51 protein-coding genes are annotated in these 57,671 nt (G+C 44.3%); 24 read left to right on the forward strand and 27 right to left on the reverse strand.

The annotated features are described in order from the left end of the window. Positions 1–163 precede the first annotated feature (163 nt). From R3D86_06605 to R3D86_06615, 3 genes are all read right to left on the reverse strand, one after another. Positions 164–1,255 (reverse strand): membrane dipeptidase, encoded by a 1,092-nt coding sequence (locus R3D86_06605; protein MEZ5757873.1) that lies wholly within the window; start codon positions 1,253–1,255, stop codon positions 164–166. A gap of 90 nt (positions 1,256–1,345) precedes the next feature. Beyond that, complete coding sequence (locus R3D86_06610; GenBank protein ID MEZ5757874.1) at positions 1,346–2,251, reverse strand: mechanosensitive ion channel; 906 nt, start codon at positions 2,249–2,251, stop codon at positions 1,346–1,348. A gap of 372 nt (positions 2,252–2,623) precedes the next feature. Further along, a complete protein-coding gene (locus R3D86_06615; protein MEZ5757875.1) occupies positions 2,624–4,060 on the reverse strand; it encodes a glycosyltransferase in 1,437 nt (478 codons plus the stop codon). A gap of 681 nt (positions 4,061–4,741) precedes the next feature. Between R3D86_06615 and R3D86_06620 the strand changes: the two genes are divergently transcribed. Further along, entirely contained in the window at positions 4,742–5,641 is a 900-nt protein-coding gene (locus R3D86_06620; GenBank protein ID MEZ5757876.1) for a dienelactone hydrolase family protein, read from the forward strand. Between the two features lie 89 nt (positions 5,642–5,730). Here the strand turns inward: R3D86_06620 and R3D86_06625 are convergent, their stop codons facing one another. Further along, positions 5,731–6,183, reverse strand: a complete 453-nt coding sequence (locus R3D86_06625) for a hypothetical protein (protein ID MEZ5757877.1) — start codon at positions 6,181–6,183, stop codon at positions 5,731–5,733. A gap of 257 nt (positions 6,184–6,440) precedes the next feature. On the opposite strand from R3D86_06625, the gene R3D86_06630 reads away from it, so the two are divergent. Beyond that, the gene (locus R3D86_06630) at positions 6,441–7,007 is read left to right on the forward strand and encodes a hypothetical protein (protein MEZ5757878.1); all 567 of its coding nucleotides are present in this window, start codon (positions 6,441–6,443) and stop codon (positions 7,005–7,007) included. Between the two features lie 68 nt (positions 7,008–7,075). On the opposite strand, the gene R3D86_06635 is transcribed toward R3D86_06630, so the two are convergent. Further along, on the reverse strand, positions 7,076–8,200 hold the full coding sequence (locus tag R3D86_06635; protein MEZ5757879.1) for a M14-type cytosolic carboxypeptidase: 1,125 nt from the start codon (positions 8,198–8,200) through the stop codon (positions 7,076–7,078). 123 nt (positions 8,201–8,323) lie between these two features. Here R3D86_06635 and R3D86_06640 point away from each other — a divergent pair, with 123 nt between their 5' ends. Continuing rightward, the gene (locus R3D86_06640; protein MEZ5757880.1) at positions 8,324–9,871 is read left to right on the forward strand and encodes an oligopeptide:H+ symporter; all 1,548 of its coding nucleotides are present in this window, start codon (positions 8,324–8,326) and stop codon (positions 9,869–9,871) included. A 14-nt stretch (positions 9,872–9,885) separates the two neighbouring features. Then, positions 9,886–11,433, forward strand: coding sequence for a peptide MFS transporter (locus R3D86_06645; protein ID MEZ5757881.1), 1,548 nt, complete (start codon positions 9,886–9,888; stop codon positions 11,431–11,433). A gap of 3 nt (positions 11,434–11,436) precedes the next feature. On the opposite strand, the gene R3D86_06650 is transcribed toward R3D86_06645, so the two are convergent. Both R3D86_06650 and R3D86_06655 read right to left on the reverse strand, forming a co-directional pair. Continuing rightward, on the reverse strand, positions 11,437–12,153 hold the full coding sequence (locus R3D86_06650; protein MEZ5757882.1) for a nitroreductase family protein: 717 nt from the start codon (positions 12,151–12,153) through the stop codon (positions 11,437–11,439). Positions 12,154–12,212: 59 nt separating this feature from the next. Further along, positions 12,213–14,018, reverse strand: a complete 1,806-nt coding sequence (locus tag R3D86_06655; protein ID MEZ5757883.1) for an ATP-binding cassette domain-containing protein — start codon at positions 14,016–14,018, stop codon at positions 12,213–12,215. A gap of 132 nt (positions 14,019–14,150) precedes the next feature. Between R3D86_06655 and msrP the strand changes: the two genes are divergently transcribed. The 4 genes from msrP to R3D86_06675 all read left to right on the forward strand — a co-directional run bounded on the left by msrP (position 14,151) and on the right by R3D86_06675 (position 17,479). Continuing rightward, positions 14,151–15,107: a protein-methionine-sulfoxide reductase catalytic subunit MsrP gene (msrP, locus tag R3D86_06660; GenBank protein ID MEZ5757884.1), complete on the forward strand. Its 957-nt coding sequence runs from the start codon at positions 14,151–14,153 to the stop codon at positions 15,105–15,107. Continuing rightward, the gene (locus tag R3D86_06665; protein MEZ5757885.1) at positions 15,107–15,727 is read left to right on the forward strand and encodes a protein-methionine-sulfoxide reductase heme-binding subunit MsrQ; all 621 of its coding nucleotides are present in this window, start codon (positions 15,107–15,109) and stop codon (positions 15,725–15,727) included. The genes msrP and R3D86_06665 overlap by 1 nt, the downstream gene beginning before the upstream one ends. After that, complete coding sequence (locus R3D86_06670; GenBank protein ID MEZ5757886.1) at positions 15,724–16,143, forward strand: secondary thiamine-phosphate synthase enzyme YjbQ; 420 nt, start codon at positions 15,724–15,726, stop codon at positions 16,141–16,143. The genes R3D86_06665 and R3D86_06670 overlap by 4 nt, the downstream gene beginning before the upstream one ends. Positions 16,144–16,207: 64 nt before the next feature. After that, positions 16,208–17,479 carry an aminotransferase class V-fold PLP-dependent enzyme gene (locus tag R3D86_06675; GenBank protein MEZ5757887.1) on the forward strand — a complete coding sequence of 424 codons (1,272 nt, stop codon included), beginning with the start codon at positions 16,208–16,210 and terminating at the stop codon, positions 17,477–17,479. Positions 17,480–17,514: 35 nt separating this feature from the next. On the opposite strand, the gene R3D86_06680 is transcribed toward R3D86_06675, so the two are convergent. The 5 genes from R3D86_06680 to R3D86_06700 form a co-directional block, all read right to left on the reverse strand. Further along, complete coding sequence (locus R3D86_06680; protein ID MEZ5757888.1) at positions 17,515–18,483, reverse strand: DUF481 domain-containing protein; 969 nt, start codon at positions 18,481–18,483, stop codon at positions 17,515–17,517. Between the two features lie 16 nt (positions 18,484–18,499). After that, the gene (locus tag R3D86_06685) at positions 18,500–19,093 is read right to left on the reverse strand and encodes a YceI family protein (protein ID MEZ5757889.1); all 594 of its coding nucleotides are present in this window, start codon (positions 19,091–19,093) and stop codon (positions 18,500–18,502) included. A gap of 72 nt (positions 19,094–19,165) precedes the next feature. Continuing rightward, a complete protein-coding gene (locus tag R3D86_06690; GenBank protein ID MEZ5757890.1) occupies positions 19,166–21,319 on the reverse strand; it encodes a 3-hydroxyacyl-CoA dehydrogenase NAD-binding domain-containing protein in 2,154 nt (717 codons plus the stop codon). A 12-nt stretch (positions 21,320–21,331) separates the two neighbouring features. Beyond that, positions 21,332–22,537: an acetyl-CoA C-acetyltransferase gene (locus tag R3D86_06695; GenBank protein MEZ5757891.1), complete on the reverse strand. Its 1,206-nt coding sequence runs from the start codon at positions 22,535–22,537 to the stop codon at positions 21,332–21,334. 23 nt (positions 22,538–22,560) lie between these two features. Further along, positions 22,561–24,351, reverse strand: coding sequence for an acyl-CoA dehydrogenase C-terminal domain-containing protein (locus tag R3D86_06700; protein MEZ5757892.1), 1,791 nt, complete (start codon positions 24,349–24,351; stop codon positions 22,561–22,563). 345 nt (positions 24,352–24,696) lie between these two features. On the opposite strand from R3D86_06700, the gene R3D86_06705 reads away from it, so the two are divergent. Both R3D86_06705 and R3D86_06710 read left to right on the forward strand, forming a co-directional pair. Further along, positions 24,697–25,623 (forward strand): sulfite exporter TauE/SafE family protein, encoded by a 927-nt coding sequence (locus R3D86_06705; protein MEZ5757893.1) that lies wholly within the window; start codon positions 24,697–24,699, stop codon positions 25,621–25,623. Continuing rightward, positions 25,620–26,414, forward strand: coding sequence for a TIGR02186 family protein (locus R3D86_06710; protein ID MEZ5757894.1), 795 nt, complete (start codon positions 25,620–25,622; stop codon positions 26,412–26,414). The genes R3D86_06705 and R3D86_06710 overlap by 4 nt, the downstream gene beginning before the upstream one ends. A 10-nt stretch (positions 26,415–26,424) precedes the next feature. Here the strand turns inward: R3D86_06710 and R3D86_06715 are convergent, their stop codons facing one another. Next, entirely contained in the window at positions 26,425–26,706 is a 282-nt protein-coding gene (locus R3D86_06715) for a hypothetical protein (protein ID MEZ5757895.1), read from the reverse strand. A 202-nt stretch (positions 26,707–26,908) separates the two neighbouring features. Between R3D86_06715 and R3D86_06720 the strand changes: the two genes are divergently transcribed. Beyond that, positions 26,909–28,693, forward strand: a complete 1,785-nt coding sequence (locus R3D86_06720; GenBank protein ID MEZ5757896.1) for an aminopeptidase P family protein — start codon at positions 26,909–26,911, stop codon at positions 28,691–28,693. A gap of 24 nt (positions 28,694–28,717) precedes the next feature. After that, positions 28,718–29,767, forward strand: coding sequence for an enoyl-CoA hydratase/isomerase family protein (locus tag R3D86_06725; GenBank protein MEZ5757897.1), 1,050 nt, complete (start codon positions 28,718–28,720; stop codon positions 29,765–29,767). On the opposite strand, the gene R3D86_06730 is transcribed toward R3D86_06725, so the two are convergent. Further along, on the reverse strand, positions 29,764–30,420 hold the full coding sequence (locus R3D86_06730; GenBank protein MEZ5757898.1) for a pseudouridine synthase: 657 nt from the start codon (positions 30,418–30,420) through the stop codon (positions 29,764–29,766). The two genes, R3D86_06725 and R3D86_06730, sit on opposite strands and share 4 nt — an antisense overlap. A 48-nt stretch (positions 30,421–30,468) precedes the next feature. Here R3D86_06730 and R3D86_06735 point away from each other — a divergent pair, with 48 nt between their 5' ends. From R3D86_06735 to R3D86_06755, 5 genes are all read left to right on the forward strand, one after another. Then, positions 30,469–31,701: an amino acid permease gene (locus R3D86_06735; protein ID MEZ5757899.1), complete on the forward strand. Its 1,233-nt coding sequence runs from the start codon at positions 30,469–30,471 to the stop codon at positions 31,699–31,701. Between the two features lie 37 nt (positions 31,702–31,738). Continuing rightward, positions 31,739–32,500, forward strand: coding sequence for an arginine deiminase family protein (locus R3D86_06740; GenBank protein MEZ5757900.1), 762 nt, complete (start codon positions 31,739–31,741; stop codon positions 32,498–32,500). Between the two features lie 103 nt (positions 32,501–32,603). Then, the gene (locus R3D86_06745) at positions 32,604–34,058 is read left to right on the forward strand and encodes a TolC family protein (GenBank protein MEZ5757901.1); all 1,455 of its coding nucleotides are present in this window, start codon (positions 32,604–32,606) and stop codon (positions 34,056–34,058) included. After that, positions 34,058–35,494: an efflux RND transporter periplasmic adaptor subunit gene (locus tag R3D86_06750; protein ID MEZ5757902.1), complete on the forward strand. Its 1,437-nt coding sequence runs from the start codon at positions 34,058–34,060 to the stop codon at positions 35,492–35,494. The genes R3D86_06745 and R3D86_06750 overlap by 1 nt, the downstream gene beginning before the upstream one ends. Continuing rightward, entirely contained in the window at positions 35,491–38,634 is a 3,144-nt protein-coding gene (locus R3D86_06755; protein ID MEZ5757903.1) for an efflux RND transporter permease subunit, read from the forward strand. Before R3D86_06750 ends, R3D86_06755 begins: the two co-directional genes overlap by 4 nt. A gap of 6 nt (positions 38,635–38,640) precedes the next feature. On the opposite strand, the gene R3D86_06760 is transcribed toward R3D86_06755, so the two are convergent. Further along, on the reverse strand, positions 38,641–38,958 hold the full coding sequence (locus tag R3D86_06760; GenBank protein ID MEZ5757904.1) for a 2Fe-2S iron-sulfur cluster-binding protein: 318 nt from the start codon (positions 38,956–38,958) through the stop codon (positions 38,641–38,643). Between the two features lie 2 nt (positions 38,959–38,960). After that, positions 38,961–39,467 (reverse strand): Lrp/AsnC ligand binding domain-containing protein, encoded by a 507-nt coding sequence (locus R3D86_06765; protein MEZ5757905.1) that lies wholly within the window; start codon positions 39,465–39,467, stop codon positions 38,961–38,963. Between the two features lie 270 nt (positions 39,468–39,737). Here R3D86_06765 and R3D86_06770 point away from each other — a divergent pair, with 270 nt between their 5' ends. The 4 genes from R3D86_06770 to R3D86_06785 all read left to right on the forward strand — a co-directional run bounded on the left by R3D86_06770 (position 39,738) and on the right by R3D86_06785 (position 46,229). After that, positions 39,738–39,884, forward strand: a complete 147-nt coding sequence (locus R3D86_06770; GenBank protein MEZ5757906.1) for a hypothetical protein — start codon at positions 39,738–39,740, stop codon at positions 39,882–39,884. A gap of 57 nt (positions 39,885–39,941) precedes the next feature. Continuing rightward, complete coding sequence (locus R3D86_06775; protein MEZ5757907.1) at positions 39,942–41,315, forward strand: L-serine ammonia-lyase; 1,374 nt, start codon at positions 39,942–39,944, stop codon at positions 41,313–41,315. Between the two features lie 128 nt (positions 41,316–41,443). Next, positions 41,444–44,626: a bifunctional proline dehydrogenase/L-glutamate gamma-semialdehyde dehydrogenase PutA gene (gene putA / locus R3D86_06780; protein ID MEZ5757908.1), complete on the forward strand. Its 3,183-nt coding sequence runs from the start codon at positions 41,444–41,446 to the stop codon at positions 44,624–44,626. Positions 44,627–44,699: 73 nt separating this feature from the next. Continuing rightward, positions 44,700–46,229 (forward strand): hypothetical protein, encoded by a 1,530-nt coding sequence (locus R3D86_06785; protein MEZ5757909.1) that lies wholly within the window; start codon positions 44,700–44,702, stop codon positions 46,227–46,229. On the opposite strand, the gene R3D86_06790 is transcribed toward R3D86_06785, so the two are convergent. The 3 genes from R3D86_06790 to R3D86_06800 are packed head-to-tail and all read right to left on the reverse strand — an operon-like array spanning position 46,226 to position 49,195. Next, entirely contained in the window at positions 46,226–47,038 is an 813-nt protein-coding gene (locus R3D86_06790; GenBank protein ID MEZ5757910.1) for a carbohydrate ABC transporter permease, read from the reverse strand. The genes R3D86_06785 and R3D86_06790 overlap by 4 nt on opposite strands. A 7-nt stretch (positions 47,039–47,045) precedes the next feature. After that, entirely contained in the window at positions 47,046–47,921 is an 876-nt protein-coding gene (locus R3D86_06795; protein MEZ5757911.1) for a sugar ABC transporter permease, read from the reverse strand. Beyond that, positions 47,918–49,195, reverse strand: a complete 1,278-nt coding sequence (locus tag R3D86_06800; protein ID MEZ5757912.1) for a sugar ABC transporter substrate-binding protein — start codon at positions 49,193–49,195, stop codon at positions 47,918–47,920. The genes R3D86_06795 and R3D86_06800 overlap by 4 nt, the downstream gene beginning before the upstream one ends. Here R3D86_06800 and R3D86_06805 point away from each other — a divergent pair. Continuing rightward, entirely contained in the window at positions 49,143–49,919 is a 777-nt protein-coding gene (locus tag R3D86_06805; protein MEZ5757913.1) for a phosphoribosyltransferase family protein, read from the forward strand. The genes R3D86_06800 and R3D86_06805 overlap by 53 nt on opposite strands. A 10-nt stretch (positions 49,920–49,929) precedes the next feature. On the opposite strand, the gene R3D86_06810 is transcribed toward R3D86_06805, so the two are convergent. The 3 genes from R3D86_06810 to R3D86_06820 form a co-directional block, all read right to left on the reverse strand. Next, positions 49,930–50,454 carry a hypothetical protein gene (locus tag R3D86_06810; GenBank protein MEZ5757914.1) on the reverse strand — a complete coding sequence of 175 codons (525 nt, stop codon included), beginning with the start codon at positions 50,452–50,454 and terminating at the stop codon, positions 49,930–49,932. A gap of 134 nt (positions 50,455–50,588) precedes the next feature. Further along, complete coding sequence (locus tag R3D86_06815; GenBank protein MEZ5757915.1) at positions 50,589–50,834, reverse strand: hypothetical protein; 246 nt, start codon at positions 50,832–50,834, stop codon at positions 50,589–50,591. A gap of 9 nt (positions 50,835–50,843) precedes the next feature. After that, positions 50,844–51,335 carry a histidine phosphatase family protein gene (locus R3D86_06820; protein MEZ5757916.1) on the reverse strand — a complete coding sequence of 164 codons (492 nt, stop codon included), beginning with the start codon at positions 51,333–51,335 and terminating at the stop codon, positions 50,844–50,846. 128 nt (positions 51,336–51,463) lie between these two features. Between R3D86_06820 and R3D86_06825 the strand changes: the two genes are divergently transcribed. Then, on the forward strand, positions 51,464–51,886 hold the full coding sequence (locus R3D86_06825) for a hypothetical protein (GenBank protein MEZ5757917.1): 423 nt from the start codon (positions 51,464–51,466) through the stop codon (positions 51,884–51,886). An 18-nt stretch (positions 51,887–51,904) separates the two neighbouring features. Here the strand turns inward: R3D86_06825 and R3D86_06830 are convergent, their stop codons facing one another. Next, a complete protein-coding gene (locus tag R3D86_06830) occupies positions 51,905–52,297 on the reverse strand; it encodes a VOC family protein (protein MEZ5757918.1) in 393 nt (130 codons plus the stop codon). 97 nt (positions 52,298–52,394) lie between these two features. On the opposite strand from R3D86_06830, the gene R3D86_06835 reads away from it, so the two are divergent. Next, positions 52,395–53,408 carry a toll/interleukin-1 receptor domain-containing protein gene (locus R3D86_06835; GenBank protein MEZ5757919.1) on the forward strand — a complete coding sequence of 338 codons (1,014 nt, stop codon included), beginning with the start codon at positions 52,395–52,397 and terminating at the stop codon, positions 53,406–53,408. 143 nt (positions 53,409–53,551) lie between these two features. Here R3D86_06835 and R3D86_06840 read toward each other — a convergent pair whose 3' ends face one another. From R3D86_06840 to R3D86_06855, 4 genes are all read right to left on the reverse strand, one after another. Then, positions 53,552–54,013, reverse strand: a complete 462-nt coding sequence (locus R3D86_06840; protein ID MEZ5757920.1) for a hypothetical protein — start codon at positions 54,011–54,013, stop codon at positions 53,552–53,554. A gap of 26 nt (positions 54,014–54,039) precedes the next feature. Continuing rightward, positions 54,040–55,269: an aminotransferase class I/II-fold pyridoxal phosphate-dependent enzyme gene (locus tag R3D86_06845; protein MEZ5757921.1), complete on the reverse strand. Its 1,230-nt coding sequence runs from the start codon at positions 55,267–55,269 to the stop codon at positions 54,040–54,042. Between the two features lie 100 nt (positions 55,270–55,369). Continuing rightward, the gene (locus R3D86_06850) at positions 55,370–56,122 is read right to left on the reverse strand and encodes an MTAP family purine nucleoside phosphorylase (GenBank protein ID MEZ5757922.1); all 753 of its coding nucleotides are present in this window, start codon (positions 56,120–56,122) and stop codon (positions 55,370–55,372) included. Between the two features lie 15 nt (positions 56,123–56,137). Continuing rightward, on the reverse strand, positions 56,138–57,553 hold the full coding sequence (locus R3D86_06855) for a rhodanese-like domain-containing protein (protein ID MEZ5757923.1): 1,416 nt from the start codon (positions 57,551–57,553) through the stop codon (positions 56,138–56,140). Positions 57,554–57,671 lie beyond the last annotated feature (118 nt).

Consider the following 57,671-nt stretch of genomic DNA (forward strand, 5'->3'; position numbering starts at 1 on the left):
GATAAGCCCATAGAGAAGGGATACTGTTCTCGGACCCGGAACAGCACCCAACAAAGGCTCTAATGATGGTTTCTGTTGCCTTGAAACAATTGCGAAAAGTGAGCGTTTTAAGATCTCAATTGTTCAAAATTCTGAATCATCCTATTAAATTCTTATAATGATTCTAAAAATTAAGCCCGGTCACTTTCTCCGCATCATCTTCTGATAAGCCGCGCTCAAGAAGTTTATCCCAAACCACTTCCATTCGGCGCGGTGAATTAAGCTCTTCAAAATAAAGAGGGACGCGGCGAATATCAAACCGTTCGCCCTGTTCGCGCTGCATTTCGGCAAGATAGTCGTCTGTAACAACAAGGCGGCGATGATCACGGTCTGACCCGATACCCACATGATCAATACCCGCCACATTAATCGCATGCATGATATGATCGAAATACAGCTCAACCATGCCATAACGTTCCAAAGTCATAAAAGTGCGCATTTGCGTTATCCCTGCAACACCTCCCTTATCGGCGAGATTTTTAAAAACCACATCCGGCATCGCCCGTGGGTTTGAATAAAGTGAATCACAGGTGGTATGGGAAATCTGGATCGGCTTTTCAGAAATTTCAATAGCATCAAGCGCCGTTTGAACATTTGAATGGGAAAGATCAATCATCATGCCGATATCATTCAGTTTCTCAATTAATAATCCGCCAAAATCAGTAATTCCGGAACCATGTTTTTCCATGCAACCGGAACCGACCATATTCTGATAATTATAGGTAAGCTGGCAGGTACGTTGCCCGATCCCGTAAAAGACATTCACATTATCAAGATCATGCATAAAATGTTCTGAATTTTGCGTCAGATAAAAAATTGCCAATTTTCCTTCGGCACGGGCGCGGTCAATATCGGCCGATGAAGTCGCTTTAAGGTAATATTGTGATTTTTCCTTGATATAGTTATCGAACCATAACATTTCTTCCAGGGCAGATTGGAAATTTTGTTCAACTGACTGGTTTTGTTGACGCGGATTACCGCATGTTACTGAAATAGCCCGAAGACCAGAGGCGATAATTTCTTCAATAAGTTCATCTGTAAAAGTATCGCGTATTTCCCCCATCGCATCAAACATTAGCGCATTTCTTTTTGGGTCCCACGGTTTACCGACCAGCGCACTTCGACCGTCATTTGTCAGGATGGTCTGTGCGAAAGTCGGCACAGTTGCCATTACAGGCAGAGCGGCCGCCCCGAATATAAAATCACGTCTTTTCATTTAGATTATCTCCAATATGTTATTTTAAGGACCTTCAATCAAATAATTAATACAAAAATGTTGAAGGTATTTATTAATTTGAAGGATGATTTACTTCCCTTGTTTTTGTGTATTTAATTTTGATGCTTTAACTCTTTGTTGATGGACAAAAGTGAGAAAATCCTGTGTTATCAATGTCCCAGTTTTAAGAGCCTCAAGAGTTGGAACAAAAATTCTAACCGTAAATAAATTATGGCCAACATCCGTTGTTTTAAGAAAAAATTGGGGCTCAATATCAGCAAATTCAACGCCGGCTTTTATTTCAATGCGGTCTTTAAACTTGGCTGCTTCAACAGAATAGGGAGCATAATATTTATCCGTAATAATTTTTAATTGTTTCATTAAAACAGATGGGTCAACATCCATAAACTGCACCATAATTGGCACATCATGATAGACATAACGTTTATTGAAATTAGCATTTTCTACATTCACCGTTAAAAAGCGGCTGTTTGGAATTTGCATTGTTTTGCCTGTGAACTGATAGCTCTGACCTTTAGCATCAATTTGTTCAATTAAAGTCGTCATCGTTGTTATCTTCATTACTTCTCCCGTCACCCCATCCACGGTGATCCAATCCCCTATACCAAAAGGATGCGAAGAGGCCCTTAAAAAACCTCCGGTTAAACACATTAGTAGTTCTTTGGTTATCAAAACGACAGCAACAGCAACGGCCGTTAAAGACAAAGCAAAAGTATGAAGCTGAGGGGCCCAAATTAAGATTAGTGCCACTATGATACTGATACTGATCCCATTGTTAATCCGATTGATCCATTGGCGCTGGTCTTTGTTTAATATTTTGGCTTTCTTTCTGATGAAATGAACAAGCGCAAATCTTAAAATCAAAAGCGAAATGATTAATATTACGGTTGTTATACTCCCTTGAATAAAAAGCGGTTGGTTCATAGCCTGATAAACTGCTTCTTCGACAGCATTATTTATTGTTTCGTTTTCCAATGGAAATCTCCGGGGGGCTTGCGCGCTTTTTACAAAATATTGTGGGTTTATATAATTTACATATCTTAGAGGGAAATAAAAATATACTCAATAACTCCAAATAAAATGTTCTTCTAATCTGCAGACTGTCAAGTCTATCTGGATATATAAGGGACAGAAACACGTTTCCAAATTTTATAATAACCAATATTAAAAAGGTCATAATTAATTTGTAGATTTGTCCGCTCAACGCCCATAACAGGGCATATTGAGTATCTTAGAGATATTATACCAATGGAGAATTCGCCTTACATTAAAGGTTTAATTGGGCATTAAAGTTTTAATTGGGCCAGTTCAAAGATTAACTTCTTTACTGACCCAATCATATAACTTTTACCCTTTCGAGAATGCGGTCGGTAAATTCGGAAAGAACGGTGTCCTTGGTGTTTTGTCATTGGGCATGGTGCGTGTCAGCCAGTTTGAGTTGCTGGCGGTCAGCATACCCCAAAGCGGTATCCATGAAAGGCAGAACATCCAGTATAAAGTATAAGGCAGAGCCCAGCGGAAACCAAATGTCGTGCGATGACGGAGGTAATAAACAATGCTTGGCATGATGGACGCAAAGACGCAGGCCAATATAATCGCAAAGAATGTATTAATGCTATACATGACCAGTGCTGTCAGTAACGCTATTTTCAGGGCTTCAAACACCGTCATACGGATCATTTGTGTTACTGTGAACAGACGGATCCAGTTGGCACCTTCGCCCCGTTTTCTGAAATCCTTAAAGACATAATTAAACATGACCAGGCTTTCACGGACGTTGCTTCTGGCCCAGCGGGTCAGCATACGTCTTAATGACCCGAAATTGGTTGGTGCTTTGGTAAGCACAACCGCGTCCCGCTGATAAACAACCCTGTGACCATTTGCCAGGACAAGATTTGTCAGCGCACGGTCTTCACCGATCGTGGCAGGTTTGCCCATAAAGGTCTGTTTTGACCATTCATCAAGCAACGGCATCAAAACCGATGTCCGGTAAGCGGAAAGTGCCCCTGGAGTACAGAAGACACCGCCATACACACTTTGGCCGGCGCGTATAAAATCAAATGCACAGGTGAAGGATACCTCAAGAATTTTTGGAATTATCCCGGATTTAAGATTAAGGACACGAACATGGCCGGCAACAGACCCCACGCGTTGGTCCGCCACAAACGGGCTGGCCATATTTGCCAGAGTGTCAGGCAGTACTTCTGAATCTGAATCTATCGTAATGATAACGTCACCAGTTGCTTTATCAAACCCTGCCATCAGGGCGGCCCGTTTACCTTGGTTATAAGGTTGTTTTATAATGGTGATACCACCTTCAAATTCATTATAGGCGGCATTAATCCATAGCCACGTGTCATCTTTGGACCCGTCATCAACGCAGATGACTTGCAGAAGGTCTTTTGGGTAATTGCTGGCCATTATGCTTCTGACAGTGTCAAGGACCTGGGATCCTTCATTATAGGCGGGAATGACAACTGTAAGTGTGGGCAATTTTTCTGAAGGCAGGAGGGCAAATGCCTTATATCTTAGGGCGAAGCTGACCTGCCATATAAGCAATAACATACCAAATGCAAAAAGCATTATTCCAAAAATATCATACCAGAGCGATAGCTGGAAAAATGAATTGTCAAAAGGAACGATTGGGGCCGTGATCTGCCGATACATTAAAACAATGGTGATTATCGCCAGAGCAGATAATAAGGGGAGATAAAAACGGTCGGCATTCCGGCGCGTAGATTTATCTATTTCGTTATTTTGAAATTTTAGCAATTCTTTCAGCACGTGTATTTTTCTTCCCGTAAACATTGATTAAATTAACCATATTCTTTGTATTGCTTACTTGTATAAAAACATTAAGTCGCATTTAAGGAGACATTAAGTCACAAATTAGGCGAACGTTATAATATGGCACTCCACAGCTCACTGACGCAGAGCCAAAAGCGACAAAGAATTTTTGTGAAATTTAAATGTAAAACAATAGGTTAACTTGTACCATTAAGTATCTGATGAGAGAATCGCTGGTGCAGGCGGCGATACAATAGCACCGATATTTTTTAAATCAAGCGCCATTTATTAACTAAAAAACTTGATATTCTCAGGGCTGGTTTAGCAAGTTAATATAGTCAAATTAAAGGGTCAGGAATTAATTTTTAAATTTCAAAAATTAACTATATATTCTTATGCCAATTACTTGTTCGGGTTGCCATTTTGGCGACTATTATACTATATTTTTTGTTAGGTCGTCATCAAAGCGTCAATATTAGCAATACTTATAAAATCATCTGAAACCTCCGATTATGTCATGTTCGAATTGCAATTTTCTGGATTTCAGGTACTCTTCCTTTTGGTGGGGTAGCAAATGATCATGAAACCGATAAATCAGGTTATTCAATAGGGAGCGGTTCATGATCATCATAAAGGTCGAGACTTTATGAGATATGGTAATCGGATGAAAGGACGGACATGCAAAATAATTCAAAATTCAAAATTCCTGAAGAAGCCTTTGACTGGTATGATGCCTATGCCCATGGCATGATGGATCGCCGCGAATTTATGGATCGGCTGGCAACTTTGGCGGTTGGGGGCGTTACAATGGCGATGCTAACAGGAGCATTAATGCCTGACTATGCTCAGGCCGAGCAGGTTTCATTTAATGATGAAGCGATCAAGGCAACTTATGCGACTTTCCCTTCACCAGATGGATATGGGGAAGGGCGAGGTTATCTGGTACAGCCAAGCAGCCTGGCAGAAGGGGACAAAGCGCCGGCTGTATTGGTGGTACATGAAAACAGAGGGCTTAATCCCTATGTTAAGGATGTTGCACGACGGCTTGCCAAGGCAGGTTATCTGGCTTTTGCCCCTGATGCCCTTTATACTCTTGGCGGATATCCGGGAAATGATGATGAAGGACGTGCTATGCAAAGCAGTCTTGACCGCTCAAAGATTGAGGCTGACTTTATCGCCGCCGCTCGATTTCTGAAATCTCATGCCCTTTCAAGCGGGAAGCTGGGAGTAGTAGGGTTCTGCTTTGGTGGTTATATCAGTAATTTTCTTGCTGCAAGCCTGCCAAATGATGTTGATGCCGCCGTTCCATATTACGGTACGCCGCCACGCAATGATATTGTCGGCAATGTTAAGGGCCCGCTTATGGGGCAGCTGGCAGGGCTTGACGAACGTGTTAACTCAAGCTGGGCACCATATGAAGAAGTGCTAAAGGCGAATGGTGTTAAATACGAGAAATATGTGTATGAAGGTGTTAATCATGGCTTCCACAATGACAGCACTGGCCGTTATGATGAGAAAGCAGCAAATCTTTCATGGGATCGCACCCTTAAATTCTTTGCAGAAAATTTAAAAAGCTAAGAATATTTTTAAAAATCGGACATATAAAAAAAGCCTCACTTAATTTAAGTGAGGCTTTTGACTATTCAATCAATAAAAATATAGAGGATTTATGAATTTTCTTGGTGACAGCTTACACAAGCCCCTGAAATTCTACCGGCCATATAATAATTGGGGGTTTTTCTTTCGGCATTCCATTTTGCACGGCTTACGTCCGCTTTGAATTTATCCATATTTTCGACAAGAAACGGGTGTTTGGAGTTAAGATCACGATTTTGAATACCTTCAACAATACGCTCAATTTTATCCAGATTATCGACAACAGATTGCTGATATGCAGGATTTTCATCGTCTTCACTCGAAAGATCAGCATCTAACCTTAATAGAGCAAAAGCAAGTTGATGCATACCAGAACGTAAATCTTCTCCATTGGCATAATCAAAAGGTGGCGGACTTGCCACTTGTGGGAAACTATCCTCATTCCCGTTACAGGATGCCAGTGTTAAGGCTGCCCCTGTCAGGATAAGGAATTGGAAGAAAGTTCTGTAAATGCGGCTATTCATAGTTATTAACTCCTAAATCCGGCATTAAATTGCCAGTATTGAAAATTGTTATTATTTTGATTCTAGCCGATTAATATCAAAATAGGAAATATAATCAAAACATTATATGGAACAATTATAAGAAATATGCCCTAAATTTCTCCATAAGAGATTTCATATTAAAAATCATCATAGTTTTTCTGATAATTCCCATTCATTAGATAGAATAAAAATATATTCTTGAAAGTTCAAATTGTTTAAATTAATCTCACCGAGCTATGGAACTGGTGCCAAATAGAGAATGTGGTGACTGCACGGTATGTTGCCAACACATCCCGATTAATCAACCCGACTTTGTCAAATTGCCCAATGTCAAATGTGAGCATTTATTAAAGAAGGGTGGATGCGGTATTTATCAAACTCGTCCCGCTACCTGTGCAGGCTGGTATTGCGCATGGAGGCACAGTGAAGTTCTAAAACAAGACTGGAGGCCGGACAAACTGGGAGCTTTGATTGAAATTTCGCTCAATGGAATTCCGCATGATTTTCAGGCTAAAGAAGGTATTGTTATAAAAATTTTAGATAGGAAAAAAGCCTTCTCAAATGACGACTTTATAAAATTTATCGCTATTATGGTAAATCGTGGAACAGCCATAACCCTTTCATATGGGGTGGATCCCGGTTTTACGGCTGCTTCGACATTTTTAAACAGAACACTTAAACCGGCTGTAGAAATAGGGACTAAGGTAGCAGTAATGAACGTTTTAAACCGGATTATGGATGACCTTGAAAAATTTCCGAAGAAAAAATATCGGATTGAAGACGGAAAGCTTGTGACAGATTAAATCTGTAATTTTCAGTCTGAATCTTTACCCGCTTAAGAAATATGCAGATAATGTTCCTGATCTTATATTTAAAGCCTTTCTAAAATTGCAGATAAGGCATCAAGAGTGCTATAGCCGAGTTTTCTGCTGCGCTCCGGTGACCAGCCTGTTTCCGGATTGGGGCTTTCGACAGTATCTTTGAATGGCATTTCCAGTGTCATGGCGACAGCATCAAAGCGGTGGGCAATTTGGTTAGTGCTCATGCCGAGATTTCCCTTACCCGGTTCATTTTTCTCATATCCCTTTTCATTCTGAAAATCCGGGTTCACCTTTTCCAGTTCCCGGCCGAACAAATAGGCGGTATCAAGGTTAAACTGGTTTAGTTCAGGAACCCCTTCAAAACAGGCGATGAAATTATAGGGAAGGGCCTCATCCCCATGACAGTCCAGCGAGAAATCAAGTCCTTTTTCATCCATCTTAGCCCGGAGATAATAAATTTCCGGGCTTAATTCCGGATCAGGATCGGCCCAGTCCCGGTTCAGATTTTGCCCTTTAGCATTACATCTTAAATGACCACGTATACTGCCGTCAGGGTTCACATTTGGCATCACATAAAACACACATTTCTCAAGAAGTTCCCTGCTTAAAGCATCGTCATCATCAAGCAGGCGGTCCAGAACCCCTTCCACCAGCCATTCTGCCATACTTTCTCCCGGGTGCTGACGGGCAAAAATCCATATTTTTTTCTTATCTTCACCCTCTTCGCCAATAGTCAGCAGATCAAGATCCCGACCATCACAACTTTCGCCGATCACTTCAAGTCTGACCCGCTCATGAGTAGCGGCGCTGGAAACCAGTTCCTGATGTCGGTCATAACTGTAGGGGGCGAAATAAGCATAATAAACGCTGTCGGTTTCCGGCACATGCTGGATGGTAAGGACCCCGTTTTTATAGACGGTACTGACCCGGAACCACGTTTCATGATCATAGGAGGCAACAGCCTGATAATTTTCCCAACCAAGCGGATAGGCGGCATCCGCTGCATTTTCAATATTAAGGGCACAAAGCTGCCCTTTGGCGCCGGTCAGTCTGAAATGAAACCATTGATAAAAATGCGAATTGTTATCTTTATTAATCGACAGACGAATATTTCCCGGGGATGTCGCATCAATAACATTGATATTGCCGCTGTCAAAATTACTGCTGATTTTCATTATGATCTCTCTTGGTTAATGTATGGGATAATTTATAATCTTTATTGTTATAAACGTAAACGTGACTTTTCATTTTTCTTCTGGCAAAGTAACCAGCAACAAAAAATAATATAGGGAATAGGGATGTCTCAAAACACCGAAGATATGTTTGCCGGCTCACAAAGCCGTAATTTTATGGGTCACCCGATCGGGTTATCCATTTGTTTCCTTACTGAAATGTGGGAGCGTTTTTCCTATTACGGAATGCGGACAATCCTGATTTTATACCTGACCAAATACCATCTGTTTGATGTTGAAGATGCCAGTATGATCTATGGTGCCTATGCGGGGCTCGTCTATATGATGCCAATTATCGGTGGCTATATGGCAGACCGTTATCTGGGAAGCCGCAAGGCAGTGACATATGGTGCAATATTGCTGGTGCTCGGTCATGGCCTAATGGCGTTTCACGGCCAGGCCGCGTATATGGCGGGTGATGAAGTGATGCGAGATGAAGGGGCAATAAATATATTCTTTCTGGCTCTTTCCCTGATCATTGGCGGGGTTGGCTTTTTAAAAGCCAATATTTCAACAGTGGTCGGGGCACTTTATGGTCCCAATGATCCAAGAAGGGACGGTGGTTTTTCCATATTTTACATGGGGATCAATCTGGGTTCATTTTTTTCTATGATCATCGTCGGCTATGTTGGTGAAACCTATGGCTGGAATTATGGATTTTCAATTGCCGGGATTGGTATGTTTTTTGGCCTTCTGGTATTTCTCTGGGGACAAAGATTTCTTGATGGGCGGGCGGAACCGCCGGAACCTGAAACCTTAAAGGAAAAATCACCAATTGGTATCAGCAAGGAAAACACAATTTATCTTTTTGGGATATTTCTAGTCATTGTTAGCTGGGTGATGATGCAGTATGACCAGATGGTCATACAGCTTGTGGGTGTTTCCGGCATTATTATGATCGGACTGGTGCTTTTTTATTCGGTTACAAAATGTGAAAAAGTCGATCGTGAACGCTTATGGGTCGCGATTTTTCTTATTGCCATACAATCGGTTTTCTGGGCCTTGTTTGAACAACAGGCCGCCAGCCTGACGCTGCTGGCAGATCAGCAGTTTAATCTGTCATTTCTGGGAATGAATATTCTGGCTTCTCAGGTTCAGACAATGAATGCACTGTTTATCATTCTATTTGCACCTGTAATGGCCTGGGTCTGGCTTGCACTGGCGAAACGTAAGATTGAACCATCAACACCGGCAAAATTTGGATATTCATTACTTATTATCGGCGCCGGCTATGTCATTTTTGCCTGGGGGATGGGACTTGATGACAGTACGTCAAAAAGCTTCCTTTGGCTTATTTTTATCTATTTTATGCTCACTTTGGCTGAACTGTTTTTGAGCCCGGTTGGACTTTCCATGGTGACAAAATTAAGTGTACCCAAAATTGTTGGCATGATGATGGGAACGTGGTTTTTATTCACGGCACTTGGCAATAATGTTGCCGGTTGGATTAGTTCGCTCATGGGCAGTGATGAAGTCGGTGCCGCCAGCGGCACCCTGGATATGGCTTCAACCATGGAACTTTACTATCTTATTGGCTATGCAAGTGCGGGTGTCGGTATTTTTATTCTCATCCTGACCCCATTGCTCAGAAAAGGAATGCACGGCGTTCATTAAGGGTTTAATTCAAAATGACAGACATGAACATGGACCTTTATGAGGGGTCTCAAAAGAGAACTTTTCTCGGTCACCCAATCGGGATTTACATTTGCTTCCTGACTGAAATGTGGGAACGTTTTTCATATTATGGGATGCGGGCACTTCTGATCCTTTATCTGACCAAATACCATCTGTTTGGCGCTGACAAGGCCAGCATGATCTATGGGGCCTTTGTCGGGCTTGTTTATATGATGCCCATTATCGGCGGTTATCTGTCTGACCGATATTTGGGAAGCCGCAAGGCAGTTACATACGGGGCCATACTCCTTGTATTTGGGCATGGGCTAATGGCATTTCATGGACAGGCGGCCTATATTTCAGGTGATACGGTTATCCGTGACGAGGCGGCAATTGATGTCTTTTTCCTTGCACTTTCACTTATTATAACCGGCGTTGGGTTTTTAAAAGCCAATATCACAACGGTGGTGGGTGCCCTATACGGCCCAAAAGACCCTAGGCGCGACAGTGGCTTCACCATTTTTTATCTGGGCCTTAACCTCGGGGCTTTGATATCCATGCTGATTGTCGGTTATGTGGGTGAAACCTATGGCTGGAACTACGGTTTTTCAATTGCCGGGATCGGCATGTTTTTTGGTCTGATGGTATTTTTATGGGGCCAGAAATTATTGGATGGCCACGCTGAGCCAAGTAACCCTGAACGGTTGAAGGAAATTGCCTTTGCCGGTATCAATAAGGAAACGGCTATTTATATAGGCGGGTTTGCCCTGGTTATCGTCAGCTGGTTTTTAATGCAATACCAACAGCTGGTCGGGTTTTTTCTTGGGGCATCGGGATTTATCATGATCGGGATAATTCTCGTTTATGGGTTTATGAAATGCTCGAAAATTGAACGTGAACGACTGATGGTTATGTGTTGCCTGATCGTGTTTCAGTCTGTCTTTTACGCTTTGTTTGAACAGCAGGCGGCCAGCCTGACCCTTCTGGCGGATCAGCAATTTGATAAAAATTTATTCGGTTTGCAAATAAAAGCATCTCAGGTTCAAACGATGAATACCCTTTTTGTCTGCCTGCTGGCGCCAGTCATGGCCTGGGGCTGGCTGGCTTTGGCGAGGAAAAATCGTGAACCCTCCACGCCGGCTAAATTTGGTCTGGCCATGATTATTATTGGCTCAGGGTATATGATTTTTGCGACCGCTCTTGGTGGTGATCACAGCACTTCAAAAAGCTTTCTATGGCTGGTCTTTATCTATTTTTCACTCTCCTGGGCAGAACTGTTCATTATCCCCGTTGGACTTTCCATGGTGACAAAAATGAGCGTTCCAAAAATTGTTGGTATGGTCATGGGAACATGGTTCTTATTTATGGCTGTGGGAAATTATATGGCTGGCTGGATCAGTTCCCTGATGGGCGTTAGCGGTCATGGGGGACAAAGTGCATTACTCGATATGGACGCGACCATGGATGTTTATTCTACAATCGGCATGGTCAGTATCGGGGTCGGGCTCTTCATTTTTGCCCTGACACCACTGCTCAGAAAAGGAATGCATGGCATACACTAATGGCTAAAACACCGTCATAATTTCATCAAGCGGCTTTTTCCATTTGGCATGGGCTGGTACTGTCGCATCCTCCGCCGGATGGCCAACGACCAAAATCATTTCTGGTTTCTCTGATGCGGGTCGATCGCAAAGCTCATTTAAAAATTTCATCGGATTTGGCGTATGGGTCAGCGTGCTTAAGCCGGCATGATGAAGTGCCGTGATCAGGAAACCAGTGGCAATGCCGACAGATTCGTTGACATAATAATTTTTATATTTACGTCCATTACGATCAATACTCGTCCTTTGGGCAAAAATAACGATCAGCCAAGGCGCCGTGGTTAGGTGCGGCTTACTGTCATTGGTGCCGATCGGCTCTAGCGCACCGAGCCATTCATCACTGGCCCGTCCAGCGTAAAAGGTTCTTTCTTCTTCTTCGGCCGCTTCCCGTATTTTCTGCTTATGATCCGGATTTTCTATAATTGCAAAATGCCAGGGCTGATGATTGGCACCGCTTGGAGCTAGTCCCGCTGCTTTAATACAATTTTCAATAATAATCCGGGGAACCGGACGGGTTGAATAGTTGCGGACTGTGTGGCGTTTCTTCATCAGCTCATAAAATTCTTCTGATTTTCTGATCATTTCCTCATCGCTCATTTCCCAGCGATGCGGAATGGGGAGTTCCACATAAGTATGGTCAAGCGGTATGGAAGAACGGTATTTCTCATCTGTATCGGACATGGTCACCTCCGGATAAAAATTCTAAACTGTTATGATAATAATAGAGGTTGCAATTGCAACTAATTTATTTCTTCGCGCATTATTTCCAACTCAAGCCATTCTTCTTCTTTTTCATGAAGGAATGATGTCAATTTTTCCAGTTCTTTTGTCGTCTGATTAAAGGCTTCAGGATCTTTATTAAAGAAATCCGGTTCAGACAGTTTTTGTTCTAGTTTTTTAACTTTTCTGGTTATGTCATCAATTTCTTTTGGCAGATTTTCAAGGGCAAATTGATGCTTATAGCTTAATTTTCTAGCCTTTGGTTCGTTCTGATTTGCTGGCTTCTTTTCCTGTTTTACTTTTTTTTGTGAGGTCTCATTTGGAATATCTATGCGGTTTTTTCGCTGACGTGCATAATCACTATATCCGCCAGGATATTCACGGACATCGCCGTTTCCTTCCATGACAATGGTCGATGTAACCAGTCTGTCAAGAAAATCACGGTCATGGCTAACCAGAATCAAAGTGCCGTCATAATCGGATAGCACATCCTGCAAAAGATCAAGTGTATCCATATCCAGATCATTTGTTGGCTCATCAAGGATCAGAAGATTTGCTGGCTGCGCCAGAGTTTTTGTAAGAAGCAGGCGGTTTTTCTCGCCCCCTGACAGGGAACTTACCGGGCTATGTGCTTGCGAGGCATCAAATAAAAAATCTTTGATATAGGAAATGATATGTTTTGAATGACCACGCACCATAATATGATCACTGCCATCGCTTAAAGTTTCCCAGACTGTGTCTGTGTCCTTTATCAGGCTGCGGTTCTGATCAAGAAAAGTTGTATCAAGCTTTGTACCAAGCTTTATAGTGCCCTGGTCCGGTGTTTGTTGCCCGGTCAGTATGCGTAGTAATGTGGTCTTTCCAGCACCATTGGGGCCAATAATGCCAATCCGGTCACCACGAAGTATTTTGATCGAAAAATCTTTTAGAATGGTTTTATCCCCATAACGAACACTGACTTTATGGGCTTCAATTACTTTTTTGCCGGATGTTTTGCCACTGTCTGTTGCCAGTTTTGCACTGCCTGTTACAGCGATTTGTGCGGCCCTCTTTTCTCTTAATTCCCATAACTGTCGCATACGGCCCATATTTCTGGTTCGTCTTGCTGTAATGCCCTTGTGCGACCATTCGGTTTCCTTTTCAATCAGTTTGTCCAGCTTTGCCCGTTCGGTCGCTTCCTGTTCAAGAATTTGCTCAGACCATTTTTCAAAATGGGAAAATCCTTTATCAAGACGTCTTACCCGACCACGGTCCAGCCAGAACGTGGTATTGGTTAAGGCGTTCAGAAAAGCACGGTCATGGCTGATGATAACCAGGGCTCCACGCCAGCTTTTTAATCTGTCTTCAAGCCATTCGATCGTTGCAATATCAAGGTGGTTTGTCGGCTCATCCAGCAGCAATATGTCCGTATCACTGACAAGCGCGCGGGCAATGGCGGCTCGTCTTCTTTCGCCGCCGGACATATTTTTTGTTTCAAGATTTGCACTCAGACCTATTTCTTCAAGCAATATATCCACTTGAAAATGGTCTTCGGCCGAGCTTTGAACAAGCCCGGACGCCACATAATCATGGGCCGTATTAAAGCGGGATAAATCAGGGTCCTGCTCAAGATAAGTGACATGGCAACCCGGTTTTATGAAACGCTCTCCACTATCAGGTTCAATTGTGCCATGGATTATTTTCATAAGCGTGGATTTACCTGCCCCATTCCGGCCAACAAGTGAAATACGGTCTGTTTCCCCTATGGAAATTTCAGCATTGTTAAAAAGCGGTTCAGGACCAAATCTTAAAGCCATATTGGTTAAAGTCAGGAGTGGAGGGGCCATTTAAAAACTTTCTTATTCGTCACGCTTATGCCAATAACATAATTGTGATAAGCTGTTAATAGCTTCATAATAAAAACGGTTATATATCTTTTGAATGTAATATAGAACAGCTCAAGTTTGTTAGGTAACACTATGTTGATAAAGATTAAAAATTCATGGGAAATAAGCGAAAATGAGGTCACCTCACAGTCAGACTATTTTTCCAGACGCGAAATTTTAAAAGCGGCCGGATTTATGGGTGTTGGCGCTGCCACGAGCCTGATGATACCGGGTTCTGCATTGGCGGATGACGGTTTGAAGGTAAAGGCCAACAACTATGATGGCCATGAAATACGCGGCGAGCTGACTGATATTCGCGCTGTTCAGGGCTATAATAATTTTTATGAATTTGGTATGGAAAAAGATGATCCGGCCAGAAACAGCCATAGCCTGATTACCGAACCCTGGACAGTGACTGTTGATGGTAACTGTGAAAATCCCGGGAAATTTGCTGTCGAGGATTTGATTGATTTTAATAATCTCGAGGAACGGATATACCGTATGCGCTGTGTGGAAGCGTGGTCAATGGTCATTCCCTGGGTTGGTGTATCCTTATCAGAAGTAATTAACAAACTTAAGCCGACCTCAAATGCAAAATATATCTATTTTGAGACACTGGTTGATGAAGAACAGATGCCGGGCCAGAGGCGTGGTGTTATAAAATGGCCGTACCGTGAAGGTCTTCGGATGGATGAAGCCATGCATCCGCTCACCATAATGGCGGTCGGACTTTACGGTAAAAAGCTTGCCAACCAGAACGGGGCACCGATGCGTCTGGTCGTTCCCTGGAAATACGGGTTCAAGGGTGTAAAATCAATTGTAAAAATTTCATTTGTTGAACGAGAGCCGAACAGCAGCTGGATGCGACTAGCCCCCAATGAGTATGGTTTTTATGCCAATGTGAACCCTGATGTGCCCCACCCACGCTGGTCACAGGCAACAGAGCGTCGTATTGGTGATTTCAGACGCCGCGATACGCTGATGTTCAATGGTTACGGTGAACAGGTCGCCCATCTTTATGACGGAATGAATTTGCGAAGATATTACTGATGATAAAAGACTGGCGACGCGTCCTTATCCATATTCTTTCTCTGCTGCCGGCACTATGGCTTTTTTGGCAAATGTCGTTATGGTACCGGTTTCTCCCCCATGAATTATCGGCAAACCCGATTGAGTATATCACCAAATTCACAGGTGACTGGACAATCCGTTTTCTGCTGATCACACTTAGTGTCAGCCCGATTACAAAATTCACAGGCTGGCGCCTTCTCAAATACAGGCGTGCGGTCGGCTTATATGCTTTCTTTTATGCTCTTCTTCACTTTCTGAATTATATGGTACTTGATTATTTCTTCGATTGGCCTCTGATTTTGGGAGATATTTTTAAGCGTCCGGCCATTACTTTTGGAATGGTGGCTTTTACCTTGCTTATCCCGCTTGCCATCACATCCTTCAAATATTTTATAAAGAAAATGGCTGGAAACTGGCAGAAACTTCATCAGCTTATTTACATTATTACTATTTTTGCGGTCATTCATAATTACATGATGGTGAAAGCGGATGTACTTATACCCGTTATTCATGCTATAATTCTCGCCAGTTTGTTATGTATGCGGGTTTATATAAAATTTAATAATCGTAAAGCGAGCAACAAAAAACAATTGGCATGAAGCAATTTACAAATGAAATTACTTTTCAGACAACAGGGTCCAGCCTCCTTGATGTAACCGGTCCGATTAAAAGTTGGGTTGACGATCAGGACATATCAAAAGGGCTTCTTACCGTATTCATCAAGCATACATCCGCCTCTCTTGTAGTACAGGAAAATGCTGATCCCGATGTGCTGTTTGACCTAAACAGCTATTTCAGAAAACTGGTACCAGAAGGGGATCAGCTTTACCGCCACAGCACTGAAGGGCCGGATGATATGCCGGCCCATATTAAAGCGGCCCTAACCCAAACCCAGCTTAATGTTCCAATTTCTGATAATGAATTGATGCTGGGACTTTGGCAGGGCATATATATTTTTGAGCATCGTGCCCACGCACATAAGCGGACTATTGCCCTCCATATAATCGGTGAATAATTCCTGTGCATTTTTATTAGGACAGTCTATAAATAATGAAAATTTATTATGACGGGACCGATCAATGGAAAAACTTTTATCCGAAAATAAACTACTAAACACAAGACGCAGCCTTTTAAAAGGGGCAGCCCTTGGCACTCTGGCATTTATGACCGTAGGGAGAACGACTGTTTCAGCGCAGGAAGCTTTTAAAGAGCAAGCCGCAAAAATGACCGATGAGCAGCTATTTGCAAATGTGAGAAACCAGTTAATGTTAAAAGACGGACTGGTTTACCTAAATACAGGAACACTCGGCCCTGCGCCAAAGCTGGTTCATGATAAAGTGACATCACTTATGGAACGTCTTGAAGCCAATCCGGCAATTGAAAATTTTGGTCCCCTTGGTCAGGAAATGGAAAAAACCCGTGGCAAGGTTGCGGCCTTTATGGGTGCGGATGAAGATGAAATTATTCTGACCCGCAATACCACAGAAGGGATCAGCACCGTTTGCTCCGGAATAGATTGGACGGCGGGTGATGAGATTTTGACCACCAATCATGAACATGGTGGTGCGGAAACCGGCCTTGATTTTCTTGCAGCGACCAAAGGGGCAGTGATTAAAAAAATAACCATGCCATATCCGGCAAGCAGTAAAAAACAATTGCTTGATCTGATTAAAGCCAACTTAACACCAAAAACAAAACTATTGCTGCTTAGTCATGTTGAAACAGTGACCGGGTTGAGATGGCCGATCAAGGAAGTGGCCGAACTGATTAAAGGAAAAGATATTCTTTTCATTGTTGATGGTGCCCAGGCTCCGGGCATGCTGAAAATCGATTTGCATGATCTGGGTTGTGATGTCTATGCCTGTAGTGGTCATAAATGGGTTATGGGTCCAAAGGAAACAGGCATTCTTTATTTACGAAAAGAAATTCAGCCACGGGTCAATAATGTTTTCATCAGTGGAGGTTATGGTGTTTACTCTCATTCGTCAGGCACCAGAAATGCACCGATTATTATCGGTTTTGGTGATGTGCTTGACTGGCACATGGCGATGGGTGGTGCACGCATTGAAAACCATTGCCTTAATCTTGCGACCTATTGCCGCAATGAACTTAAAAAAGTAAAAGGGATCAGGATTATCAGTGCAGATGATTCAGAGCTGACCTCAGCTATCGTAAGCTTCAGTTTGCCTGATAATATAAAAAGTGGTGATGTTTTCAGCGCTATGCGGGATAAAAACATCACCATAAAAAGACTGCCTCAATATAATGCTATTCGTATTTCAAATCACATGTTCACGACCAATGAAGATGTCGATAAAATGATAGCATTGCTTAAAACATTTCTGGCTTAAGACCCGCGGAGTTATCACGGGACTTAATTCATAATTTAAAAATCATAAAGAACGCCGATACGGGTAATGGTATCGGTTTTCTTTCTGCCTATCGGTGCATCGCGGTTATAAAGCACATCAAAGGAAAGCTTACCACTCAGGGCACCGCTAACCTTCATGGTATAGGCCGCTTTATTTTCGACCACCAATTTACTGCCAATAAATATTTTGGATTCATTTTCAAAATCACTGCGGTCATTGACATTCCAGGTAAAGAGACTGCTGGCATAACCGGTAATATCTGTTTCATATCCGTCCGTGGCTATCGGTTTGGTCATAAGGACGGCAGGGCCCGCCTCAACATTCCATTTATAGGTATCATTATCAAACACTCTTAAACCATAACCGGCATTCATAGTCAGACGCTTGTTGAACGCGCCGTAACTGTCGCCTTCGAAGCTAGCAAAACCGGTAACATAGGAAATATCACTTATGCTATAATCATTTTTGAAGGATACGCCATAACGCCGTTTGTTAGTAACCCCGTTACTGGTGTTATAATCGAAATAGGTAGCAATTGTCTGCTGATATGGCCCGGATTCCCTGTGCAGTTTTGCCGCTGTTCCAAATGATTTCTGTTGGGTGTTCCCTGTTGTAAACAGACCGTTAATTTCGACTGATTTATCCCAACCTGGCAGAAAAGCTTGTGAAAATTGTTCTGCGCCCTTATCTGAAAAAATAGTTCCTTCCACCGGCGAAGGCGAAGCAGCGGGCGCAGGTGTTGGTTCAGGAGCCGGTTCCGGCATAATCTGCGCGGCGACATTTCTTATTTCAGCTTCATCGTCGGGATTGGCTGCAATAAGAAGCTCAACAAGTGTCTGAAAATCTTTGCCGCCATCTTTTTTTGAGGCGACCATTAGAAGATTGAATTGTTCAGGGCTTATTTCCGCATGTGCGGCAATTGGAATCATAGGAAGGCAAAACAGCCCGACTGCAAGAGCTGTCTTGCAAATGTTGGTAGTCATTATTTTTTCTCTAGTCCTATTTTGTAAATGTTAAGTAAAATGACATGGGGACAACGGACGCAATGGTTTCAAGTCCGGCGAGTTCCCGCAAAGTTTCAATTGAATCAACAAGTTCATAGTCATCAGCATCAATAAACAATACACCTTTAGGGATAACCATAACTTTATTTTCCCCAAGCCTTGTTACGACGAGTGTAACATCCTGCTCAATTTTCTGGCCGACCAGTTCAAGCTGAACAGATGCTTCAACGACCCGGCTGCTGCCGACTGGCTGATTTTGAAAATCCGCTAAATCAACATTACCTGTAAGCTTTGCAGAAGCATTTTCAGCGACCTTAAAAACAATGTCGCGCATACGGCCGTCACGAACCTCGACCTGTGTATCAACAGACGCAAGGGCAATATCAATATTAATCTGACCGCTGTCTGAAATTAACCCGGAAATGGTCTTGAAAGTATTGCTCTCTCCAATCGAGTCATTTTTGATCGTGCCATAGGAAATATTCGAATTCGCAGCATCCAGTTTCCATTCTGCCAATGCGGCATTTGAAAAAAGGGAGGTAGCGGCAAATATCAACAATGTGCCTATTTTGAATTTCATGTTATTCATTTTAATCACCCTGTTCTAAATTGATTATGTTAGTTTATATCACATATGACGTTCATTCATGCAAGTTATAAGTTAACTGTAAAAACGTTGGCCATTTTTTTGCATTTTAAGAAGCATTTCTGGGACTTTAAAAACATCTCCGTGTTTTTTGGATAGCTCATCACATTCCTTGACGAACTTATCAATGCCAATAGTATCAATCATGCTGATTGGCCCACCGGTCCAGGGCGCAAAGCCCCAACCAAAAATGGCGCCGATGTCGGCATCTTCCGGTTCAGTCACCACATTTTCCTCTAGACAACGTACGACTTCAAGTGCCTGACGGTATATAAGTCTTTTTGTTACATCTTCCTGACTTGGCTGTTCTTCCGCAAGCGGATAATAGTCTGCCAGCCCCGGCCAGATATGCTTCTTATCATTTTCCGGATATTCATAAAAGCCTTTACCGTTTTTCTTACCATATCGGCCAAGTTCATAAAGTTTGGCAATAACCCCGTGGCTTGCTTCCGCGTGATATTTATTTCCAAGTGCCGCTTTTGTCGCCTCACTGATATGATGGCTGAGGTCAATACCGACCTCGTCATTAACCGCAAAGGGCCCAACGGCCATACCGGCATAAACTCCGCTATTTTCTATAAGAACCGGGGAAATGCCTTCTGAAAGCATATTGGAGGCTTCCAGTGGATATGTCATGAAACAGCGGCTGGTATAAAAGCCTCGGCTGTCATTGACAACAATGGGTGTTTTTCTGATCTGCCGGGTATAGTCCAGTGCCTTGGCAAGCGCCACATCACTTGTTTCCTTACCCAGTATAATTTCCACCAGCGGCATTTTATCAACGGGCGAGAAGAAATGAATACCGATAAATTTATCTTCACTACGTGACGATTTTGCCAGCATACTGATCGGCAGTGTCGATGTATTTGATCCGTAAATACAGCTTTCCGGGATAACCTCTTCCGCTTTTTTTGTAACGTCTGCTTTTACTTTCGGGTCTTCTAGCACCGCTTCGATGATCAGATCACATCCCTCAAGATCGGCATAATCGGTGGTTGGTTTGATCAGGCTTAAGAGCTGATCAGCTTCTTCCTGTGTTACCTTGCCGTATTTAATGCCCTTTTCGACAATACCCTGTGAATAGGCTTTGCCTTTTTCTGCAAATTTCATTTCCCGGTCAAGCAGGATCACTTCAATCCCCGCCTTTGCTGAAACATAGGCGATCCCCGCCCCCATCAGTCCGGCACCAAGCATGCCGAGCTTTTTGGTTTTTGCTTCCGGGACATCTTTTGGTCGTCTTATCAGCTTGTCTGCCTTGTTTTTATTGACAAAAAGTGTTCGGATCATATTTGGCGCGACATCACCCATCAGCTGCTGGGTAAAATACTGGCTTTCCACTTCAATAGCTTTATCCATAGGCAGTTGATGCCCTTCATAAACGGCGGAAAGGATGGCTACCGTTGCCGGATAATTATTTTTGGTTTCTTTCTGGGTCATGGCCGGTGCGCCCATAAAGGTCTGGACAATATTGGGATCATAAACACCCTGTCCACCGGGAATTTTGAAACGTTTCTGATCCCATGGCTGTTCGGCTTTCCCGCCTTCTATGATCCAGGCTTTGGCTTTGCCGATAATTTCATTAGCAGGTGCAATATCATGAATGACATTATTGGATAACGCCTGCTTGGGAGACATATTTTTCCCTTGTAACAAATAGGGAAGGGCAAGCTGAATTCCCATCAGCCTTGGCAGGCGCTGGGTTCCGCCCGCACCGGGAATAAGTCCGATCTGCACTTCCGGCAGTCCAAGTTTAATATTATCATTATCGGCGACAATCCGGTAATGACAGGACATCGCAAGCTCAAGCCCGCCTCCAAGGGTTAAACCATTTATGGCAATGGCAAAAGGTTTCCCGCAGATTTCAAGCGAACGAAATAATTTGTTTAAACTAAAGGACGCTTCAAACATTTCATCAGGTGTGGCATTTTTGCGACCGGCAAGGTTGCCAAGCACCATGTTGAGGTCTGCTCCGGCCAGAAAGGCGTTTTCCTTTGCTGAACAGATAACCGCCCCTTTTATTTTATCATCGCTGGCAATCGTTTTTATATGCGCTTCAAGGTCACTGATGAAGGCCTGATTGATAACATTCATGCTTTGATCTTCCACGTCAATGGAAAGAAGGGCAATACCGTCATTGTCAATTTCTATTTTAATGGCTTTATGTGTCATAATCTTCCTTCCTTACACGCGTTCAATGATGGTTGCCGTGGCCATGCCGCCACCAACGCATAATGCGGTCAGGGCATATTTACCGCCCGTACGTTCAAGTTCATCCAGAGCTGTTCCGAGGATCATATTGCCGGTTGCGCCAAGCGGGTGGCCCATGGCAATCGCTCCGCCGCAGACATTAACGTCACTTGTCGGCACATCCATTTCCTGACAAAAACGAAGCACAACGGAGGCAAATGCCTCATTCACTTCCCAAATATCGATATCCTGTTTGGTTAGCCCTGCTTTTTTGATGGCTTTTCGGGCGGCTTCGCCCGGACCGGTAAGCATTATGCTTGGATCAACCCCGACATCGGCAAAAGCGACAATCCGGGCCCGTGGTTTTAGATTATATTTTTTTGCTGTTTGCTTGTTACCGATCAGCATCGCACCAGCGCCATCAACAATGCCGCTTGAATTTCCGGCATGATGAACATGATTGACACGTTCAATATCCGGGTATTTCTGCATGATAACACTGTCAAAGCCGAGCTCGCCCATATCGGTAAAGGATGGCTTAAGGCCCGCCAGGTCCTCCATGGTTGTCTGTGGCCGCATATGTTCATCATGGTCAAGAACGGTTCTCCCAATTTGGTCCTTGATGGGGATAATGCTGTTTTTAAACCGTCCTTCCTCCCATGATTTTTTGGTCCGCTGCTGACTCAGAATGGCATATTCATCGCACTGCTGACGACTGAAGCCATATTTTGTTGCGATCATATCGGCACTGATCCCCTGCATAACCGTACCAATTTTATTGGTAACCTGAGGGTCGAAAATCCACGCTCCGCCGTCAAAGCCCATTGGAACCCGGGACATGCTTTCAACGCCACTGCCGATGACGAGATCTTTTTGACCAGCCATCACACTTGCTGCGGCATAATTGGTGGCAACAAGTCCTGATGCACAAAAGCGGTTTACATGAAGCCCGGGGACATGATCACTGTAACCAGCCATAATTGCCGCAAACCGGCCGATATCGCCACCTTGCTCACCTACCGCCGTGACGCACCCTGTGATCACGTCTTCAACCGCAGTTTCATCAAACTCGTTTCGGTCTTTAAGCGACTTTAAAACCTGTGTCAGTAGGCTGATCGGTGTTACGCTATTGAGGCTTCCATCCTTTTTGCCTCGTCCTCGTGGACTTCTTACATGATCAAATATAAAGGCTTCAGTCATATTGATTTCCTTAATTGTTTTCCTTAGAAAGAATTTGCATCCAGGGTCATAACATCCTCTGAACCGGCTTCAATTTTAATGCGAAGAGCCGTAGTCTCCGGAAGTAAATGTCGATAGTAGAAATTAGCCGTTTTAATTTTATTTTGTAGAAATTCCTTATCGCCTGAACCTTCGGCAATCATGGATTTTGCTTTTAAAACCATCATACCCCAGGCATATCCCATTGAGACAAGTGCCATCAGATTAAGATAATAATGGGCTACGGCACCGGCGTGGTCCGGGTTTTTTGTTGCATTCTGCATCAGCCACATAGTTGCAGCCTGTTGTCGGTTTAAGGCTTTCTCAAGTGCTTCTGAGTAGGATGCCATTTCTTCATTATCTTTATTATTATCAATAAATTTCTGAATGATCGTAAAAAAGCTTTTAATGGTTTCCCCGTTTTTATGGGGTAATTTACGGCCAATAAGATCCATAGCCTGAATGCCGTTTGTGCCTTCATAAATTGGGGCAATTCTGGCATCCCGAAGATACTGTTCCATGCCCCATTCGCAAATATAGCCGTGTCCGCCAAAACATTGCAATGCCCGACTGGCCGCTTCCACCCCCTGATCCGTCAGGTAGGATTTCAGAACGGGTGTTAGAAGGGCAAGCAAATCTCTCGCCGTTTCTTTTTTTTCTTTAGTTTCCTCTCCTATTGACCTGTCAATCTGTAACCCGGCCCAAACGATCATGGCTCTTGCCCCTTCGATAAAGGCTCTGTTCGTCATCAGCATCCGGCGGACATCAGGATGTACAATTATAGGATCAGCGGCTCCTTCAGGGTTTTTAACGCCGGTAAGTGCGCGTCCCTGTAATCTTTCTCTTGCGTAATTGGCAGCATTTTGCTGTGCCACTTCCGCTATGGCCAGCCCCTGAACGGCAACTCCAACACGTGCTTCATTCATCATGGTGAACATGGCGCGCATGCCTTTATTCTCAGGGCCAAGCAGGTAGCCTTTCGCATTATCGTAATTTAAAAGACAGGTTGCATTTGAATGAATGCCCATCTTTTCTTCGAGCGATCCGCAGCTCACGCCATTTCTTTCTCCAAGTGAACCGTCTTCTTTTACAATAAACTTTGGTACGATAAATAAACTAATCCCGTCTGTCCCGGCCGGTGCCCCGGTTATACGGGCAAGAACCAGATGGATAATATTTTCGGTAAGATCGTGATCACCTGCTGAAATAAATATTTTGGTGCCGGATATGTTATAGGAACCATCATCATTGGGCTCGGCCTTTGTACGCAATAGCCCCAAATCAGTACCGCAATGAGGCTCCGTCAGGTTCATAGTCCCTGACCATTTTCCGGAAATCATGTTTGGCAGATATAGTTGCTTTTGTTCATCGCTTCCCCATGTGTGAATGGTTTCTGAAGCTCCTTTTGTCAGCCCGGGATACATGGCTAGCCCCCAGTTGGAAGAAACCATCATTTCGTTAAGGGCAATACCCAATGTCATCGGCAGGCCCTGACCACCATATTCTGGGTCTCCTGTCAGGCTTTGCCATCCGCCATCGGTAAATTGTGAATAGGCCTCCTTAAAACCTTTAGGTGTAGTAACCACACCATTCTGAAGTAGGCACCCTTCCTTGCCTCCGCTCTGATTAATGGGCTGGAATATATTTTCAGTAAGTTTTGCGGCCTCTTCAAGAATAGCATCTATGACATCAGGAGAGGCCTCCTTAAAGGCTTCCAGAGTATTATACTGCTGAAGATCAAATACCTCATGCATTAAAAATTTATAGTCGGTCACCGGAGCTTTATATGTGGGCATTTGAAATCCTTAATTGTAATGCAATTTTTTGTGTGTGGCAGGATATCTTTTCCTTAAAGGTAAATATTATCATTAATTTATCAAGAGAAATATAGTAATTTGAGCAATAAGCTTAATCATATAAATTGAAGTATAATCCCTGATAATAATTTTTTAAAATATCTGTGATATAAACCCAAATATGCTTCCTAAATGTGACATTTTAATGATAAGATCGTGTTCACTTGCAGGAAAATAATTTTGGGTCTATATAAGGCCAAAGGTTGATTCTTTTTGTTGGTTTTGCAGGGGTTTTCAAATAAAGCACCGTAAAAAAATATAAACTCTAATATAAATGTAAATTAAATGCAGATTTACCTGCCTATTGCCGAACTTTCCATGAACATTTTTGTTCTGCTTGCCATGGGGGGTGGTGTGGGCTTTTTGTCGGGTATTTTTGGCGTTGGCGGCGGTTTTCTTATGACACCTCTGCTGATTTTTTCCGGTGTGCCACCGGCAATTGCTGTGGCTTCACAGGCAAGCCAGATTACTGCCGCATCCGTGTCTGGTGCCGTTGCACACTGGCGCCGGGGTGGGGTTGATTTCAAAATGGGTCTTGTTCTTATTGCTGGTGGTGTCATTGGCACCTATTTTGGAACGATGATCTTTACTTATCTTCGTGAAATCGGTCAGGTCGATCTCATGATTTCTCTCGCTTACGTTGTATTCTTGGGGGGAATTGGATTTCTGATGTTTATTGAAAGCATTCGTCGGATTATTCAGGAATTAAGGGGTATTACCCCCAAGGTCGAAAGACGTCAGCGAACATGGATTGATGCTCTGCCTTTTAAGATGCGATTTAGAAAATCCAAAATGTATATTAGTGTTATTATGCCGCTTGCCATTGGTGGGTTGGTGGGTGTTTTGTCGGCTATTATGGGTGTTGGCGGTGGATTTGTGATGATCCCTGCTATGATATATCTTTTGCATATGCCGACGAATGTTGTGATTGGAACATCACTCTTGCAAATTACATTTGTTACTGCTGCGACAACCTATCTTCATTCAATTAATACGCAGACAGTCGATGTGGTCCTGGCTATGGTTCTTCTGACTGCTGCGGTTATTGGCGCACAAGCCGGTGTTGTTGTCGGGGCAAAGTTAAAAGGCGAACAACTCCGTATTCTGCTTGCCAGTCTGGTTCTGATTGTATGCGCAAAAATGGCCTATGATCTGGTGGTTGAACCGAAGGATCTGTTCACTGTGTCCGCTATTTCTACTGAGGGCCTATGATGTTCAGGAAGAGTATAGTAGCGATAGTGGCGATGGCAATCATCATTTTTGGCAAAGTTAATCAGGGGCGCGCTGAAACTCTGGTGACTGACTTGTCTCAGCATCTTATTGAAATTACCTCACAGTTTTCAGGACGTGAACTTTTACTGTTCGGTGCACTCGAGCGTCATGCCATGGAAAGCATTCAGTCTGATGACATAGAGGTTCAGGGTCTCGATTATGATATCATTGTGGTGGTTCAAAGCAGCCCCACGGATGTCGTTATCCGGAAAAAAGATAAAGTTGCCGGTATCTGGATTAATAGTGAAGATCAGATTATGCGGGGCGTTCCAGGCTACTATGTAATAGGATCAACACGACCGCTGGATGAATTTTTATCCAAAAAAGATCAGTCTGACCTGGGGCTCGGTCTCGAAAATTTAAGAATTGTCAATGACGATGGTGAAGAAATTAAGGAATATAAAGAAGCACTCATCCGTAACATGATTGAAATTGGTCTCTATAAAGAAAGTAGTGGCAATGTCATGGTCAAGGATGAAATTTTATTTCGTGCCAATCTTGCCTTTCCGTCAAACATGCCGGTTGGCAATTATACTGCGGATGTTTATTTGGTTCGCGACGGCAAAGTCATCATTAACCACAGGACTGATCTGTTGGTTGACAAGAGGGGACTGGAAAGATTTATTTTCAATTTTGCCCATGAATATCCGCCATATTATGGGGTCATCGTTGTAATATTGGCTATTTCTATTGGTCTGTTCACCGGGTTTGTCGCCAAGAAAGTCAGCTGATATAAATTTCTTAATGCGCTGCTATTGTGTCTGTTCCCGGCAGGCTTTTTAAATATTGGGATATCTTGTGCCAGAGCTTTGCCGATTGAAAGTCCCTTTCCAACATCAGATTATGTTCAATTTTGGCAGAAATTTCAATAGCGACTGATCCATATTGTGTCAATAAATCCTGCGCTGTAATTTTGAGAAATGGATCGGGATCAATTCCCATAATTTTCATTTCAACAAGTATATTTGTCATCGTGTGGGGATTGGGTGTTATGGAATTTGCCGCACCGGTATACGTATTCATGCTAATGCTCCTGCTATATAAACATGAAGCAAAAGCCATGCCATTGCTAAGGCGCTGAATTTAAAGTAAAATATAAAAGAAAAATTTCACTGGGGCATTATATGCCGGGCATGAGTATGCAAAAGTATTAAAATTGCCGACTAATATACTTGCAAATTCTGATGATCCTGCAAATATAGTGCGCCAGAAACAAGAGGGTTAAATGGATAAAAGATTAAGGGCGTTCAGACAGGTCCTAAGAAAGCATAAGCTGTCAGGATTTATTGTTCCGCATACAGATGAACATCAAAGTGAATATACGCCTTCCTATGCTGAAAGACTAGCCTGGATTACGGGGTTTGACGGTTCGGCCGGGCTGGCAGCAATCACATTGAACCAGGCCGCTATATTTGTTGACGGGCGCTATACGCTACAGGTCAGGAACCAAGTTGATAGAGGCTTGTTCTCAATAATGAAATTACATGAAGATCAGGCAGAAGACTGGTTTCTGGATAATCTGGAGGACGGCGCTGTCATCGGTTATGATCCCTGGCTGCATAGTAAAATCTGGTTGGAAAAAGCGAGAAATACACTTGCTGCAAAAAATATTACTCTAAAAGCGTTAAGTAAAAATCCGATCGATGAAATCTGGCAGGACCGTCCGGCACCATCAAAGGCTCTGGCGCAGGTATATAAACTTAGATATTCAGGTGAAAAATCATCCTTAAAACGAAAAAGGATTGCTGAGGAAATAAAAGCAAAAGGGGCTGATGCGCTGGTTATCACATCACTTGACAGTATCGCCTGGCTTTTTAATATTCGTGGCTCGGATGTTGACATGACGCCTCTTGTTTTAAGTTTTGCCATACTTTACAGCACCGGAAGCGCAGATTTGTTTATTGATCCTACTAAACTTGATGATGATATGATCAGACATCTGGGAAAATATGTCTCCCATTATCCAAAAAAGGATTTCTTAAAAGCTGTAAAGTCGCTGGGTCAAAAAGGTTTATCAATAATGGTGGATCCGAAGAGGGCTCATGCAGCTGTTTTTGAAGCACTAAGCTCAGCAAAAAAGAAAGTTATTGAAGCGGACGATCCTATCCAGATTGATAAAGCCTGTAAAAATGATGTGGAACTTGAGGGAACGAAAAAAGCTCATATTCGTGATGCCGTCGCAGTATGCAGGTTCTTATACTGGTTAGACCGTAACGCGCCTTCAGGAAAAATAACCGAAATTGATGCTGTAAATGAGCTTTATGATTTAAGAAAAGAGGTATCACTTTTTCAGGGAAACAGTTTCGCGACCATCAGTGGTGCCGGGCCAAACGGGGCCATTGTTCATTATAAAGTGACTGAAAATACATGTCGGAAACTTGAGAAAGACATGCTTTATCTGGTTGATTCCGGTGGTCAGTATCTTGATGGTACCACTGATATTACAAGGACCATTGCAATCGGCACCCCGACCGAACAGCAAAAGGATCATTTCACTCGTGTTCTTAAAGGACATATAGCTTTGGCTCAGGCTCGATTTCCACTTGGCCGGACCGGGGCACATCTTGATACTCTTGCCCGTAAATCATTGTGGGATGTCGGTTTGGATTATGCACATGGTACAGGGCATGGTGTGGGTAGTTATCTTGGTGTTCATGAAGGTCCACAAAGCATTTCCCCTCTCAGCTTCAATGTGGCGCTTAAGCCGGGTATGATTTTATCCAATGAACCCGGATATTATAAAACGGGGGAATATGGCATTCGTATCGAAAATCTGGTCATTGTTCGACCCAGCGATTTCGAAGAAGATGAGCGCCCGATGTTACGTTTTGAAACCATTACCTTAGTCCCGATCGATACTCGTCTGGTAAATGCCCATATGATGTCTGCAGCGGAAATTACCTGGCTCAATATTTATCATGCTAAAGTTCGCGAAAAAATTTCTCCTTTGTTAGAAGGTGCGGAAAAAGAATGGCTGATAAATGCGACAAATTCAATTACAACGCTATAGAATAATTTAGAAACGAAGCATTAAATGAGTGAACATATTCTGTTTGAAGAAAAATCCGGTCTTGGAATTATAACGCTTAACAGGCCGCATGTTCTTAATGCACTCTCGACTTCTATGTGTTCAATTCTGGACAATCAACTAAAAGCCTGGGAAGAAAACGCATCAGTAAAAGCTGTCCTGATTAAAGGCGCAGGCGGCAAAGCTTTCTGTGCAGGCGGTGATGTGAGAGCCATTGTTGAGCAAGGGTACGAGAATAATTCTCTGGCCCCTGAATTTTTCTCGACAGAATATAAAATGAATGCCCGTATTTATCATTTTAACAAGCCATTTATAGCCCTTCTGAACGGAATAACCATGGGCGGAGGTGTCGGTGTCTCAATTCATGGTTCTCACCGGATCGTTACTGAGAATACCCTTTTTGCAATGCCTGAATCGGCGATCGGATTAATTCCTGATGTCGGGGGGAGTTATTTTCTGCCACGTCTTCCCGGTGCGCTCGGACTTTACCTTGGCCTGACCGGGGCAAGATTAAAAGGGTCTGATATATTATATGCTGGTATAGGTACCGCATATATGAGTGCTGAAAAATTACCTGATTTAATTGAAACACTTATCGAAGAAGACATTACCGGTCATGATGATGTGGATAGGATCATAGCCCGCTATGCTGAAGACCCCGGCGCTTCTTCACTTGATGAATTCAGAGACCTAATTGATGCGGCATTCAGTGAAAATACGGTAGAGGATATTTTTGATCACCTGAGTATCATTGATCATAATTGGGCCGGTGAGACGCTCGCCGTATTGAAAAAAATGTCACCCATCAGCCTTAAAGTCATCACTGAGCAGCTTTTCCGCGGCGCAAAGCTTGAATTTGATGACTGTATGAAGATGGAATTTCGGATTGTGTATGCCATTTCGTCATATGACAGTGACTTTTATGAAGGGGTAAGAGCCGTATTAATTGATAAGGATCATTCCCCAAACTGGATGCCCTCAACGCTGGATCAGGTAACAACGGAAATGGTGTTGGCCCATTTTAATATTCCTGCTGTTGGTGATTTGTCGCTTTAAAAGGGGACAGGACTGTCAAAAGTCATTTTTACTTTTTCTATTGGGTGCATAATAGTCAGTGAAGTTGAATGAAGACAAAGCCTGTCGCTCATGGCCAATGCCTTTACATGTGCATAAAAACGATCTCCCAGAATTGGATGCCCGAGTTCTTTTAAGTGAACACGTAATTGATGCGAGCGTCCGGTAAGGGGCATAAGTTCAACGTAACATTCATTTTCCAGTCTTTTGATGACACGCCATTCTGTCTGTGATGGTTTTCCATTTTCGAAATCAACCATTTGTTTTGGTCTGTTAGGCCAGTCACAGATGAGAGGAAGGTCAATTACACCTTCGTCTTTTTTTATTTGTCCAAAAATACGGGCACAATATTTTTTCCCGACATTTCTGTTTTGAAACTGAAGACTAAGATGGCGATGGGAGAATTTACTTAATCCCATTATAATAAGCCCCGAAGTATCCATATCAAGTCTGTGGACGGTTCGGGCATTGCCAAACTTCTCACACGCTCTTTTCTCCAGACAGTCTGTAAGTAATGGCCCTTTTCCCGGCACTGACAATAGGCCGCTTGGCTTGTCAAGGACGAGTATTTCATCGTCATGATAAACGATGTTCAAATAGGGATCTGTAGAAGGGCAATAATTTTCTATCATAATATCCTGTTCTTATATATTCTTCCTCTCAAAGAACAGAAAAATGTTTGCATGGGTGATATGAAAAAATCTTTGGGAATTTGGCGAACGTGGGCGCTGGTTGTTGGAACCATTATCGGATCAGGTATTTTTACTTTGCCTGCTATTCTGGCACCTTATGGAAAGAATAGTTTTTATGGTTGGGGACTTGCAACATTTGGCACGTTAAGTATTGCATTTGCGCTAAGCCACCTTTCTTCCCGAAACCCAAGAGAAGGCGGACCATATACATTTGTTAATGAAGCGTTCGGTCACTACCCTGCTATGTTTATTGCCTGGGGATACTGGATTTCTGTATGGGTATCAGTCGCTGCTATTGCCACGTCTTTTTCAGGATATATGGCAATTTTCATTCCCGTCATTGTGGACTATTATTGGTTATCTGCGCTTGTTGCGATTATGGTTGTCTGGATATTTACTTACATCAATGTTAGAGGGGTTGAGGAAGTAAGCATCGTTCAGTTGATTACGGTCATTCTAAAATTAATTCCCCTTTTTATAGTAGGGACCGTTGGATTTGTTATGGGGGATATTACTGACGTTCCGGTACTTAATCCGAAAGGGGAAAGTTTTCCTACGATGGTATCGGGAATTACACTTTTAGTTATGTGGTCATTTATTGGAATTGAAGCTGCAACAGTTCCATCTGATAATGTTGAAAATCCAAAAAAAACTATACCACGCGCACTTGTTCTAGGAACCTTAACAGGGGCAGGGGCTTATATTCTGGCAACCGCCGGGGTCATGGCTCTCATCCCATCAGAAATATTGCAAAGTTCTACCTCTCCATTTGCGGATGCCGCTTCTTTAATATTTGGTGACATTGGCGCTTTAATGATTGGTTTTGGTGCACTAATTGCCATTGGCGGTGCTCTGAATTCCAATATATTATTAAGTGGCACAGTGCCAATGGCAGGGGCAATTGACGGATTATTTCCATCATGCTTCAGGAGTAAAGATAAAAATGGAACACCAGTATTTTCATTGATTTTTTCAAGTGGTCTGACATCTGCAATCATTTTATTTAATGCTAATAAGGGTACGTTAAAAGCGTTTGAGATCATGATTTTAATTGCCACTTTCTCAGTATTATTAGCATATCTAGGAACCAGTCTGGCCAGTATAAAACTGCAGATAAAAGACAGAGAAAAAGGACAGCCTATAAATTTTCTGACATTTATGAATTCATTTTTGGCGACTTTATATTCCCTGTTTGCGATAATTGGGGCATGGGTAATTTACTGATTTACATAATCTGCAGATCAATCACTAAGGATCAAAAATGTTTAAGCATGCAATTGTAAGAAAGCCCTGTAAGACATTGATTGATGGACTTTCAGAAGCAAAATTGGGTAAGCCGAATTATGATAAGGCACTATTGCAGCATCAAGATTATGTATCTGCCTTAAAAGAATGTGGTTTGAATGTAAAAATTCTGAACGCCCTGGAAGACTTTCCCGACAGCTGTTTTGTTGAAGATGTTGCCCTTATGACACCTCACTGTGCAATACTTACCAGGCCCGGTGCACCAAGTCGGCGTGGCGAGGTGGATTTTATTAAAGATGCGGTTTTTAAATTTTATAAAGAAGTTGAAGAGATTAAAGAACCGGGTCTGGTTGAGGCGGGTGATATCATGATGGTTGGCGACCATTATTATATTGGGCTTTCCAATCGTACAAACCTGGAAGGAGCAAATCAGGTTATCGCCATACTTGAAAAATATGGAATGAGTGGTTCCGTGGTTGAAATGTCAGAAATGCTCCATCTAAAGACTGGGCTGGGATATTTGGAAAATAATGTTCTTCTGGCATGTGGAGAATTTATAGGGAAACCTGAGTTTCAATGCTATAATATGATAAAAATAAATGAAAAACAGAGCTACTCAGCAAATAGTGTCTGGATCAATGGCATTGTACTCGTTCCCAAAGGTTTTCCCGAAACGTCCAAAGCAATTGAAGATGCCGGTTATAAGGTCCGGGAAGTAGATGTATCAGAATTTCGCAAACTTGATGGCGGCTTAAGTTGCTTATCACTAAGATTCTAATTTACGTAATATTTTTATTAGATTATTTAAGTTAAAAAGCAGGGTTTAAATTTTCCCTGCGTATAAAAATTACAAAACATTTATTAAAAATAATGGAATTAATATGGTTCAGTCGCGTTTTTATGGGACAAAATCAGGGATTATCTGTGCATTTACTCTGGCCAGTTTATTGGTATCGGGGTGTGCGCCACAGTTCAATATTGATAACCAGGTCGACATGGTGGCAGTGCCGGATACATGGCAAAGTCCGGATATTGAAACGGTCAGGTCTGAATTAAAATGGCTGGACGAAAAAGATACAAGAGAGTTGCCTCAAATTGTAATGCAGGCACTTGATAATAACCCGGATTTAAGAATTTCGGCTAATCGTCTTAAAACGGCAATGGCTCAGCAACAAATAGTCGATAGCGCACGGAGCTTGACGGGAAATATTACGGGCAGTGCTTCGAGAAATGGTGATTTCCAGAGTGGTACGGCGGACAATCAGAGTTTTTCGCTTCGTGGAAGCCTGGCATGGGAAGCAGATGTCTGGGGACGACTGGCCAGTGATAATGCGGCGGCAGAGCAAAATGTCCTTGCAGTAAAAAATGACTTTGATTATGCAAGACTGTCATTGGCAACAAGGACAGCACAAAGCTGGTTTGATGTTGTTGAAGCAGAAATGCAAAACAGACTCCTTGAACTTAACCTGGAAAAATTATTACAGGCAAAAAATTTGGTGCAAAGCCGCTATTCAAGAGGTCTTGTTGATGTGCTTGATGTGCTGCAGCTCGATACAAATCTGGCTACAGCCCGTTCAAATTTGGCCAGTCAACGCCAAACTGTTGTTGAGCGAATGAGAAATTTGGAAACACTGGTTGGATCATATCCTACTGGAATGGTACCAAAAGAAGCACAGCTTCCTAAATTGGAGGGTGTCATTACCATGGGTATCCCTTCGGATCTGCTAGCTGCCCGGCCGGATATTGTTGCAGCCAGAAACAGGGTAATGGCGGCAAATTATGACCTTAATTCTGCGAAAAAGGCCCTTTATCCATCTCTTAGCGTTTCAGGGAGCACTACAGCAAGTGGTGATCAGCTGAAAGATATCGTCGATGTTGATCATCTGGTTTGGAGTGTTGTAGGAAATGTGGTTGCGCCGGTTTTTGACGGTGGCCGTCGCCGTCAACAGGTTGTGCTTAGTGAAGTGAGTCTAGACAGTAGTCTTGCTAACTATCTGAAAGTCGTTCTAAATGCATATAAGGAAGCTGAAAATGCGCTGACCGCAGAAGTCACACTGGCAGAGCAGGAAAGCCATTTAACAACGGCCGTTGAAAGCGCTCTCGCCAGTGAGGATAAAGCGCTTGAGCAGTATGGAAAAGGTCTTATTGATATTCTTTCTCTCATAAATGTGCAGAGAAATCGTATTTCTTCACAGCAAGGTCTTCTAAGAGTACAATATAACAGGCTTCTTAACCGGGCTGATTTGTATCTGGCACTTGGTGGTCAGGATTTGGAAAATTATATTAGTCAATTGTCTGCATCAAACCAGACTCGTCGTAATCAGGATCAATTATAATGAAAAAAAGTTACACACAGTTAACCATAGTATTAGGTATCGCCGTGATTACGAGTGTTATTTTTGTAACTATGTTTATTTTCCGCCCGCAGGCGCCAGTTGAAAGGCTTGAGGATCGGGTAGAACGCCTGGAGGTTATTACCGCTAAAAAGCAAGATGTTTTTCCGATTGTCAGAACACAAGCGGTCGTTGAAAGTAGATTAAATATCAATATTAAGTCGCAGGTTTCCGGACAGATCGTCTATACATCGCCTAAATTTCTAACAGGCGGTTTTTTTGATACCGGCGAAGTGATCTTAAAAATTGATCCAAGTGATTATGAACTTGCATTGGCGCAGGCAGAAGTGAATGTTGCCCGTGCTGAACAGACTTTAAGCGTGGAAAAAGAACAGGCAGAACTCGCGAGACAGGATTGGGAAAAATATGGTGAAGGAAAGGCGACTGAGCTTGTCCTTCGAATTCCTCAGCTTCGTGAAGCAGAAGCAGGATTAAAAGGGGCACAAGCAAACTACGAAACCCAGCGTATTCGTCTGGAACGGACCGAAGTTAAGGCACCATTCCCGCTCATGATTGATGAGAAACAGGTTGATTTGGGACAGGTCGTCGGTACCAATCAGGATATTGCATCAGTGTTTGGGACAGAAGAAGCAGAAATTCGCATGCCTCTTAGCCAAAAGCAGATTGATCTGCTGGATATTAAGAATGTTGGTATTTTACCTAAAGAAGAAGTTCTTGATGTTAAAATCAGGGATTTAACACGTGAAGATCATATTGCCTGGGACGCCCAGATTTTAAGGGTTGAAAGCTCAATTGACAGGAAAAGCAGGGTTTATTATGCGGTTGCAACTATTTATGATCCTATGAATCTTAAACATGAAAAGCCGACACCGCCTCTTTTACCGGGTGTTTTTGTTGAGTTGGAAGTATTCGGCCCAAAAATAAGTGATGTGTTTCATGTGCCTGTAAAAGCAATGCATGATGATGATGATATTTTTATTTTTGAGGATGGCAAACTGATAACCAAGCCTGTGAAAGTTGTGGACCGGGATAAAGACTATGTCACGATTGAATCAGGTATTGAAGTCGGCGAGCTGATTACGACATCTCCACCCTTTTCATATGTGCCAGGTATGAAGTCAACGGTGGCCAACCTTGACGGAGTTCCGATGGGAAGACCGGGTGGAGCTAATAATGTTGCTGGCGGTGGTCAAAGACCGGCTGCCGGCGCAGCATCCGGCGGTCCGGCAACAGCAAATGCCGCTGAAGCGCCTGCGGGGGATCAGGCAAATAACGGCAATAATAACAGGGCATCATTCGCTAATATGACGCCGGAACAGCGCCGTGCGGCAATAGCTAATATGACACCAGAGCAACGTGCAGCAATGCAGGCAAGACGTCAGGCTGCCGGAAACTCACCACAGGGAGGTAACCAATGAGAAATATTATTGCATGGTTTGCGGATAATCATGTGGCGGCTAATCTGCTCATGGTGCTGATAATTATCGGCGGTATGGTTAGTTTACCTCTTTTGCGTACAGAAGTATTTCCAATTGTGGCTCCAAATGAAATATCCGTGACGGTGAGCTATCTAGGTGCCGGACCGAATGAAGTTGAGGACAATATCACTATTCCGGTTGAAGAGGCTTTAAAAGGGGTGCCAAACATTAAGAAAATGTCATCCCGTTCAGGTCGTGGAAGCTCAAGAGTAACCCTTCAGCTTACGCGCGGAGCAAATGTCCAGAACGCGATAAGTGAGGTACAGGCACGTATAGACGGGATCAGGTCATTCCCCCGTGATATTGAACCACCGCGTGTAAAGCTTGAAATTCAGAATGATGATATTATTGATGTGGTTGTATCAGGAAATACGGATCAGCAAACCCTTGCCGCAGTGGCAAGAAAGGTTCGTGCTGATATGCTTGCTTTGCCAGATGTCAGTCTTGTAGAAGTCCGCGGTATGCCGCCAAACACAATCAGTATCGAGGTTTCCGAATTTGATTTGCGTCGACTTGGTCTATCTATGCAAAGTGTTGCAAATGCCATAAGCGACAGCTCGGTTGATATTTCTGTAGGATCAATCAGAAATGGATTTGGTTCTCTACAGATCAGGGCAGATAATCGTGCCTATTATAGCGATGAATTTGCTGACATTACGATACTTCAGCAACCAAATGGCACCCGTATTAAACTTGGTGATATAGCCGAGATTAAAGATGGTGTAAGTGAACGCTTTTTTATTTTCCGATCAAAAGGAAAGCCTTCAATAGTTCTGTCGGCTGAACTCAGCCCTGGTCAGGATGTATTAAGCCTTACTTCGCAAATTAAAGATTATCTTGAATCTGCTGCACCGACATTCCCGCAAGGCATAACAGTAACCACCTGGCGTGATGACAGCGTGGAGTTTTTTCAGCGTTTGGAAATGCTGATATCAAACAGCTTATCTGGTCTTGTGCTTGTGTTCTTCCTGTTACTCATGTTCCTAAGGCTTGATCTGGCGCTGTGGGTTACCTTTGGTATAGTCATTGCATTTTCCGGTACTTTTATCGCAATGAATATGTTTGATTTTTCGGTTAACCAGATATCGTTGTTTGGTTTTCTTCTGGTCTTGGGGATAGTTGTCGATGATGCCATTGTGGTCGGGGAAGCTATTCACGAATCCCAGCGAGAGGGCAGGAAAGGGCTGAAAGGCGCCGTTTTTGGTGCCCAGACCTTGTCAAAACCTGTTATTCTTTCTGTTTTCACTACGATACTTGCTGTTTCACCACTTCTTTTATTTGAATCTGAAACAGGGCAGCAGGCGCGGGATATTTCAGTGGTCGTTGCAGCCGCCCTTCTTTTCTCTCTGGTGGAAAGCCTACTAATATTACCGTGCCACTTATCAGGAAATAAACCTTTTGAGCCGGATTATGAATGGTATCGGAAGTTTCTTAAATTTCAGAGTAAAGTGGCTCAGTGGCTCATAGATTTTGCCAGATATAAATATAAACCTTTTATTCAGAAATGTTTAAAGGTGAAATATATGACAGCTAGCGTTTTTCTGTCTGTTCTCGTTTTATTTGTGACGGCCTATGTGCTTGGCTTTGTCCGGTCATCATTCAATCCGGAAATTCCAAGTAACATACTTCGTTATAGCGTGGAAATTTCAGAAACAGCGCCGGAAGGAACAGGGGAAAGAATACATAATGCCATGGTTGACGCCATCAGTGGCCCGGGCGGTGTTGAGGAAAAATATGCTAATCAGACGGGAATGGAAAGAAATATTCTCTTCCCTAATTATGACAGCTTTGTTTTTGGTAATAATATCCGTATGTCTTTGGAAATGTCGTCTGAAGCACTGGCAATTATTAAACCTGAAGAAGTGATGAATGAATGGCAGGAACGAGTGGGTGAAATTCCCGAAGCCGTTGAAGTGACACTCAAAAACTCCCGCAGTGATCAGCGTCGTGGCGGTGATTTAAGTTTCTATGTTTCGGCCAGCAATCAAAAAGACCTCGCGGATGCGGTTGAGAAGGTCAAACTTGAAATGCGTGACATTCAGGGTCTTACCCAGATTTATGACAACCGTGACAGACAAACACTGGAACTCAATATCAAGTTGAAGCCTGAAGCCGAACATTATGGCCTGACTTTGGGAATACTCAGTCAGCAGGTCCGTCTGGCTTTTTATGGCCGGATTGTTCAGCGGATCCCGCGGGATGGCGAAACAATGGATATCATGGTCCGGTATCCTCTGGAAGCACGCCAGAATATCAACGCGCTCAGGGAAATGTATATTAAAACACCGGAAGGTGGCGAAATACCCTTCAACATGGTTGCGGAAATGGAATATGTACCGCTTCTGCTGTCACCGGAGCGGATTAATGGTCAGGACATTATTAAAGTTCAGGCAAGCATGAATAAAAATATTGTGTCCCCCTATGAAACCTATAAGCATCTTGAAAACAGTGTTTTTAAAGAACTGGAAAAAACAGTGCCTGGATTTTCGGTTATTCCGGATGGTGAAATTGAAGAAGAAAGCATTTTCTTTGGTGAGATTACTTTCTATCTCTCTCTTGTATTGCTGGCAATTTACGCGGTACTTGCCATCGGCCTTCGATCTTACGTTGAGCCGCTTATTATCTTGACGGCTGTTCCATTTGGCTTTGTTGGCGCAATAATTGGTCATCTGCTTATGGATATGCCGATCAGTCTTTATTCATTCCTTGGGCTCTTTGCGGCGGCTGGTGTGGTTATTAACGATAACCTCGTTCTCATTGATTGTATCAAGGGACTAAAGAAAGAAGGCATGCATTACAGGGAAGCAATAGCCGAAGCGGGTAGAATGCGGTTTCGGGCGATAATTCTGACTTCAATGACTACCTTCATCGGCCTTGTACCTATTATGCTGGAAACAAGTTATCAGGCGATATTTGTGATTCCGATGGTGGTTTCATTGACCTTTGGTGTGCTTTTTGCGACATTTATCACGCTCATCCTGGTTCCTTGTCTTTATGATATAAAGGATACTGTTTTAGAAAGAATTGAGGCACTGAAGCCCAAAGAGGATGGTATTACTGAAATCGGCACTGCTGAATAATTGAACTTAATATAATGAGGGGACCTTGACGATCATACCGTCAAGGTCCTCTTTCATTTCAATCTGGCAGCTAAGGCGGCTTCCCGCTCTGCGATTATCAAGAAAATCAAGAAGGGCACTTTCATCTTCGTGAGCAGGCCCAACTTTGGCTCTAAATTCTTTAGGGACAATGATATGGCAGGTGGCACAGGCGCAGGAGCCGCCGCAATCCGCATCAATACCTTCCACATTATGTGCTACGGCGATTTGCATTAAAGTTTTGCCGATCTCGGCATCAACGAAATATTCTTTATTGTCAGGGGATATAAAAGTAATTTTTGGCATTATTATTCACTAATTTTAATGGCACTGCTGGCCTTTATTTCTTCCATTACAACATATGTATGTGTGCTGCTGATATCTTCAATAGTGGAAAGCTTCTCACCAAGAAAACGCCTGTAATGATCCATATCGCTGGTGCGAACTTTGATCAGATAGTCAAACCCGCCGGCAACCATGTGGCATTCCTGAACTTCATCCATTTCAAGGATCACCTGTCGAAAGTGATCAAGTGCCTTTGTCGTCGTTCGTGCCAGAGATACCTCAATAAAGGAAACGAGTGCGGCATCCAGCATTTTGGGGTCAAGAATGGCGACATAATTTTTTATGAAGCCTTCTTTTTCAAGTCTTTTGACCCGTTCAAGACATGGTGTCGGGCTTAAGTGAATGAGCTCGGCAAGCTTTACATTGGAAATACGACCATCCAGTTGCAGTAACTCTAAAATTCTGCGATCTGTTCTATCCAGCTTTCGAGTGCCGGGCTGGCTTTGTGAAACATCTTTATGATTGGCCATTACAATATCTTTAAAAAAATCAATTTACCCGGATTAAACATATATAGAATCGGATGAGTGCAATATTTTATGCTATATGCTTGCCAATGAACAGATTTAAATATAATGTTGGCCTCAGTTATAGTCTATGCGAAGGAAAATATTCTAAGTCCCGGCTTGACTTTAGGAAAATAGGGGCGTAGATGGTGTGTTTTCCGGCATGATATTGCCTTAATTGCTGTGTATATTAAAAGGCAGTAGATTAAAGTTTGATAAATTACAGGTAAAACTATGAGCAACCAGACTATTGAAGAGCTTGCAAAAAAACTGATCCGCCGCATGGGGCGCAGTCAGGCCATTGAAATATGTGAAGCGAATAAATGGTCAAGAGTATTAGAGCATATCAAGTCACTTGATAAGACAGCTCAAAACGCATAAGCTGCGTTTAATATCTTTTCTATAATAATTCCCTGAGAAATGAATAAGGGTGGGAGCATGTATTACAGCGTTTTCAACCTTTTTAAGATCGGTATAGGACCATCAAGTTCTCATACTGTCGGGCCTATGGTCGCGGCAAAAACATTTCTTGAGGCACTTCCCGATATAAAAAAAGTTGGGTCCGTTAAGGTCGATATATATGGTTCACTGGCGTTGACCGGTCTGGGCCATGCGACGGACAAAGCTATTCTTCTTGGCTTGTCAGGTTTGGAACCCGCGACTGTTGACCCGGCCATTATTGATGATCTTTGCGAAAATATAAAATCTTCCGGTAGAATTACTCTGCTTGGGGACAAGGAAGTTTTATTTTCAGTGAAAGATCATCTGCTTTTTCATATGGAAGAACTTCTTCCTCATCACAGCAATGGAATGACATTTCACGCTTTTGACAGCAAAGGCATGAAAATTGCCTCTGAAAGTTATTATTCCGTTGGTGGTGGCGCCATTATGAGTGAGGCCGATTTTGGCCGGAATACGCCCCCTCCTGAAGAAATAGAAGTTCCCTATCCATTCGATAACGCACAGGAACTTCTTGAGCTTTGCAGCCTCCATAAACTTTCAATTGCCGAACTTATGTGGGAAAATGAAAAGGCATTAATGCCCAGGCAGAAAATCAAACAGGGGCTCGATAAAATTTATGATGCCATGCAATATTCAATCGACCGCGGCTGTGCGACCGGCGGTAAACTGCCCGGTTCTCTTAATGTTAAACGAAGAGCGGCACAGGTCCTTTCCTCGCTTAAGGAGGCGCAGGAAAAACAGCTTGGTGATCCGTCTGTTATTCTTGACTGGATAAATTTGTGGGCTCTTGCGGTCAATGAGGAAAATGCGGCTGGCGGTCGAGTGGTCACGGCTCCTACCAATGGTGCCGCAGGTATAATCCCTGCTGTTTTACGGTATTTTGCCCGCTTTTATAATCGAAACGGTGATAAAAAAGCCGTTTATGACTTTCTGCTGACGGCAACGGCAATTGGCTCTTTATATAAAAAGAATGCATCAATTTCCGGTGCAGAGGTTGGCTGTCAGGGGGAAGTTGGCGTTGCCTGCTCCATGGCGGCTGCGGGCCTTACGGCTGTGATGGGCGGAACGGTTCTTCAGGTTGAAAATGCTGCCGAGATTGGAATGGAACATAATCTGGGCCTGACCTGCGATCCAATTGGCGGTCTAGTGCAAATACCCTGTATTGAAAGAAATGCAATGGGTGCGGTAAAAGCAATTGATGCGTCCCGGTTGGCGCTCAGAGGCGATGGGCTTCATCATGTATCCCTAGATAAAGTGATTGAGACCATGCGCCAGACCGGTAAAGATATGCAGTCAAATTATAAGGAAACCTCAAAAGGTGGACTGGCTGTCAATGTGGTTGAATGTTAACAGCATTTAATTCTATTTAACAGTCAAAATAATAGATAATATATCGGCAAATACTTTAATAAAGTAGGACATTCTACTGCAATATACGATATGTTCTTGTGATTATCCATTTTAAATTGAGGTGTCACATGTATTCTTTGAATGAGCATAAAGTGATTGAAACGCTGTCTCTGGACGAGATCAGACATAATCTGCGCCTTGCCATGCATGCGGATGAAGAAGCATGCGTGAATAATCTGCTCCATGCTACTGAACTGACAACCGGGGAAAGAAACCGTCTGGTTGATCAGGCACGACGCTTCGTCGAAAAATCCAGAGAAAGAAGCGGTCGTCAGGGGACTATGGACTATTTTCTACAGGAATTTGACTTATCCAATAAAGAAGGCGTGGCCCTGATGTGCCTGGCGGAAAGCCTGCTTAGGGTGCCGGATGGAGCGACCGCCGATAAACTGATATCTGAAAAAATCAGTGCCGGACGCTGGTCGGATCATAAAGGTCATTCTGAAAGCACATTTGTCAATGCCTCAACCTGGGGTCTGATGCTGACCGGTGAATTTGTCGAGCTTGGTGCCGATGTAAAAAGAAACACGGATAACTGGTTTAAAGCTTTTGTCAGAAAAACCGGAGAACCGGTTGTTCGCACTGCCATCATGCAGGCAATGAAGATTATGGGCGGGCAATATGTTCTGGGTCGCAGCATTGATGAAGCCATAAACCGTGGCAAAAAGGAAAACAGCCCTGATACCCGCTTTTCATTTGACATGCTCGGGGAAGGGGCGCGGACAATGGCTGATGCAGACCGTTATTTTGAAGCCTATAAAAAAGCAATTCTGGAAATCGGGGCGCAAAATGAAAAGTCCAATCCTTATTCGGCAAATGGCATTTCAGTAAAATTCTCCGCCCTTCATCCGCGTTATGAAATGGCGCATCATGAAACGGTAATGTCCGTTATGATTCCCAGAATAACCGAGCTGGCGTCATTATCCCGGGAAAATGGTTTGGGATTTACCATTGACGCCGAAGAAGCAGACAGGCTTGATCTATCCCTTTATATTTTTGAAAGTCTGGCCCGCTCATCGATGCTCCAAAACTGGGATGGGCTTGGAATTGTAGTTCAGGCCTACCAGAAAAGGGCGCCCTATGTTCTTGACTGGTTAAAAACGCTGGGCCGTGAACTGGGTCGCAAGTTTATGGTTCGCCTGGTCAAGGGGGCTTATTGGGACAGTGAAATTAAGCATGCCCAGGAAGCGGGACTAAGCGATTATCCGGTTTATACGAGGAAACCAACAACGGATCTTTCCTATCAGGTATGCGCGGAGCGGCTAATGATGGCGCGGGATATATTCTATCCGCAGTTTGCGACCCATAATGCCTATTCGGTGGCGCTTATACTCGAACTTGCAAAAAAATGGAATGTTAATCCGGACGAATTTGAATTTCAGCGGCTACATGGCATGGGACACCTTCTTTATGATGTGGTCAAAAATAATGTTGAAAGGCCGTTTAATATCCGTGTTTACGCCCCTGTCGGCGCCCATAAGGATTTGCTTCCCTATCTGGTACGGCGCCTGCTTGAAAACGGGGCCAACAGTTCATTTGTTAACCGTTTCATGGATAAGGAAGTCGCCGTTGACGAACTGATGCAGGACTCTATCAAGCTGGTTGAGCAAAAATCACCAAGACGACATAGTATGATCCCGCTGCCAAAGGATATATTGAGCGCTTCGGCTTTTGAAAAATTCCCAAGAAAAAATGCAACGGGCTTTGATCTTTCCGATCCGCTCGAAATTGCAAAACTTAATGCCAGTCTCGTTACGAAACATGACTGGAAGGCGGGGCCCATCGTTTGTGGAAAGATGGGCTTTGAAAACCCTGAAAAAATTCTCAGCCCGACAACGGGAGAAGTGGTTGGTCTGGTTGGGGGCTCTTCAGATGATGATATTGAGAAAGCCCTGGGGGCAGCAAAAAAAGCCCAAAAATCATGGAATGCACTGTGCGGGGCTACCCGGGCAGAGATATTAAATAATGCTGCAAATTCGTTAGAAAATAATTGTCTGACGCTAATGGGACTTATTGCCGCAGAGGCGGGTAGGACTTTAGCCGATGGACTTTCCGAAGTGCGTGAAGCGGTTGATTTCCTTCGTTATTATGCCGGGCAGGCACGGGAAAATTTTGAAGGGGGGAAACCTCTTCCCGGGCCAACTGGCGAACGCAATGAACTTTACCTTCAGGGCAGGGGCACCTTCCTTTGTATCAGTCCCTGGAATTTTCCACTGGCTATTTTTATGGGTCAGGTATCCGCCGCACTAGCCGCAGGAAATGCAGTTATTGCCAAGCCAGCTGAACAAACGCCAATAGTCGCTGCAGAAGCGGTTAAAATTCTGCATGCTGCGGGGGTTCCAGCTGATGTGCTGCATCTGCTCACCGGGGATGGCGCCACAATCGGCTCTAAGCTCGTGGCCGATGACCGTATTGATGGTGTCGCCTTTACCGGATCAACGGAAACAGCAAAAATTATTAACCGCACACTGGCCAATCGTGAAGGGGCGATTGTGCCATTAATAGCCGAAACAGGCGGGCAAAATGTCATGATTGTTGACAGCACTGCTTTGCCGGAACAGGTGGTTGATGATGCCATTTCCTCAGCATTTCAGTCAGCGGGACAACGTTGCTCGGCTCTGCGGGTTTTGTACCTGCAGGAAGAAGTCGCGGGTACCATCATCCCTATGCTTAAAGGCGCGATGGATTGTCTTAAGGTCGGAAACCCGGCTGATCTTTCAACCGATGTTGGCCCGGTTATAGACCAGGATGCAAAGGACCTATTACAGGCACACGCAGACAGAATGGACAGCGAAGCAATATTAATAAATGCCCTTTCATCACCGAAAGAGCATAATCAAGGAACTTTTTTTGGCCCACGGCTTTATGAAATTTCATCAGTTAATGAGCTTAAAAAAGAGGTTTTTGGCCCGATCCTGCATGTGATCCGTTATAAATCATCAAAGCTTGATGATATTCTTGAGCAGGTCAGAAATACGGGTTTTGGCCTCACGCTTGGTGTCCATAGCCGTATTGAGGAAAGTGCCGATTATATTTTTAAAAACCTTGATGTCGGAAACACTTATGTTAATCGGAACATTGTTGGGGCAGTGGTCGGGGTCCAGCCCTTCGGCGGGCAGGGACTTTCCGGAACCGGGCCAAAAGCCGGTGGTCCAAGATATCTTTTCCGCTTTGCGACGGAAAAAACATTGACCATTAATACTGTTGCAACAGGTGGCAATGCAGAACTTTTTGCCATGCAGGAAGAATAATTGTATGTATGATGATTAACGGAATATATTAACGGGCCTTTACATCATAATTACTAAAAAGGGGATTTCATTCATGAATAAAAATCATCAGAATGTGTTTTTATTAATTGGTCTTTCCCTTTTGATGCTCGGTCTGTCGTCATGTTCCGAGCAGGACATGGCGAATATAAAGTTATTAGCGCATTTAAAAAAATATGACGAAGCCCGCAATTTTATTATTGAAAGAAATTATAAAGAGTCAAACCCGATTTCCCGTGATGATTGGGAAGCTGGGTTTGTTGTGGATGAAAGCGATCAGTTTTCGCCCATTGAAATTGGGCTTCTTGAAGAAAATGAAAAATTGATTATCGAGCAAAGCCATAAAGAAGCGATCAGAAAATCAGCTATTGATATTTCGCCTCTCAGGAATGATCCGGTTGCGCTTGCTAAATTTTGCGAAGAGATCCCCAAAGGCGGCATGCTTCATGTGCACCCATACGGCCTTTTCACACGGGATGTTGTCATAAAAATACTCAGCAAATATAACCCGGTCATTGAGCCGGAATATTTTATTAAGACCATAAAAAATCAAGGTCAGATGCTCTATGATTATGAAATTGAAGCACTTCGATCCCTGCCAGAATCTGAACATTTTCTCTCGCTAAGTGAAGCGGATCAAAGCCTATTTGTTGATTTCTTTTTTCTGCCGACTGACCCGCCATCCCATGATTTCACAAGATTTGATGCCATCTTCGTTTTTGTCATCTGGATGGTTGAGGACGAACATCTTGATGACAAAATGGAAATGCTCTATCTCGATTTTCTAAGCCGTGCTGCCGGTCATGGTATCAGCTATATTGAATTTACCAACGGTTTCCTGCCTACACTGGAAAGCATTGAAAAGCTGACCAACTGGTCCGATAAATTTTATAAGGAAACTGGCGTTGTTGTCCGCTGGAATCTCGGCCAGCTTCGTTTTCTGCCCGGGGAAAATAACGGGGAATTGATTAAAAAATGGAATACGCTGCTGGTTGAGCACCCGACAGATGCCATTGTCGGCGTTGATCTTTACGCGATAGAAAGGGGCAATCCCGCCCTTGAGCGGGCGCAGGAAGCCTATGGTTATTTAAGTGGTTATAACCGGGAGCATCCGGATGATCACCCGCTGGAAATGACGATGCATGCGGGGGAGTTGGGCGATCCACGCAATGTTCGTGATGCATTGGTGATGGGGGTATCGCGCGTTGGCCATGGGGTAAAGTTAAAGGATGATCTGGTCACGCTTGAATATGCCCGCAATATCAAGCCCGGCATTGAAATGAATATCACCAGCAATTACAGGCTGGAAGTATTTGATATGAAATCGGGACCGCATCCTTTCTTACGCTTTTTACGTCTTGGTATCCCGGTCAGCCTTTCGACCGATAATGACGGAATTTTTGATACCAACATTTCAAAAGAATGCATTGCCGCAGTCAGCACCACTGATGTGACTTATGCCGAGCTACAGCAAATGAGCTTTAACAGCATCAGCACCAGTTTCGCCAGCCCGAAGGTAAAGGACATTTTAAGTAACCGTCTGCGTCAGAGTTTTACACTCTTTGAACAGGAATATCTAAACTAACCTTTAAGCGCACCGGCGGTTAACCCCTGAACGATGAATTTCTGGATATACGCGAAGAAAATACAGACCGGGATCAGGGCGAGGATCATCGCCGCTGCCATCTGGCCCCAGTCAACAGAAAATTTGGTCACAAAATTCATGATGCCGGCCGGAAAAGTCATCTGTGACTGGCGGTTAATAAACATCAGCGCAAAAAGCAGTTCTGACCAGGCGGCAGTGAATACAAAACCGAGCGTTGCACCAATGCCTGGAAGGCAAAGGGGCAGGGTTATCTTTTCAAGGGCTTCAAGGCGGGTGTAGCCGTCAATCATCGCCGCTTCCTCCAGCTCTTCTGGCGCGCCGTCAAAAAAAGTCTGCATCAGGAAACTGGCAAAAGGCAGGTTAAAAGCGGTATAAACCAGGATCAGTCCGGCCAGACTGTCAACCAGATTTATCATCGTCAGTACATTATAAATCGGCGCAATCACCATGACAATCGGGAACATCTGCGTAATTAACAGCACGGTAATGATACTGACCTTTCCTTTAAACTGAAACCGGGAAAGCGCATATCCGGCAAGGCTGGCGATAATCGTGACCATAACCGCTGTGGTGGCAGACACGATAAAACTGTTTAAAAAATAATCAGGAAAGCTTCCTTCCACCAACACCGCATAATAATGATCAAATGTTATTTTGCTTGGCCAAATCACCACCCCTTCTGAAAAGAGCAGCCGGTCCGGCGTCAGCGATATTTTCAGCATCCAGTAAACTGGAAACAGCGTGAAGAGAAGAAAAGCGGATATGATCAGATATTTACCGTATTTCATCGCGCCCTCACACATATGTCGTCATTTTGCGGCGGATGCGGCCAAGGGTAAGGCCATAAATCATCAGCAGGAATAAAAGTGCGATGGACAGAACCGACGCATAACCGAAATCCATTTTCTGGTAAGCCGTATCATAAATATAGGTGGCGACAATCTGGGTTGAATTGGCCGGGCCGCCATTGGTCATGACAATGATAATTTCGGCAAAATTAGAGATCCATATTGCCCGTACCAGTAGCGTTATAATAATGGTCGGTGCCATCAGCGGCAGGGTTATATGGCGAAAGGCGTCAAGGCCGCTGATCCCGTCAATGCTCGCCGCTTCGTAAATTTGATTGGGGATCGTTCGCCGCGCCGCCAGCAGCATAATGGCAAAAAACGGAATCCCGAACCAGATATTAGCAATGATCGGCCCCCACATCGCGTGGTCAGGATCGCTTAACAGATTTTCAGGCTTTTCCATTAAGCCAAGCCCTTCAAACAGGTAAGGCAGCGGCCCGGTCACCGGGTTAAACATCCAGACCCACATCAACCCGATCAGGAAGGACGGCACCGCCCACGGTACGAACAGCACCGGCTGGATCAGCCTGATCCCCCGAAACCCCCGGTTTAAAATAAGCGCCAGCATAAGCCCGAACGTGAACTGGAAGAAAAGCGATGCCGCCGTCCAGAAAAGGGTATTCATAAGGCTCATGGAAAATATTTTATCATCCTGCAAAAGGCGGAAGAACTGATCAAAGCCGACAAAGTCCCTCGTTACCGATATCAGGTCAAAATCATAAAAGGCGTAGCTCACCCCGGCAATCAGCGGCACCAGCACCAGCAGGATTATAAAAAGCAGCGTCGGCGCAAGATAAAGCCACGGGGTTAGAAACCTGCTCATTTTGCCGCATCCCATCTTTTTTCAGCGGCAGTCAGGAAATCCGCCCACGCCCGTGCCGTTTCCTCAGGCGTTTTTTCGCCCAGCATCATTGCCTGACCGGACTGGACCACCTCAATACTGTCAAATTCGGCAATATCGGGCAGGTAATTTGGGTTGATCATATACTGATAATGTGGGTCTTTTGTGGTTTGAAGCCATCCGGCGCCAATCCCGTCTGCATCAAATATATTGTCCGACAATCCCTTATAAATCGGCACCAGCCCCGAACGCTCGGCCCAGGCCCGGTTATTTTCACGGGATAACAGATGATGGACCAGCTTAAAAGCGGCCGCCTTGTTTTCGGACCCCTCCAAAACCGACCAGCCGATATAACCCAGATGGGGAAAGGATTTGCCACTCGGCCCCAGCGGCATCGGTGCCGAACCATAATCATCATCATCCATCCGTTTACGAAGGGAAGTGAGCGCATCCGGCGTCTGGTGCAGCATGGCGCAGGTGCCACTATAAAAGCCCGACACCGTTTCATTAAGGCCCCAGTTAAGGCTGTCTTTCGGCGCATAGCCGTTTTTATAAATATCCCGGATCAGGGTCAGGCCCCGTACCGCGCCGGGCTGATAAAATGTGCTTTTACCCTCATCATCAAAAAACCGGTTTGAGCCGTTCATGGTCGTCATGATCCAGTAATAAAAAACGGCGCCGCCGCGCCCGCCATGATGGCAATAGCCGTAGGTGCCGGGAAGGGCGGATATCTTCGCCGCGTCATTATAAAAGTCGTCCATAGTCAGCGGCGGTTTTTCAATGCCGGCGCGGGCAAATATTTTTTTGTTATAAATCATCGCCCGCAAATAATAGCCGTAAGGCACCGTATAAACCCGGCCCCGGATGCTGCCATATTCAAAGGTATCCGCCTCCAGGTCATCATCAAATTTCGTTTGCTCAAGGAACGGCGTCATATCGGCAATCTGCCCGGCGCTGACATAGCGCGACAGCCAGAAATCCGGCATTTCAATCACATCCGGAACCTGCCCCCCGGCAATCATCATGCTCAGCTTTTCAAAGGCCTGCCCCCAGGACAGCGATATCACATCAACCCTGATCCCCGGGTTATCCGCTTCAAAGCTGTCAAGCTGCGCGCGAAGAAGCCCCGTCCGCTCGGCCGAGGTATTGACCTCAACAATCAGCAGGTTATTTGGGTCATGCCCCTTGTCGGACATCGCCTGCATGGCGGCAAAGCCAAGCACCGCTATCACAAAAATGACCGCCGCTTTGATCATATGGCTAAATTCCCCTTTTTTATTTTTTATTCTATCAATCTGCGGGCAAATTGAAATTCCTTTTTTCCGCGCCCCGCGTTATAGTAAAGCCGAAATAAAAATCAGGCCCAAAAAACCGGAAACGGATAAACAGGGAAAAAGGGACATGAACAAAGTCTATATCTCCGCTGGCGAGCTGCTCTCCGCCTCATTAAAGCTCGGGGAATTGATTATCAAGGACGGCTTTCGCCCCGATTTTATCGTCGGTGTCTGGCGCGGCGGCACCCCGGTCGGCATCGCGGTGCAGGAACTGATGGATTTCTGCCACATTAAAACCGACCATATCGCCATCCGCACCTCAAGCTATACGGGGATCGCCGAACAACAGGCGTATGTGAAAGTTTACGGCCTTCATTACCTGGTTGAAAATATGAACCATGAAGACAGGCTGCTGATCCTCGATGATGTGTTTGACAGCGGCCGCAGCATCAACGCCATCATTCATGAACTGGAAGTGCAGATGCGAAAAAACATGCCGCTCGATGTCCGGGTCGGCACCGTTTATTATAAACCGAGCAAGAACCTCACCACCCGCATCCCCAATTACTTCGTCCATAAAACCGAAGACTGGCTGATTTTCCCCCATGAGCTTGATGGCCTGACCGACGCGGAAATAACCGCCAACAAACCCGACGCCGATATGCTTGTCCGTCTGCGCCGGGCCTGCGAGAAACATAAATACTGATACTAAGCGGCTATTCAACAATCCCGGATGCTGCCACCTTGAAGGCACCGTCACCCACATATTCCTCCATCACCACCTGACGCGGAATGTCGCTGACATCGGGCAGGTGGGTGGAATGGAGCATTTCAATTTTCCAACTGTCCCCGTCCTTGACCACTACGGCGCTTTCAAGCCAGGCCAGGCTCATTTTTTCGCCGTCCGCGCTTTCAAGGTCCGACCGGTACCAGAAACTTACGGAAACCGAATTGCCGTGATTGCGGCTGTCAATGATCGAAAAATAATTGCGCCGCGCCATCACGCCTTCGGTCTTTTTCGTCTCACGGATAAGATCATCCATTGTTTCAATCTTGCCATTGATCAGATACTGAAAATCATCCGTCGCGTACTCTGCCATATGATGATAATTATAAGCCGACATGGCGGCGAATAATTCCTCAACCGCGTTAAAGGGCCCCGTCGCCTGCGCCGATGCGCCGGTGCATGTCATAATGAAACTGGTGATAAATAGTGCGGCTGGTTTACTAAAAAATTTCATGAAAATTCTCCGATATTTTTTAACTCGAAAAAACTGCAAAATAAGGGAAAAGATTAGGAAGATAATATGTCTGAAATGAGGCGTTTTTACCGCTCATTAACCATGATGAGAAGCCTATGACTTACTTTTTTGACCTATAACGTTCTTTTTTGAAACGCGCGGATAATCCCGTATAGGCTGATCAGTAACCACGCCCCCTCGATCACCGCCGCGCTTAAATTAAAATCAATATAAAGCGAAATTAAAATGAGCCCCGAACCCGCGGCATTCATCACTGAATAGGATATGTGCTTAACATCAAGCCGGTCAAGCTGAATGAGCGCATAAGCGACCAAAATCATCAACACCCCGATCAGGCCGATAAAATCAAACAGGCTCATTTTGGTAAACTATTCAAAAGTGGTTGTCATTTTTTCAAGCACCGGTTCCCCGTCGCTGATGGTGACTTTAAACATCTGCTCATAATCGCTTTCATCAAGCTTGGGGATATTGACCCCGCTAAGCAGCGACGCCAGGTCCGGTGTGCTTGAGCTGTGCGCCACAATCAAAAACACGCCTTCCTGTTCCTTTAACTGTTCGGCAAATGTGGCAAGGTCGTCTGTGCTGAACGGCTCAATCGCCACCCCCTTGGCCGCCGCCGTCACCGTCGCCGTCATGATGGTGCGGTGGGTCATGGTTGAATAAACCCGGGCAATCGGCGTGCCGTCCAGCATCGCGGCAATATGGGCCGCGCGCCGTAATCCCTTCGCGGTCAGCAACGGGTCATCGCCGTCCATTTTCTCCGCATGGCGGACCACATAATATGTGCTTTCAAACGCCTGTGCCCCCATGGGGACCGCCGCCATCAACGCCGCCACTATAACAAATGCCCATTTTTTCATGATACGTCCCCTTTGATAAATCTATCCCTGATTTTTACCCCATATTGTTAAATGAGGCGAGCGAAAATCAAAATTGTGTCACAAAGAAAATTCATGTTATCCTTAAAAGAAATATTTTGGGGATAATAATGGAATTTTTGAACACTATAATTAATTATGTATTTTCGTTGGCTATAGTGATTACGCCGATTTTGGCTTACTTTAAAATACCCACAGGCAATACACGTGAAAGAATATTATCAATCAACCTTTATTCATTACCCATAATATTGATACTTTTAATAATGGTCTGCTACTGGCCAAGTTATTATCAGGGTTATCAACTGGAAAATCTTGGTTATGATCAGTTTGGCATGTCTGAAGCAGAAAGACTTGCGAATGTTGCCCCTGAATTTCATGACCGTGCAACAATGATCTATAACTCAAATTTTGGAATTGGCTGGCCGCTTCGTGTCATAATGGGTTTCATGCTTATTTTACCCTATCCGACTATGGTTATGTTACTGATCTCGGCAATCCAAAAGAAATTACCAACAAAAACAGTCGATTAATAGAAACGGGCCTTGGGCTTATTCCCACTTCGCGTTTTGAAGCACCACACGGTACCCGTCCGGGTCCTCGTAAGTGCGCCCCTGCATGTCCCAGTATGGGTTGAATGATTTTTGGGCCGCATACCCGGCATTTTCCATGCGCGTGACCGCCGCCTGCCATTCGGCATGATCAGGCAGGTAAAAAATGATCAGGTTGTCTTCGGTCGGTGCCTTGCCCGCCACATGTCCCGCGGCGTGGGTGAATTCAAAATGATACGGCCATCCCTTTTTCCCCATCATGATACCGTCAAAACCGTCATGGCCGGAAAAACGGTCAATAATATCAAACCCCAGCCCATCTCGGTAAAAACGCACCAGCGCCTCCAGATCATCACTTGGCCGCGCCACCCTTAAAATTGGTGGATTTGTCATACTATTTAGCTTTGCTATAATTAGTTCTCTCAGTTTGACATATTTAACAAATATGATAAATTTAATAATATTAATTGTACTCTATTGGGGAATTAAAATGGTAGAGGAAAAAGAGAATTCAAATAAAGATATAAATACAACTGTAAGTTCATTAGTCTTTATCAGCCATGATACTAGGGATTCTGAATTAGCGGAAGCTTTTAGTGGTTTATTGAAAAGTGTAAGTGCAGGTGTACTTAAGTCATTTAGATCTTCCGATAGAAAAGGAAATCAAGGTATAGAATTTGGTGTTGAATGGTATCCGGAAATAATAAAAAATATCCAATCTGCATCTGATGTCGTCTGCTTATTAACAAAAAAAAGTATAAATAGGCCGTGGATTCTATTTGAAGCTGGTATGGCAAAAGGCAAGCTTGAAACTCCTATACTCGGAGTAGCTCTGGGAATTTCATTGAAAGAAGCTTCAAATGGCCCTTTTGCTCAATTTCAAAATTGTTCTGATGATGAGGAATCACTAACTAAACTTGTTTTTCAATTAGTTAACAGAATTCCAAATTCTGAACCAGATGAGGAAACTATAAAGTTTCAAGTTGGAAAATTTAAACAAAGAATAGAAGAAATATTAAATTCGGATAAATCTAATGCAGAAATAGATAAAACCGTTAATCAGGTTGATGAAAATGCTTCTGCTAAATTATTTGAAGAAATTAAAGTTATGTTCCAAGACTTACCATCTAGAATAGATAGAAATTTATCTTCTCCAAATTATAAATATAAAAGCAAAAGATTTCACCCAATGATTTTTAAAGAAATCATGCATGTTGCTCCTAATAAAAAAATTGGCTTATTGATTTGTTTAAGCTTTATTGGTGAAAAGTTTCCATGGATATATGATCAAGGAAAAGAAGCATTAGAAATAATATACTCAAATAAACCAATAAAAGTAAAATTTAAAGTAATTAATGAGTTAGAAGAAGTAATGCTCGCAATAATTAGGAATCCAATAATAGAAATTTTTTCTGAAAGCCGAGAAGAGTTTATAATGTATAATGAATTACCTATGATGATTATTAATGAGTTTAGAAAATTAAGAGAAATTAGTGAAAGTTAGATCAAATCAATAAATTGCAATTAGAATTCTTTTATTCCTTTTCTCTTAACCCACCATTTTCATCGTCTGTTCAAGATCGGCTATTAAATCCTCGACATTTTCAATCCTCACAGACAGGCGGATGATGCGGTAGCGGGTTTTTCTTAAAGTTGCCTTGCACGGTCCACTCGGTCAATCAGCTCATTGATCTTTTTATTTCCACCAAATGGTATTATATTTGTAACGGGTATAAACTTAATATCACTTCCAAGGGGTGTTTCCGTTCTACTGCTTACTGTAACGCGAGGTGGTTGAGAAGATTCAGAATAACTTATGTTTTTAATATCCGTTAATTTGATCCTTGCCTCTTTCTTTCCTTTTTTAAACAGTAAATTCATTCCTTCATCATAAACTTCGTCAGCTAGATCAAACACTAAATACTTAAACAAAAAATACCCAAATATCATCATAATCAGAGGGAAAATATAGTCCGGAAATGGCGTATTATTATCAATTTCTCCCGGTGATATTATGGAATAGATAAGAAAGATGGATAGCCCTCCGAACCAGAGTGTCGGAAAGACTTTTTTGTAAAAGAAAGTCATTGATGACGAGATTTTTTTCATTTCTTCCCCCTTTTTAATTTTCCTGATTACCCCACTTGCTTCATTGCATTTTCAAGATCGGCAATGAGATCCTCGACATTTTCAATGCCCACCGACAGGCGGATGATGCTGTCGGTGATGCCGGCTTTTTCGCGGTCTTCTTTCGGGGTGGCGGCGTGGGTCATGCTCGCCGGATGCTGAATCAGGCTGTCGACATTGCCAAGCGACACGGCAAGGGTCGGAATGGTGACCGCGTTGGCGAAGGCCTTGCCGTTTTCGGCGCCGCCCTGTGTCCCGTCGATCAGCTCAAAGCTCAGCATGCCGCCGTAGCCGTTCATCATCTGTTTTGTGGCAAGCGCATGATAGGGGTTATTTTTTAGCCCCGGATAATAAACATGCTTCACTTTCGGCTGACCTTCCAGCCATTCGGCAATGATTTGTGCGTTTTTGGCGTGGCGCTGCATACGGATTTCAAATGTTTTAAGGCCGTTATTAATCAGCCAGGTGTCCTTGGGGCTGGGGGCAACCCCCAGCATTTTATAGGTCAGCCCCACCCCCTTGCCGCCCGGATGCATATAATCCAGATGGGTGCTGACAATGGCGCCGCCGATCACCTGACCATGGCCGCTGATATATTTTGATGTGCTGTGGACCACCACATCACAGCCCAATGTAAGCGGCCGTTGATGGTACGGCGTGGCAAAGGTGTTATCAACCATCACCCACATATCGTGCTGGTGCGCGGCTTTCACCAGCCGCACGAGGTCAATAACCTCCAAATTCGGGTTTGACGGGGTTTCGACAAACACCAGTTTCGCGTCCGGGTTTTCGGCAATCACCGCATCCATGCTGTCCGGGTCGGTCGCCTGTTGCCAGATCACGGTAATGCCAAGGCGCGGGGCCAGTTCATTAAAAAATTTGAATGTGTTGCCGTAAAGGCCCATTTGCACAATCGCCTTGTCGCCGGCGCCGATCCGCGCCAGCACCGCCGCCGATGTTGCGCCCATGCCCGATGATGTAACCTTGCCCATGAAAAGTTCATTTGGCGCCTTGTCCGGATTGGCACGGATCAAATCGATCCCCTCCATATAGGCGATTTTGTTGGCCAGATGGTCCATATTCGGGTTATGGGTGCGGGTATAGGCATATCCCTTTTTGCGGCCGGCAAAGATATCGGCCCCTTCGTCAACATCCAGAAACCCGAAAGTTGATGTCTGGTATATGGGCATGACATGCGAATGTTTATCGTGCGATCCTTCGCCCACATGGTTGACCACGGTGCCCATGCCGTGTTCGGGCTTTACTTTATCTTTCATTTATTTTTATCCTTGACCTCTTTTATCCACACTGTTCATTCAAATTTATTATAAAACCGGTTTATAGCAAAATGGGGACCTGGCAATCCTCGTCCCGGGTGTTGGCGAGTACATCCAGCATCAGCGCGATCATTTTGGCGCGGACCTCGTCAATATTGCCTTCATGGATGGTGATATTTTCCTCCAGCCCCGCGGCAAGATTGATGGGCAGGGCGACCGCGCCGAAGCTCATCCCCAGTTCCCCGGCCAGGTACACTTCCGGGCAGGCGGTCATGCCGACCACATCGCCGCCGAGCATCTGATACATTTTAATTTCCGCCGGGCTTTCAAAGCGGGGGCCGTTGGTCGCGACATAGGTCGCCCCGTCATGAACATTGATGCCGTGTTTGGGGGCGAGCTCAATTGTTTTGGCGCTCAATGTGGGGCAGAATGGCTTGCTCATTTCCACATGGCCGATGCCGCGTTCAATTTCATCAAAAAAGCTGAACTCGCGCCCCGATGTAAAATCAAGAAAATCGCGTAAAACCGCAAGCTCAAGCACCGGATAGCCGCGGCTGATGGCGCCGACCGCGTATGTCGCCATGATGCGGCTGACGCCAAGATCCTTAAGCGCGCGGATATTGGCGCGGTAATTCACTTTATGGGGCGGGGTGGTGTGTTTAACCCCGTGCCGGGTCAGGAAGACCACGTCCTTATAATCGCCTTGCCCCAGATAAACCATGGCCTCGCCATAAATATTGCGGACATGCATTTCCTCCACCTCTATCCCGGGCAGGTTATAAATGCCGGTGCCGCCGATTATTGCCACTGTCATCTTTACTAATCCCTTTTACCAGTTTTTATAATTTTTGAGCGTCCAGGGGCTTAACACCCCATGCACCGTGACCACACCGGCCACATATTTGGGCGGGGTGATGTCGAATGTCGGGTAGCGGGCACCGATTTCATCAATGGTGGTGGGCTGGCCCAGCGCCCGCCTTATTTCGGCGGGGTCGCGTTCCTCGATCACGATGTCGGATGCATTTTTTTTGCTGTCGTCCCGCCCCCACGCAAACGCGAAATAGGGGATATCATGGGCGTGGGCGCTGATCGCGTTTTGGTAAGTGCCGATTTTATTGCACACATGCCCGTCAACGGTGATCAGGTCGGCGGCGGTGATATATTTCTGGATATTGCCTTCACTCATAATATGGGCAGGCATGTTGTCGGTGATCAGGTTGACATCAATCCCCAACTCATGAATGGACGGGGCGGTCAGCTTCGCGCCCTGAAGATACGGTCTTGTCTCCGGCGCGTAACAGGTCAGCTTTTTGCCGTCCCGTGCGGCGAGGGCCAATGATAACAAAAACCCGGCCTCGCCAAAACACATGGTCAGGATCCCGTCCCCATCGTCAATCAGGTCGGCCATCGCCCGCGCCCTGAGCGCATAATTATCATAAATCGTGGTCTTGATCGCCTCGATCCGGTTTTTGATGGCGTCATCCACGCTTGTGCCCTGCGCTTGGGTCAAGGTCGCGGCCTCCAGCACCTCATCAAGGCGGAGGCTCATGGCCGGGTTGGTCGGGCGGGTGGCGACCAGCGTATCGCGCGCCGCCTTTAACGCCGCCGGTCCGTCACTGGCCACGATCCTAAGCGCATTGACCGCCGCCATCCATGGCCCGCTGCCCTGCGTCACCATATCCCGGATCGCCTGTGCCACCTCGTCAACGCTTTCGCAGGTGACATAGTCTTTTTTAAACGGGTACTGACGTCGGTCGCCGATCAGCACTTTGCCGCCCTCAAACCGTGCTATATTTTCGGGGTTCACGACAAAGGGCAGCAGATCATATATCCCTTCCTTCTCGGCGGGGGATTTGCCGGCCGGTTTTTCCGTGATTACGCCCTTTTCGGCGGCCCATTTGGTAAAGCCGCCCTCGATATGGCAGACATTTTTAAGCCCCACATCCTGCGCCGCGTGGGTCGCCAGCGCGCTGCGCCATCCCTTGTTGCAGTAAAAGACGAATTTATGATCCTGATCGAATATTTTTTTATAATAGGGGCTATTCGGGTCAACCCAGAATTCGGTCATGCCGCGCGGCATATGAAAGGCGCCGGGGATCATCCCCTCCGCGCCGATTTCCCTGATATCGCGAAGGTCGACAAAGGTCACCTTCGGGTCATCGAGCGCCAGTTTTGCCGCCTCGACGCTGATGGTTTCAATATGTTCGTTGGCGTGGTCCACCAACTCCTTGCTTGTTTTTGCCATGGCTCTTATCTTACTGCCTTATTCCTTATTTCCTGTACCCGCTGTCCCGCAAAAAACTTTTGGGAAATTGAATATTTTACTATATGGTTTTAGCCGTCATTAGAAAACAAAATTATGG

This window comes from Emcibacteraceae bacterium, assembly GCA_041396985.1.
Taxonomy (GTDB): Bacteria; Pseudomonadota; Alphaproteobacteria; order Sphingomonadales; family Emcibacteraceae; genus Pseudemcibacter.

Coding starts and splice junctions, on each gene's coding strand:
- R3D86_06655 (MEZ5757883.1), bottom strand. CDS start 14,018: ATGGCCCCTCCACTCCTGACTTTAACCAATATGGCTTTAAGATTTGGT.
- R3D86_06740 (MEZ5757900.1), top strand. CDS start 31,739: ATGTTTAAGCATGCAATTGTAAGAAAGCCCTGTAAGACATTGATTGAT.
- R3D86_06850 (MEZ5757922.1), bottom strand. CDS start 56,122: ATGACAGTGGCAATAATCGGCGGCACCGGCATTTATAACCTGCCCGGG.
- R3D86_06750 (MEZ5757902.1), top strand. CDS start 34,058: ATGAAAAAAAGTTACACACAGTTAACCATAGTATTAGGTATCGCCGTG.
- R3D86_06765 (MEZ5757905.1), bottom strand. CDS start 39,467: ATGGCCAATCATAAAGATGTTTCACAAAGCCAGCCCGGCACTCGAAAG.
- R3D86_06720 (MEZ5757896.1), top strand. CDS start 26,909: ATGGATAAAAGATTAAGGGCGTTCAGACAGGTCCTAAGAAAGCATAAG.
- R3D86_06825 (MEZ5757917.1), top strand. CDS start 51,464: ATGGAATTTTTGAACACTATAATTAATTATGTATTTTCGTTGGCTATA.
- R3D86_06785 (MEZ5757909.1), top strand. CDS start 44,700: ATGAATAAAAATCATCAGAATGTGTTTTTATTAATTGGTCTTTCCCTT.
- R3D86_06805 (MEZ5757913.1), top strand. CDS start 49,143: ATGGCGGCAAAGCCAAGCACCGCTATCACAAAAATGACCGCCGCTTTG.
- putA (MEZ5757908.1), top strand. CDS start 41,444: ATGTATTCTTTGAATGAGCATAAAGTGATTGAAACGCTGTCTCTGGAC.
- R3D86_06695 (MEZ5757891.1), bottom strand. CDS start 22,537: ATGACTGAAGCCTTTATATTTGATCATGTAAGAAGTCCACGAGGACGA.
- R3D86_06620 (MEZ5757876.1), top strand. CDS start 4,742: ATGCAAAATAATTCAAAATTCAAAATTCCTGAAGAAGCCTTTGACTGG.
- R3D86_06710 (MEZ5757894.1), top strand. CDS start 25,620: ATGATGTTCAGGAAGAGTATAGTAGCGATAGTGGCGATGGCAATCATC.
- R3D86_06725 (MEZ5757897.1), top strand. CDS start 28,718: ATGAGTGAACATATTCTGTTTGAAGAAAAATCCGGTCTTGGAATTATA.
- R3D86_06855 (MEZ5757923.1), bottom strand. CDS start 57,553: ATGGCAAAAACAAGCAAGGAGTTGGTGGACCACGCCAACGAACATATT.
- R3D86_06680 (MEZ5757888.1), bottom strand. CDS start 18,483: ATGACTACCAACATTTGCAAGACAGCTCTTGCAGTCGGGCTGTTTTGC.
- R3D86_06820 (MEZ5757916.1), bottom strand. CDS start 51,335: ATGAAAAAATGGGCATTTGTTATAGTGGCGGCGTTGATGGCGGCGGTC.
- R3D86_06770 (MEZ5757906.1), top strand. CDS start 39,738: ATGAGCAACCAGACTATTGAAGAGCTTGCAAAAAAACTGATCCGCCGC.
- R3D86_06840 (MEZ5757920.1), bottom strand. CDS start 54,013: ATGAAAAAAATCTCGTCATCAATGACTTTCTTTTACAAAAAAGTCTTT.
- R3D86_06810 (MEZ5757914.1), bottom strand. CDS start 50,454: ATGAAATTTTTTAGTAAACCAGCCGCACTATTTATCACCAGTTTCATT.
- R3D86_06640 (MEZ5757880.1), top strand. CDS start 8,324: ATGTCTCAAAACACCGAAGATATGTTTGCCGGCTCACAAAGCCGTAAT.
- R3D86_06685 (MEZ5757889.1), bottom strand. CDS start 19,093: ATGAATAACATGAAATTCAAAATAGGCACATTGTTGATATTTGCCGCT.
- R3D86_06755 (MEZ5757903.1), top strand. CDS start 35,491: ATGAGAAATATTATTGCATGGTTTGCGGATAATCATGTGGCGGCTAAT.
- R3D86_06605 (MEZ5757873.1), bottom strand. CDS start 1,255: ATGAAAAGACGTGATTTTATATTCGGGGCGGCCGCTCTGCCTGTAATG.
- R3D86_06705 (MEZ5757893.1), top strand. CDS start 24,697: ATGCAGATTTACCTGCCTATTGCCGAACTTTCCATGAACATTTTTGTT.
- R3D86_06690 (MEZ5757890.1), bottom strand. CDS start 21,319: ATGACACATAAAGCCATTAAAATAGAAATTGACAATGACGGTATTGCC.
- R3D86_06635 (MEZ5757879.1), bottom strand. CDS start 8,200: ATGAAAATCAGCAGTAATTTTGACAGCGGCAATATCAATGTTATTGAT.
- R3D86_06735 (MEZ5757899.1), top strand. CDS start 30,469: ATGGGTGATATGAAAAAATCTTTGGGAATTTGGCGAACGTGGGCGCTG.
- R3D86_06795 (MEZ5757911.1), bottom strand. CDS start 47,921: ATGAGCAGGTTTCTAACCCCGTGGCTTTATCTTGCGCCGACGCTGCTT.
- R3D86_06790 (MEZ5757910.1), bottom strand. CDS start 47,038: ATGAAATACGGTAAATATCTGATCATATCCGCTTTTCTTCTCTTCACG.
- R3D86_06775 (MEZ5757907.1), top strand. CDS start 39,942: ATGTATTACAGCGTTTTCAACCTTTTTAAGATCGGTATAGGACCATCA.
- R3D86_06645 (MEZ5757881.1), top strand. CDS start 9,886: ATGACAGACATGAACATGGACCTTTATGAGGGGTCTCAAAAGAGAACT.
- R3D86_06700 (MEZ5757892.1), bottom strand. CDS start 24,351: ATGCCCACATATAAAGCTCCGGTGACCGACTATAAATTTTTAATGCAT.
- msrP (MEZ5757884.1), top strand. CDS start 14,151: ATGTTGATAAAGATTAAAAATTCATGGGAAATAAGCGAAAATGAGGTC.
- R3D86_06650 (MEZ5757882.1), bottom strand. CDS start 12,153: ATGTCCGATACAGATGAGAAATACCGTTCTTCCATACCGCTTGACCAT.
- R3D86_06760 (MEZ5757904.1), bottom strand. CDS start 38,958: ATGCCAAAAATTACTTTTATATCCCCTGACAATAAAGAATATTTCGTT.
- R3D86_06670 (MEZ5757886.1), top strand. CDS start 15,724: ATGAAGCAATTTACAAATGAAATTACTTTTCAGACAACAGGGTCCAGC.
- R3D86_06625 (MEZ5757877.1), bottom strand. CDS start 6,183: ATGAATAGCCGCATTTACAGAACTTTCTTCCAATTCCTTATCCTGACA.
- R3D86_06800 (MEZ5757912.1), bottom strand. CDS start 49,195: ATGATCAAAGCGGCGGTCATTTTTGTGATAGCGGTGCTTGGCTTTGCC.
- R3D86_06745 (MEZ5757901.1), top strand. CDS start 32,604: ATGGTTCAGTCGCGTTTTTATGGGACAAAATCAGGGATTATCTGTGCA.
- R3D86_06830 (MEZ5757918.1), bottom strand. CDS start 52,297: ATGACAAATCCACCAATTTTAAGGGTGGCGCGGCCAAGTGATGATCTG.
- R3D86_06675 (MEZ5757887.1), top strand. CDS start 16,208: ATGGAAAAACTTTTATCCGAAAATAAACTACTAAACACAAGACGCAGC.
- R3D86_06630 (MEZ5757878.1), top strand. CDS start 6,441: ATGGAACTGGTGCCAAATAGAGAATGTGGTGACTGCACGGTATGTTGC.
- R3D86_06835 (MEZ5757919.1), top strand. CDS start 52,395: ATGGTAGAGGAAAAAGAGAATTCAAATAAAGATATAAATACAACTGTA.
- R3D86_06815 (MEZ5757915.1), bottom strand. CDS start 50,834: ATGAGCCTGTTTGATTTTATCGGCCTGATCGGGGTGTTGATGATTTTG.
- R3D86_06665 (MEZ5757885.1), top strand. CDS start 15,107: ATGATAAAAGACTGGCGACGCGTCCTTATCCATATTCTTTCTCTGCTG.
- R3D86_06715 (MEZ5757895.1), bottom strand. CDS start 26,706: ATGAATACGTATACCGGTGCGGCAAATTCCATAACACCCAATCCCCAC.